This window comes from Nocardia sp. NPDC050408, assembly GCF_044458905.1.
Taxonomy (GTDB): domain Bacteria; phylum Actinomycetota; class Actinomycetes; order Mycobacteriales; family Mycobacteriaceae; genus Nocardia.
Genome location: NZ_JBITIL010000027.1, coordinates 1 through 57,671 on the forward strand (window position 1 = coordinate 1; position 57,671 = coordinate 57,671).

Sequence of the window (57,671 nt, forward strand, 5' to 3'; positions counted from 1 at the left end):
GGATCCAACAACCCGCCACCATGATCAGCGGCTGAATCATCCGTGGTCCGAGACGTATTCGGCGCCACCGCACCCGCAGGCGCAGGCGCCGCCTGACCAGCAGCACCCGGCGCCGACCCAGCCTGCGGCCCCGCAGCCCCCGGCGCAACCGCTCCCGGCGCGACAGCACCCCCAGCGGCTGGAGGTGCCACGCCCTTACCTGGACCGGGCTGAACAGAACCGGCCTGCGGCTGGCCCGGCACCGCATTCTGACCACCCGGATCCGGCGATGAACCCTGTCCGTTTGCGCCCGGCGCCGTAACACTCGGCTGCCCCGATTGTGTGCCGTCTCTACGCCCCAACCGCGTCCATGGCGTCGCCGACTCCGCCGACGAATCTCCTTCGTCCGCTCCGGCATCCGCCTCCGGATCCAGCTCGGGATCGGCGACAACCGGCTCCACCAAAGGACTCGTCACAATCCACCACCCAACGCACGCATACGGATGACGTGCAGCGCGGAGACCTCGAGTACCAGGCAGCGGCGACTCATCTGGCATTCCTCCCATCGGTCACCGGGCCAGGCCGGCATGCCTGGTGGCCACGGCAACTCGTGCGCGTCTTCCCAGAATTATCCTGACCGCGCCGTTTTGCGCCATGGTTCCCAACGCTGGGAATCCTCGACAATGAGTTCGTCGAGAGATGCCCGAGTGGTGCTGTCTGTCGACACTGAATTTGCAGGTCAGGGCCCGTTCTTGGACGGAGTGCACGATCGGAAGGTGGGTGCGGCTATGTCGATATGTGCTGACCCCGTCAGTCGTGCCCGGATTACCGATCCTGTCGGGATGGCCGATTACCAGGTCGTTGTTCAGGTCGCAGGTGCTGCCATCGACCCCGTACTGAGTAGGTGAACAGATGAGCTTTCTCGGCTTGGACTTGAAAGATATCGTCGTGACCGCGGTTTCTGTAGTGCCTGGCGTGGGTGCTCCCCTTGCCGGTCTCACCGACGGCATCTGGACCGGGGTCGAGGAAGGCAGTTTCAGCAAGGGGCTGCAAGCCGGCGCCACGACCTGGGCGATGTCGTCTATTCCGGGCGGGAAACTTGCGGGGGGGCTCTTGGCGAAGGTGGGCGGTCCGATTGCGGAGAAGCTTGCCACTAAGGGAGGGATCGGCAAAGGGATCGATTATCTTGCGAAGAATAAGCAAGATATTTTCAAATGGACGAAGATACCAGGTCTCAAGAATCGCACCGCGTTCGGCAGGGGCGCCAAAGCTGTCGGCGTAGCGGGCTCGCGCGCGACCGGCCGCGCCGCGGGCGCCTATGTCGGAAGTCGTCTGGATGAGGCCGGTTGGTGGCCGGGGAACGGCGGTGGTGGCCCAGAAAAATCTGTGGTAATTCCGGCTCGTCCGGCGGGGGCGGATATACACGGCAATTACTACGGGGCCAAGGACGGGAAAGCAATTATCGGGGATTACAACTCGGAAGGTAAGTCGCAGCAGACGTGGCCGGTGTCGGCATGACGGAAACTCCGGAAATGCCGATCCTCTGGGTTCCGGATGATAATCCCGACGCCGGTTACCCTTCCGACAAGAGCTACCAGATATCACCACCCACCAAGAAGCTCTTGGATAACCAGCTGCTGAAGTTTATTATCACCAACTGGGATGCCCTGGGCAGCGGGAAGACATCCGATCTGCCAGATCCGGGTTCGGTAGCTCAGGTCGGCCAGGTCAGCATGAGTCAGCTGAGATCGCAGACCGTCACCAACTATACGCAGAAGGCTAGTGCGCTCAAGGGTGTTTACAACTCCATGCAGGCCGAGATCAACGAGGTCGTGAAAGCCTCGGCGAAAGATACGAAAGAAGACCGCCTGCAATATCAGAGTGACATGAGCCAGTTTATCAACCTCATGAGTGAATATGCCACAAAGCCGCTAGATAATGGCATGACCATGGATGACTACATCATGTCCTATGTTTCGGATGGTCTGCAGGCTGGAACGAAAATCTATAAAGATGTTGCGGATAAAATGTCCGCCAGCGCCACAAAGATCACTGATCAGGCCAAGACGATCGAGGGCCTGACCAACGATCTCAAGGAACAGAAGGCGATCTCGGAGAAGCAACAGAAGGAGATAGACGCCCTGAAGAAGCAGGGCCCCGGTAACCCGACCGGGACCGGTAATCCTTACGATCCAACGCAGGCCCAGCCGGTCGGCACTGGAACTGGCACTGGCACTGGCACTGGAACCGACGACACCTGGAAGCCCCTCGACCTCGGTGCCGATGGCACTATCAACGACGGCGCCTCGACCGGAACCGGCACTGGCGGCGCGGACGGCTCGGGCACCGGGCCCGGCTCGGTCGGGTCGGTGGACCCGGGCTCCACGAGTCCCACGAGTCCGACGAGCGCCTCCCCGGTCTCGGCAGCCTCCCCTGATTCCGGGATGGGGTCGGGCCTCGGTTCCGGTATGAGCGACATGATGAACTCGATCGGCCCGATGATGCAGCAGCTCGCGCAGCAGGAAATGATGCGCCGCATGCTCGACCAGAACGGCCAGAATGGCCAAGTCCAGCAGCAACCTCTGGCCGCGCAGCCCGCGGTCGCCACGCAGCCCCAGGCGCAGGCCCAGGCCCAGCCGGCGGCGACAACCGCACCAGGTGCCCCGGCGGGGTCGACACCGCCTCCCGGCGCTTCCTCTTCGCAGCCCGGTCAGCCCGCAGGTACGGTGCCCGGCCACACTCCGGGTGCCGACGGCATGGTGGACTACACCTTCCCCGACGGCCGTACTCAGAAGGTCACCGCGGTGGCCGCGCAGGGGCTCGACGCCGCCTTCGGCAACCAGAGCGGTACCGACGCGCAGGCGGCCTATGCAAAGACACCAGCGAAGTGGTCGGACAAGAAGCAGATCGGCGACTCCAAGGATCCGAACGAGGTGATGACCGGCGATGTCGCGGTTTGGAAGGACCGCTCGGCGGTGGTGGTGAAGTTCGGCACCCCGGATTCCGGCGGCACGCTGGAGGCCGTTATCGGCGGAAAGCTGCAAGAGCTGACCTCCGACAACTTGAACCAGCTGTCGGACAGTGCGGGGGAATTCGGAGAGTTCTCCGGATTCGTCCACCCGCACGGCATCGAGGCATCGGCAGCGGGCGATCAGTCGGGCGGGGTGCCCGGCGGTGCCCCGACGGGCGACCAGTCCGGTGCGCCGATGCTCGCGGCTGCGGGCGGGGCGCCTGCCTGAGCACGCGCCAGGGTGAGAGGAGGCAGTGATGGTGGACGTCAACCCGGCGGAGCTCGCCGCCGCGGCGGCGAAACTCGCCGCGCTGGCGCACGCCACCGGACAATCGTTGCCCACGGGCTGGGTGTTGCCGGCTGGCAGCGATCCGATATCGGCCGAGGCGGTTCCGCAGCTCAATGCTCACGCCGCAAATCTGTTGAACGGTATGTCGGGTGTGCTCAGCGAGATTCACAAGACCGCGCAGAAGCTGGGTGCCGCGGCGGCGGATTACACCGTCGCCGACGACGAGGGAGCGCGCAAAGTTAACGGCAGTGGCGGCGAGGTGTTGGCCAATCCCGTCGCGGAGCCGATGCCGCTGAATGTGCGGCAACCGCCGGTTTTCAATATGCCCGCTGCCGGTGCCAGCGTTGATCCGCTGACCTTCGCCAACCAATTGCGTGGCGGTCTCGGAACGGGTCCGGCGAACAAACTGTCGGCGGATGTGCGTGGTTTCCTCGGCGGCTTCCATCCCGCCGCCCTGACGGGCGTGGACGAGGCAACCCAGACGATGCAGCATTGGGTTCCGGTCGGTTCGGCCGCGGCATCCGAGTTGACCAAACATCGTGGCTGGCTCGACGAACTCGGCACCGGGCTGGGCAAGCTGGTCGAGGGCATCGACACCTACAGCAACGCCTTCACCACGGCGAAGGCCAAACACCCGACGCCCGAAGAGATCATCGCGGCCCGCAAGGAACTGCTCAAGGCGATGCGCTCCAAGAACGAGCTCGGCATCCAGGCCGCGCTGGCGAAGTTCCAGGAGCAGAACGCGCGTTCGGCGGAGACCATCACCGGTTACGCCACCACCGTCGGCTCCAAGAACGCGGAAAACGCCGGTTCGTCGAAAACCGGTTCGGGCGAGAGCAGTTCGAGCGGTTCGGGCGACAGCAGTCAGATGCTGAGCAGTCTGGCCCAGATGTTGCCGACCGTAATGAGTTCGCTGATGTCCTCCGGTCTGTTGAATCAGAACAGCACCGACTCGACGACGGACGGGCTCGACGATTACGGCTACAGCGACTACGGCTCGACCGACTACGGTTCGCTCGGTGGCGGTTCGGCCGGTGGTGGTGGGGCCATGCCGATTTCCGATATCACCGGCGCGATGAATTCGTCGTCGAGCACGATCTCGCCCGTAAGTAGCATCGGCCCGATGCCGATGGTGAGTTCCTCGGGCAGTGCCGCGAACAGTTCGAGCCTGCCTCGAACCTCGGTGATCGAGCCGTTGTCGACCTCGGCGGCCGGTGCGGCGCGCGCCGCGGGCACCGGTTCGGGCATGATGCCGTATATGCCGATGTCGCCGGGTATGGGTGGTGCGGGCGGCGGCAATAACGAACGCAATCGCGTGGTGGCCTGGCATCCGGATCGGCTGATGTACGTCGACGACACCCCGCATACCGAACAGGTGATCGGCGAGAAGCCGACGATCGCGCCGACCGTGACACCGCCGACGCCGTCCCAGCCCAATCAGGCGTCCCAATCCGGAGGTTCCGCATGAGTGATATCCACCCCGATGTGCAGGCCGCTCTCGATGCCGCGCGCGAACTGCGCCATAAGATCGCCGATCTGCGCGAGAAGATCGACGGCATCCGGGCCCGTCGGCCGTCGCCGAGCGGCGCGGTGATTCCCGAGGTCGATGCCATGGGACGACTCGTCGGGCTGTACCTCGCTCCGGGCACCGTCGACCGGTTCGAAAGCGATGAACTGGTCACCGAGATCGTCACGGCCATCCGGGAGAGCACCGCCGACGCGGCACGTCAGTACGAGCAGCTCATGGACCGTGATCCGTGGGCCGAGGATCCCGAACCGGCCGCCGTCACCGCGGAGCAGGCGTCATGAGTGATGGCGACGGCGTAACCGTCGCCGACACCGTTCGATGGTTGCACCGCGAGGGGCTGGTCCGTTTGGCCGGGGTTGCCGATCGCACCCCGGATCTGCTGTGCGCGTATGCGATCGATGTAGCTACCGGAACCGTGAACGCGCATCCGGTCACCGGAGTCGGTGTCGGTTCGGACGTGGTCGCCCTTGCCGCGGACGATCTGCCGTATCCAGCTGGTTCACCGAAGCGGTTGGTGGTCGTCGGCGTGACCAGCGCCGAGGCGGTATTGGTCGTGGATCTGGCGGCGACACTGACCATTTCGATCAACGCTGACAATCCGGAGCAAGCGGCTCGTTCCTGGGTGCTGCAGTTGCTGCTGAATCCGGATGTCACGCTCACCACCAACAGCTCCGATCTGGCGGTGGCGGCCAGTGAGCGGTGCCGGCAGAGTTTCATTCCAGGCGGCGGCGCGACGATCATCAATGTCGACGACCAGTTCCCCCCGGCCACCACGATCAGCCTCAATCCGACCGCGGATGGGCCGGATCATCTCGACATCGCCCCGGACGGCACCGGTGAAATGTATCTCGGGGCCCGATTCTGGCAATTGAGTCAGGTCATGACCATCGGCGATGCCGCGTGGAATGCGTTGGCGCAGCAGCTGTCCGAACCCGATGAGCCGACTTCGGATAAACCCGCCGCAGGGCCGCCGGACCGCGTGATCGCGCCCGGCACCGTCGCACGCACCTAGGAGTAGCCGATGACCGAAATCCATGATCTAGACCCGGACGACCTCGACGAGGTCCCGGCGCCGGACTGGCACAGTCTGACCTATGAGGTGTTCAATCCGGACCACACCGTCGGTGTCGCCTGCGGTCGCGACGGCGAGGTCGTCGGGTTGCATATCACCGACGACGCCAGGGACAGCGGGGACACCTGGCTGGCCAACGAGATCCTCCGGCTCGCCCGGCTGGCGCATCTGAAGTCGCGGGTCGGCTTGCGGGCCGAGATGGAGCACAACGGCACCCGCCCGTACACCATCGATTCGTTCGACCTGCCCACCGAATCCTCTTATCGGGCAACCGAAATCGCCGAATTCGGCACCACTTCCTGACAGCCGGAATCTTCAGACAGGACCTGCCATGACCTACATCCTGGATATGGACGATCCGGACGACGTGACGGCAACCCATAATCACCACGTCGGGGTCGTGACCTCTTACACCGGCCAGGTCAGTGCGAATACCGATGCCTTCGTGTTGCAGCACAGTCCGTCATCGGCGCTCGATCACCGTACCGTCAGGGTGCGGGATCTGATCGTCGAATGGTTCGGGGACGCGGTCGATGACCTGAACAGCCATGCCGGTTCGATGCACAGACATGTCGTCGAGACCAACCATGCCATCCGCGGCACCGACGTCGCGGGCGGCACTCAGGTAACCGAGTCGATCTGATTCCCGGATGGACCCGGAGGAGCGCAATAGTCCGCATTGGAAGGCGATTGTCGGCGCGAACTGGCCGGAGATCTCGCCACGCGAGTGGCGTGCGCTGGAGACGGTCTCGCGTGACGGCGCGGAGGCGTTGGATCCTGAGGAGGCCGACCGCGCCCGCCGAGCCTTTGAGGACAGCGTCCGCTCCAGTGCCGGATTGGATCCGATCAAGGACGATCTGCGCGCCCAGCAGGGAACTTTGCGGGGTTTCGTCGATGCGCTGGTGGCCACCGCCGACACCTTCGGGCATATCGCCGGAATCGTCGACCGTACGCGCACCCACATTCTCGACATCGTCGATAACGCCGACCGCAAAATTCGCGCTGTTCCCGATGAGGTCTCCGACGAAGACGGCGACGGTTCGACCGTCGATGAGGAGCAGGCCAAGGTCAAGGAGATCATCGGACAGGCACGGGCCGAGGTCGACGAGGTGGCGAGGCACGCGCTGACCCTGATCGGACCGGGTGGCCTGCCGGAGTTGGAGGCGATCGCGGCCGCATTGGGGCAGCCGGGGCCGTGGCAACGTCGATCCTCCGGAGGGCCTGGAAATCGCGGACATTCGGATCCGCACGCGGGACATGGGCCGCGGCATCCCGGGGCGCCACACCAGCGGCCGCCCGGCGTTCCGGGCTGGCCCAACGGCTGGCGATTGCCGGATGGTCCTGGGGTGCCTCGGATCCCGGCATTGGACGCGCTGAATCGGCTCTTCGATCAACTCGGGCTGCCGCGGCCGTTCTCGCCGCTGCCCGGTGGTGAGCTCGGCGTGCCGAGCGTGCCGAGCGGGCCGGGCGGCACGGACAGCCCGATTGTGACGCAGCCAGCGATGGGACCGCCGCCGGGTACCGAGCCGCAGGCGCAGGCGCCCAGTGCATCGTCGACCGGCATAGGTGCGCCCGGCTACGGGGCGGCCCCCGACTCCGGCTACCGGCCACAGCATATCGGTGAATCCGCAGGTGCGGCCGACGCCGGCGCGTCCCAGCCGGGGGCGACGACTTCCGGTGACAGCGGCTCGACATCCGCTGCGGCGGAAACTCTCTCGACATCCGAGGGCGGTTCCACCGACCATGACGTGATAGGTACGGGGTCGAAGCCCGGTACGGATAAGTCGCTTGGGGTAAACCCCGATGGGGAACGCTTGGATTCGGCGCCGGGTGGCTTGTTCGCAACCATGCCGGGTGCCTTCGCGGGGCCGGTAGCGCCGCCGGTCGTCGGGCCGCCGATGGTTACGGCACCGCCCGCTACCGCGCCACCGGCTGCGACAGGTGCCGCGGCGAGTCCGTCGGCACCGGGGGCAGATACGCGAGCGCCCCAGGGAGGCGATTCGCGGATTTCCGGTGCGGGGCCCCGGGTTTCGCCGGGACCACCAGCGGCGTCCGGTGTTTCGGCTCCGGGTGTTTCGGTGCCGCCTGGCAGGAACGCGCCACCGCGTCCGGTACCCGGGGTTCCGGTCGGGTCGGATGCGACCCCCGATGACTCCGAAAAGTCCTCCGGCAGTGACCATCTGCGCGATGCGGTCGGTGCCGCGATGATCGCGGCGGCGGCCCCGACGTTCATGGTCGGTGAACGGGTCGATGGCGATCTCGCACTGGCACGCACCTTGCTGAGCAGCCTGCTCGCGGCGGCCGAGTCCGCGACGGTCGGCACGGCCTGGGCGGTGTCGGTAATGCGACATCCCGGCGGTATCGGCGCGTTCGTCACCTCGAACGAGGGACAGGGATGGATGCCGGCGCGGGTGTACCTGCCTCGGGAATTATCGACGCCGTGGGTATGGTCGGTCTCGGATACAGCCTGGGAGGGGATCGCCGATCCGGCCCGGGTACTCGCGGAATTCGCATTGGCCTGGGGTAAGAAAACCGGGGCTCGGCTGACCGCATTGGCATCCTCGCTACCGATCGAGGACGCGCTGAGTAGACAAATGGGCGATGTGCCGACGGCAGCTTCGGTCGGCGCCGCGGTGATGATGGACTTCGCCAGTCCGGCAGCAGGTTTGGTGGACCGGCTGGAACTGATCGGCGCGCCGCAACTGCTGGAGCGGGCCGCATCGGTGCCCACCGACCGGATCGGTTGGCGCTGCGTGGAACTCGCCGTCGACGCGCATGCGCGCACGGCACGGCTGGGACCGAATGCCGCGACCGCGCTCGGCACCGCTGCCGTGCGCGAGCGGATCTTACAGGCATTCCGGCAGGCCAAACCGGTTCCGGAACAGTGGTGGGAAGAGCTGCGCGATGCCGATGATCTGTTGGTGGCGTCCATGTTGCCGCTGAAGGCGGATGTTTCGCGAATTCCATTGGGGGAGCTACGATCGGAAACCGCCGCTGGCCGCTCCGCTTCGGATGCGTCGGTACTGCGGTCGATGCTGTTCGAACGGCGCTGTGACGAATTGGTGCTGCTGTTGGCGGAGGAACCGACCCGGCAGCGCTTGCGCGATGCGATCTACGCGCACGGACAACTCGTCGACCACCCGGCTTTCACGCAAATGTCCGCCCAGACACCGCCGCCCGCGCCGCGCCGCGCGTCGGTCACCGCACCTCCGACGAGGTGAATCCCAGCGTCACGGCGCCGTAGTGCGGATATTTCCGCCGGGCACGGCGGATGTTCTGGGTATGTGGTTGTCATAGCGTTCGAGATGCCGAGGGGTCGGTCGAGCGCAGCGCTCGCGGACCAGCTCGGCTGCGGACCTCTCTTCGAGAGCCTGCGATAAATATCTGCTATCGAATGCTTGGAGGTTATCGACTTCAGCAACTGTTGATCAGATCAGCTACACGCAGTGCCGATCTACGCACGCCGCGCGCAATGAGCGACTGCGCAAATATTTGGTGCGGTATCACGCGTAATTGTCTCCGGTTTCCGCAGTGAGATACGCGTGGTGGCGATTCGACGCCCGCCCTTGTGCGGTTGACATGCGGTTATGTTGCCATGTCCGCAATTCGGCGCGGTCGGGGGAGTGGGCTTATGCTGCTGTCCTCGGTGGCGTCATTTCATATCGGAAAAGTGGAAAAGTCGTATCGGCGCAACTTTAGAAATTCTTAAGATAACTGTTAAGTAACAATATTTAACACATTGTGAGATCTGCGTTAATGTTTCCTCCTCCGGTGGAGGCGCCTTCGCCACATGCGTAACGTCCGTCTCCGGAGACACCTTCAAAACCCAGGATCTCTGAATTCTTTCCATACGAGCGATGATCCTGCGTACTTTTTGGAGCAGTAAATGGACACTGATACCAGATCCGCATCGCCGTTACCTGGAGTCGCCGCGGTTCTCGCCTCGGGCCGTCGAGCCGAAAGCGCCGCGGATATTCGAGCTCGTTTCGAACGGGCCTCTCGCCAGGCCTGCGCAAGATCGATTACGTGCTGGAATCGGGCGCGGCGCGCGAATCGCAGCGCATACTCGATATCGGTTGCGGTCGAGGCGGTCTGATGCGCGCGGCCCTGGACCGGTTCGCAGTCTCGCACGCTACCGGAATCACCTCGAGCAGTCAGCAATACGACTACATCAAGGGCCGAGCGGATGACCGCATCGACGTTCGACTCGAGAGTTGGGTCGACCATCAGCCGGACGACGCTATTTTCTGCGTCGGTGCGATGGAGCACTTTATTCGATTCGGGTCGTCGCGACAGGAGAAGGTCGCGGCGTATCGGCGATTCTTCGAGCACTGCTACAAAATTCTGAAGCCGGGTGGCCGACTTGTCGTGCAGACGATCGCCAAGGGCAACCGGCCGATCGACCAGGCCGTCGTCGCCGATAATGCCTTCCTCTGGGCGGAGATCTTCCCGGAATCCGATATGCCCAGGTTCGCCGAGGTGGCGCATGCGGCCGAGAAGCTGTTCGGGGTGCGCTCGGTAACCAACGGCAGGGAAGACTACGCCAAGACCTGCCGGGAATGGCTCGAACGTCTTCGGGCGAATCGCGATAAGGCGATCGAAGTCGTCGGCGAAAGGTCCGTGCACACCTACGAGCGGTACCTCGACGTGTCCGCTGGCCAATTCGACAACGAGCACCTGGTTCTGCTCCGGTTCGTGTTCCGGCGAGTGCCCGAATAGACGCGAGCGAGCACAGATACGTGGATCCGCAGCCGAAGGCTGGGACCTCGAGAGAAAGGAAACATCGGATGAAGAAGATCAGCGCGATGACCACGCACGCGGCTGTGCTGGCACGAATCGCAATTGTGGCTGCCACCAGCACCGGCCTGGCCACGGTAGCGGCAGGCGTCGCCAGCGCGACCATCGAAAGCGATCAAGCGATAAAGCGTGACCGCGTCGCGGTGGTGTGGGATCGCTGAACGTGTTCGGTCTACCTTGGGGTCGGCGCCATCGGGCGCCGGCCCCGCAGATCCCGTCCGGACCAGCGGATGGACCGGGACATGAGCGAGCCGTGAATGGCTACGAAATCCTCGCCGAAGTCGTGCGGTTGCCGATCAGCACTTGGCGCTACGAATGGGAATCGCCGGATGTTCGACACCTGGGTCCGATGGCGCAGGACTTTCGTGCTGCCTTCGGTTTCGGGGACAGCGATAAGAGGATCTACAACGTCGATGCCAGCGGTGTCGCGCTGGTTTGTATTCAGGCTCTGCACAACGAGATCGCCGAACTCCGCGCGGAGCTCGACCAGTTGCGTGCGAAGTCGTGAAATCGAGTATTTACCCTGTCCAATACAATGATGTCTGGGATTGCTGAATGGGAAAGATTGCCAAGGCCGTGCGAGTGGTTGCCGCAGCCGACGTCGCGGAAGTGGTCGGACCGCAGGAGCAGCATCTGCTGCCCTGCATAACCAGGGATACCTGTGGTGCCGAAGGGATTTCGGCGGCGATGGTGAATATGGCGCCGGGGAAGGTGGCGCGGGCGCATCTGCACGAGCGCAGTGAAACCATCGTGTTCTGCGTGACCGGACGGGCGGTAACCCTGATCGGTCCGGAATTGGAGCCGTACGTGCACGGACCGGGCGAATTCCTGTACATCCCGGAGGGGGTAGTGCATGTGGCGGTGAATCTCAGCGACACCGACGGTTTGGTGGCGGTGGATGTGCGCACCGATCCGCTGTTCAGCGACGATCTCGTGCTGACGCCGGAATTCGACGCCGCGGCAGTCGAGATCGCCGCGCGCCTGCGGCAGGAGCTGGCTCGGGTATGAGTGAGCGCAGCGAGCGAACAATCAACACAGCCACGAGCGTGCTCGGGCCGGAGCCGAGCGCCAGCGAGGTGGAGGCTATGAGTGAGCGCAGCGAGCGAACAATCAACACAGCCACGAGCGTGCTCGGGCCGGAGCCGAGCGCCAGCGAGGTGGAGGCGTGAGCACGGGTGTCGCGTTCGGCCGGGAAGCGGCCATGCGCAGCGGGCCGATCGACGACGCGTTCGCGACATTGGCGCGGCGACCGGATGTGATCTCGTTCGCGGTCGGTGCACCGGACCCGGCACTGCTGCCGGGTGAGCTGGTGTCGTCCTTAGCTGGGGCCGCGATCGCGAAGTACGGGAATACCGTGTTGCAGTACGGACTCACCCAGGGTTTCCCGCCGTTGCTGGAGCAGGCGCGAATACTGTTGTCCGGCAGAGGAATCGGATGTTCACCTGAACGGGTGCATATCGCAACGGGCGGATCAGGGGCATTGCACAACATCTGCATGGCGCTGTTGAATCCCGGTGCGGTGGTGCTCGTGGAGACCCCGACCTACGGTCCTGCCGTGAAGGTGTTCCGCAGCCACGGCGCGCTGGTGGTCGAGGTTGCCTCCGATGCGGACGGCATTCTGCCGGAAGCATTGGATAGCGCACTGGCACAACATGATCCGGCGTTCGTATATCTCTTGCCGACTTTCCAGAACCCGACGGGACGGACCATGTCCACGGCACGGCGTACGCAGGTCGCCGAGGTGATCACCCGGCACGACGCATTGGTCGTGGAAGACGATGTGTACACCGACCTGCGGTATTGCGGTGAGCCATTGCCGCCGCTGTGGTCCTTCGCGCCGGACCGCACCGCCTACATCACCTCACTGTCGAAAACTCTTGCCCCGGCATTGCGGATCGGCATTACGGTGCTGCCGGATGACCTGCTCGAGCCCGTACTGGCCCTGAAACAGGGCATCGATATGCAGACCTCCGCCTTCAACCAGGCGATCGCCGCCGAATTCCTCGGCACACCAGTGGGATCCGAGCATCTGAGCCTGCTCGTGAAATCTTATGCGGCCAAATTGAATACGGTAGTGACCGCATTGGGAAAGTACTTTCCGCCCGGATTCAGTTGGACCGAACCCGATGGCGGAATGTTCGTATGGGTCGAGGGCCCAGCGGATTTCGACGCCGACATGTTGGTTGTCCCAGCGCTGAACAGGGGAGTCGCATTCCTGCCCGGATCCGCGTTCTTCGCGGCCCCCGACGCACCCCGCAACGCGATCCGGCTGAGCTTCGCCACCGTGCCCGAACATCGGATCGAACCGGGCATCGAACTGCTCGCCGGACTGTGCGAATGAGCATCGTCGGCGTCTGGGAGGTGGTGGCCGACGGCGCACCGTTTCGCTACCACGTCATGACCTTCCACGCGGATGGCACCATGGCGCAATCGAATCCGGATCACGGCAATCGCGCCACCAGTGACAGCAATGGGATGGGCACCTGGAAGGCCGAGGGTGCAACGGTCTCGGGTGCGTTCCTCGAATTCACCGTCGACCGCGCGGACCCCTCGTCGGTGCAGAAGGGAATCGTGCGGTTCGACCTGACCGTGGACGGTGACGAGTTCACCGGCTCAGCCAGCGCAACCTTCTACGACTTATCCGGCACCCCACGCCGCGGTCCGCTCCCCGCCACCCTCACCGGCCGCCGTTTCGCCTATCCGGCGGCATCGGAAATCGCATGAAACCTCCGCATCCTCTTGGGTGACCAGTGGCTGGAGCGGACTACGATCAGCCTTCCCGACGCCATGGCAGCCGAGGCCGAGGCCGCCGGCGCCCATGGCGAACTCCCTTCGTCTCCGCACGCGAGCCACCCGTACGCCGGGGCTAGGCTCCTCGAGCCGCGCATGTTTTTGCGCGCCGCGCATGAAATTGCCTGGAATTGTGTGCGTGGCGGGCAAATTCGTGCGCGTCATCGTCGGAGCGCTAGTTGGGGGGTGGGGTGCGGAGGATTGAGCCGAGAGGGTGGGGGCGGTGGGTGGTGCGGGTTTGGGCGCGGTGGAAGCGGGAGCCGAGGAGGTCGGGGGTGGTGAGGTCGGGCCAGGTCCAGCGGATGACTTCCCAGCCGAGGTCTCGGAGGCGGTCTTCGCGCAGCTTCTCGCGGTAGACCGCATCTGCGGCACTTCGGTGCGGTCCCAGATAGTTGTCGTATTTTACTTTGCCGTCGAATTCGCCGATGACACCGAGTTCCGGCCAACAGAAGTCGGTGCGTCCAACGAACTGGCCGACCTCGTCGAGGATCACGGTCTGCAGTTCGGGCTTCGGCAGGCCGAGTCGGGCCATGAGTACCCGACTGCGCGATTCGCCGACGCTTTCGCTACGGCCGTCGAGCACTTCGATCGTGCGCAGGGCGGCACGATACCCCGGTCGTCCTTCGGCATAGGCGATCGACCGGCGCAGTGAAGCACGAGTGATCGAGAACCGATGCATCGCGGCATCGCCGAGCACAACCGCCTGCTCCAATTCGAGTGTTCGGGCCAAATCGACAACGGTCCGGTCAGGTACGAGAACCTGCAGCGATGCGATCGTGGTGACGTCCTCGTCCCGGAAGGGGGCACAGTGCACGTGTAAGTGCCTGCCTCGATGACCGCTGCCCTGCCGACGGGTCACGTGGACCCGATCCAACGGCACGTCCCACAACGGGAGTTCGTGAAGAGCGGCCGAGGACTGGTGGCTGATCGCCCCCGATGACGACAACCGTCGCGCCGTGGCCTCGATCAGCAACAAGTATCGAGTCGGCCGATCCATCGATTCGTATGCATCCGGCGGTAGATAGCATCCCGGCCGCACCCGAGCCCACCCCTCACGCGCGATTTTGCGTCGCAACTCACTGTCGCTACCCCCGTCCGCCAACACATCCCGCCGCTGGATCGCCCCGAACTCCATTCGCCCATCCTGCACCCCACCCCACCTCGACACCCTCGCCGAACCCGCCCACCTGTGGACAACCGCCCCCTGTGGATAACTTTGTCTCGCGCACCTTTTCGCCCGCCACGCACGAATTTGCCCGGTGAAAACGTGCGCGGCGGGCGAAAAGGTGCGCAGGGCGGGAAGTTGGTTCGCGCGGGGGAGGTGGGGAAGCTGGTTTCGGGTGCGTTTGTGCTGGGCGGCCTCACTCCGGAAGGGGTTCGGAGTGAGGGCGCTTCGATGTTGGGTGGTCAGGCGGGGTGGTTGAAGGCTCCCGCTTGGACCTCTGCGGTGAAGGTGTCCCATTCGGTCGGGGTGAAGGTCAGGGCTGGGCCGGTTGGGTTTTTGGAGTCGCGGATGCCGATGATGCCGGTGTCGAGGAAGGCGACCTCCACACAGTCTTTGGACGCTCCACTGCGGCTGCTTTTGAACCAATTGGCTTCGGACAGATCAGTATTCACGCTGGTACTCCTTGCCGTTCGGGCATAGGTGGTCAGGCGTTGCCGTTGAATTCTCCGTCTTGCACGCGTGCGGTGAAGGTGTCCCATTCGGTCGGGGTGAAGGTCAGGGCTGGGCCGGTTGGGTTTTTGGAGTCGCGGACGCCGATGATGCCGGTGTCGAGGAAGGCGACCTCCACACAGTCTTTGGTCCCGCCGCTGCGGCTGCTCTTGAACCACCGGGCTCCGGACAGGTCAATGTTCATGCTGGTACTCCCTTGCCATCTTCCGCAGCAGTGCTCTGCTGCTGACCTCATCCAACGCCGCGCACTCGATGCGTTGGTACGCATGCCTGTACCGCTGCACGATACCGACCTTCTCCGAATACATATCGCCCGTGTAATTCTCGGCGTAGACGATAGTGGGTTCGATCGGCTCGCCTCGGCTGTCGACTGGGAACTCCAGGATCACGAAGGTTCCGATCAGTTCACCGGTCGGCATTCCCGAGGAGAACGGCAGTATTCGGATACTGACGTTAGGCATCGTGCTGGCGTCTGCCAAGTGTTTTAGCTGGGCGGCCATGACCGAGGGACCGCCGATCACGCGGCGCAACACCGTCTCGCCGAGGATCACGTTGATCTTGGCGGGTCTCGTTTTGCGAGTGATGAGATTCTGCCGCCGCAGTTTCATCTCGACGCGTCGCTCGCGCTCCTCGTCAGTATCGCCAGGGCTGGCGATACGCGCCATGATCCGCGCATAATCAGCCGTTTGCAGCAGTCCCGGAACAAGATCCGGTTGATAGGTCGTCAACGTCTCGGCAGCGGACTCCAACCCCATGAAGACACTGAAGTTCTCCGGAATCAGATCTCCGAACTCATGCCACCACGACTTCTCCGCCGCCTGCTTCGCCAACCCCCGAAGCCCTTCCGCGCGTTCGGGATCGATGCGATAGATATCGATCATCCCATCGAGCTCACGCATCCGGATCTTCTGGTTCTGCCCCTTCTCGTACCGCTGAAGGGTGCTCTTACTCCACTCCATCAGCCGTGCGGCATCCTCCAGCGTCAATCCGATCGCGTCACGTGCTTCGCGCAGCAATCGCCCGAGCTGACGACGAGTGATGCTGCTATCGCTGTCCACCAATGAATTACCCCCATATTTCGAGCCGGCATGTGCTCCAGAATCGGGAAGACCTTCCCACAAACTTCGGCTTTGCGCTGGGCTTTTTCGCCGATTGACAGGGGTTCCCGTTTCCGCCTTCCAAGACGCCCGCACGGGGTGTGTCCTAGTCGAGGCGGTCGGCCGATCCCACGGGTCTACCGCCACCATTGACCACCGATACGCCGATGCGAAGGTTCGCGGACATGACGAACATCCAAGCGGGACAGCCGAATACAGCCTACGTCCGTGCTCGTCCGGACGAGGGTGACGCGCGCAAACCCAAGGCGGTCGGCCTGGTCCGGACCGGCGTGTCCGGCCTTGCCGCGCCGCGACATGCGGCCGAGATCCGCCGCCACGCAGAACATCTGGGGTACCACTACCTCTACACGGTCCGTCCACCGGAGCATCCGGACACCGACCCGATCGGCTACGGCCTCACCATCGCCACCGGTGTGCAAGCCGCCGCCCTGATCGTCTACGACCTGGCCAGCGTGGACAACACACCCGCCCGCGTCTGCGAAACCTGCGACCTCGAAACAGTCTGCCCGCCGGTGACATGGGCGCGCGCCATGCTCAGCAGCATCACTCCGGACCACGCGCACCCCGACCATGCGCTCACCGTCGCCGAGTCACATCGAATCATGCAGCAGCACATAACATGCCGCGCTATCACCTGCCCCATGAAGTCCGCGGCTCTCAGACGTCTGGTCCGCGCAGGCGCGCTCGTCCCACCGGCCATGAGCCCGCGCGAACGCGCCGCGGCTCGCGGCCTGCCATTCGAACCGATCAGAAACGAGCCGTCGGCGTGGCACGGCCCTGATCTCGCAACGCTGCTGGATGTGCTGGACGCGCTCACCGACAAGGATTCCCACCCCACCCGTGCCATCGGTTCATAGCCGCCGAATGGACGGCATCCACCGAACCGAAGTCGATCGCCTGCAAGCAACCTGGCAGCTGGACCACCGTCACGTAATCCAAATCATGTGCGTACACAACATATCCGACCCGACACCACTGGCCACCTTCGACCCTGGCGGCTATCCCGACCTCGTCGAAGCACGCGAACGCCTCCCGAAACTGGCCCAACTCTGGGACGCCGTCCGCCACGACTTCTGGACCGAAGTCATTCCGGCACACCGCCGTTCCCCGCCACCGGAGCCATCGCGATAGCGCGGATCCGGTGCTCGCTCGCAGCACGGAACGGTAACGCCCTGCCAGCGGAAATCCTCGATGAAGTTGGCTACGTTTAACCCCGGTGGGAGGTGTGACCCCGAGTTCCGGCCCGCGGAAGTCGCTGCGTCCGGCGAGTCGGCTTGCCCCGGTCACCACCGCCCCGCTGGTGAGTCACATGGACCCGATCCAACGGCAGACCCCAGTTCGGCTATCCGCTGGCGCCGGAATTGGTATGAACATCTTCATGCCGTGCGTACGAGTTCGATCTCGACCGCGGAGATGGTGGAATTCATCCCGCCGGCGTTGGTTCCGCCTCACGGCGGAGCAGGCGCAGGGTCTCCTGAAGCGCTTCGTCGGCGTCCGCGCGGTAGATGAGACGCTCAGCAACGGCCTCGCTCATTTGCTCTCCGCGCAGGCCGGCGGGCAGGTCGCGATGGAGTGCGCTGAGTTCGTTGTGCAAAAGGCGGATCTCGCGCGCGGCCGTTTGCGGGGCCCAGTGCACCGGAAAGCGACGCGCGATCTCGTCGAGTACGTCGGCAGCCTGACCGAAATAGTGGAGTCCGGAGGCGTAGCGGCTTGTTTGATTCGTGACGTACATTCCCGCAATGATGAGGCTCCACAGGTAGGGGTCGGCTGCGGCGGCGAACGCTTTATTATCCTGTTTACGGTATATAATTACGTTACTATATATCTTGGCTCGCTCGCGCAGCGTACCAAAGACATCTACAAGTTCGGGCGCAAAGCTTCCCTGCGAGTGCACCTCCAAGCTGATATCGGCCGACTCGTAACGGCTCCGAACCCGCGGACCGGACAATTCCGCGAGTCGCTGCACCGTCTTCTCGAAGTTTGCGATCAAACGCTCACGGCGGGGGTCGTCCCGGCTGACACTGCGGGCGGAAACGACTTCCCTGGCCTCGTGCGCGGCTTCGACAATCTGTTCCAGATTGCGATGAATTTCCCAGAACGGCACCGGGAGGTGGTGTAGTGGGTGCGGCCTGGATCGCGGCCTGTTTACGGTGCCGACGCTGTCGAGTACCAGGCCCGCGCTGAGCCACATTTCATAGGCGACGGGCTTCCAGCCGGCGAGCATGAACAACATCTCGGACAGAGTTTCGTTGTTGAACATTCCCGGGTCGAGCCCGAGTTGGCCCGGGTCGACGAATTGCTTTTCGAGTTCGCGTGCCAGCGCAATGGTAAGTGCGTTCAGTCTCCGCGCCGCGCCGGTCAACTCCGCGATCGGTGGCGGGTCGCCACGATGGAATGCCGCCAGGTGTGCAGTGACCTCTTCCCGTGTCTCGGTCATCAGCAGCCGAGCCTCATGGAAGGGCAGCGCAAAGGCCCACTCCTCGAGTTCGTCGAATGTGGCTGTGGTGAGGTCCGGCATTGCGATCTCGCCTCGCGATGGCAGCGCGCGAGGGGTTTCTGCCGCGTCGGCGTCGCGGCCTTGAGGCGATACCGTGGACAGGTCGCCGGGCGGGCTCCACTGCGCGGGCGGAATCGAAGCACCAAGGGCGTCGAAGATCTGTGTGCTGGGCATATCTGAGGCATGGGCCCATGTCGGTCTGGCGGTCGCAAAGGCACTTCGCAATTCTTTGCCGACGAAGTGGATCTGCTCCGCGGTGAGTTGACCGTATTTCGCTGCCCGCCGCAGGCGGATGAGATCGTGAACGATTCGCTGGATTTCGAAGAACAGGAAATATACATCCCACACGTTCGGCGAAGCCGATGTCTTCTGCCGCAAGCGCTGCGTGGCCGGTCCGGCCCCGGTCAGGTGATACATGCGGACGAAGTCGATGACACGGTCCCCCGGCCTGGCCAACTCCCAGTCCACCGCGACCACTCTCCCGGCTCGTGCACCACTCAGGATGCGGAGCAGGTTCCGAAAGTGCGCGTCGAGATGCACGACGGCGAACGGCGCGTGAATTTCCGACGACATGACGCCCGAATGGATCCAGCGCAGTACCGGTTCGAAGGGCTTTTCCGGGATCCCCAGCGCCGTGAAGCAATCGGCGATTTCGGGGAGCGCTGCCCGGATATTGGACATTTCCTCGGCGACGAGTTCCTCGATGAATTTCCGGCGGTCCCCGATCCCCAGGAATGTCTGCCGGTGGAGGGTATCGAAAAGCTCGATCAACTCGTTGATCAGTTCGTCTGTCAGTCCCCCATGTTCAATTGAATCCGCGAGCTGTTCGGAGTCCAGGTATTCCATGAGGACGACTTCATCGATCCGGCGCCCGTCGGGCATTTCGACGTCGTGGAACACCCGGTATACTCGTGGCACTGAGGGCTCATTTGCCTCGGCGAACTTCCGATAGACGCGCCATTCGACGAGCTTCGTCTTATCCAGATCGTCCGCAGCGGCCGTGGGAAAGCGCACCATGAACTGTGGCTTTCCTTCGATGAAGCCGACGGGAACATTAGCGTTCTTACTCCCCTTCATAGCCGATGCCAGCCTATGAAGTCCTCTCTCGAGAAGTGCCTTGGCAATTTCCTCTGGCATGGCTTCGCCTATTGTTCCGCCGATCGGCTTGTATCGATCGTTGGTACTCAGGCCGGGTATCGGACGCTCGGCTTCTGGTACCGGACCGCTCGCATGCGCGTCGTCATCGGTATCGACTGCGACCGCCGCCGCCAGTCGGCGGAGTGCGCGGCGTTCCAACTGCCGTGGTGGCTCGTCGAGCCGCATCCGGTTGGCTGTCTCGGTACGTGTCGAACCATTCCAGAACCGGGCCATGAGGTAATCGCGCTCGACATCGGGAAGGGCCTCGAGACCGCGTTCGACATCGTGCCTGGTCCGTCCGGGAGCTAGCGCGCGAGCCAAGGGATCGGCGGGGTCGACCTTCACGAATTCGACCAATGCGCGCAGCATGGACTGCCGGAAGAGTTCGAACCGAACGTGTTCGACCGCGCGATTGCGGGCGTGGGCGATAACTACTTCATGGTCGTTGTTCCCGTGCTCCGCGATCGCCTCCGCGGTGATGTCCTCGGCCGCTTCGGCGGAGCCTACGACCGCCTTCACCTGTTGAAATACCATGTGGTGCAGGGATTCGGCAGGAGTGCTCGGCGTGCTGGGTGGGCGTCGTCGGCCGATTATTCTTGCCAGATCGTTGGGCGTGAAGCGTTCCGATCGGCCGGTTGTCGATGTGTCGGGTGCCGGTGCGCCGGGCACCGATCCCATCGGCCGCGCGGCAGGCGCCGCAGCGGTTGTGGTTATGAGCTCTTCGGGCACCGGGAAGTGGATCGGCTCGAGGCCCCCAGATCTGCGCTGTTCGAAGCTGAAACGCTGTTGCGTCGGCCATACCCATGCGGTTCGCTCTTCATCGTGCAAACCTTCGAAGATCGGGCCGGGGTCGGCCGGGAATTGCGCCAGTTCGATGGCCAACCGACGAAGCGTCTGCGCGAGTAGCGGGCCTTCCGCGGCCGCGGCCAGAACTTCCAGGCGTGCGAGGCTGACATTCTCCGCTGCGACACGGCGCACGGTTTCCGCGGATGCTCCGAGCGGGGACCCGTACTGCAGATGCATGACGTATTCGTCGGGCCACATCTCGAAGATCGCCGGATAACGGGCGCTGTTCGCCACCCGTACCCGGCCCGCGGAAAGTGGCCCATCATCCACCGGAAAGAGGGTCCAGAATGCCTGCAGCAGCGGCTCGACAGCGGGGTCGGTCCGCACAATGTCGGGAACTTCGTACATCCAGGTCAGATCCATCATCGCCGCGCCGGACGTTCCTTTTGGCCAGGAGAATCTATGAAGACGATGCCGTTCGAACAGTTGATGCGTCGCCAACCATTTCGCTGCGAATGCCGCGCGCCTCCTCGCAGTGTCGAACTGTTCCCGAGTGAGATCGCTCGGGCGGATGATGCCGGTAGGAGCGTCAGGTCGTATAGCGGCGCTGTGCGCCGACTCGACCGGGGCGGGGGTGCTCTCGGTCGGCTGCAGCATGTGTGCTCTCGGCCTGATGTACCGACATGAACCTGAACCAAACGGAGGCTGCCAGTCGTGTACCGCGATCATTTTGGTGGGGAAGCGGGTGTGCAGGGCAGCATCGATCATCTTCGAAATGTCGTCGGCCTGGGGAGGGGCGGCATACTTGAAGCTGAGATCGGTGCTATCCGAACCGTAAAACCTGATCCATGCATGGGCGTTCCCGTACGGGTCGAGTGCGTACTCGATCCGGCAGTCGACCGGAGGATCACCGGTTCCGGTATCGATGGTGATCAGTCTCGAACCCCGGGGCCCGTCTTCGATGTCCCGCCATCGCATCGTTTCGGAGGCATGCAGAATCAGCACACCGGATCGGTACTCCGCGCTGACGACAACCCCGTTGATGCTGAGCGGACGCTCACGGGTTTCCGGCTGGGACGCCCGCGAATCGACGACGAGCACGCCGGATACCACATCCTCCTCGGGGCTGTCGGGGTGCGGATTTCTCGCGATCCGGGCACCTGGCGGCGGCGGTTCTTCAGGACTGGTTTCCAACTGGTGATGGAGTTCGAACCAGGCGGAGTGCCGAATACCGCCGTCAGAGTAATCGGTGCCATGGTCATCCGAGAGGGCTCTGAGCGCCACAGTGGGCTGGTGTTCGGACGGCGTCTCGGCGCTGCCCGGCGCGGTGATAGTGACCACCTCGATGCGCGTTTTGCGAATGTCCTGCGCGTCCGTCGCCGTCACGACGGCCTCGATCCGGCTATTCGGTTGCTGTCTCGCTTTCACCACCAACTGGGTGAACAGTACGTTCGCCGCCGCGATCTGCTCGTCGGTGAGCCACGTGAACCGTTCACCGAGCAACCGCAATAGTTGGTCGCGTGCCGGATAGGCGGCACTTATTCGTTGGTCCTGGTTCTCGGGTATATCGCTAGCGTCACGGACGACGAACTCTTCATGAGCATGCGGCGGTGCGCTGGGAGGTGCTGACGGAACGTGCTCCACCGAGCTCGTGGTGGGTTCGACGGACGGTGGTGGTGCCGCTGCTGGTCGGCCGTCTCGGTCCGGTTCCCTTGCGCCCGAGGCGTTTTGGTTCGGCTGTTGCGGGACTTGCCGGTGTGGTTCGTCCCAGTGCACGGCGTCGCCGGGAACATCGTCATTGTGGTGGAAAGCCAGGAACTGGTTCGCGAGTTTCCGCGGCCGGTTCAGGCCGACCAGGCGGTGGCGTTCGGGAGCGAATAGGTTGTCCCCGGGGTGGTGGAAGGGCTCGGGGATGGCGGTGTTGTGATCGGGCAGTGTTCCGGAGTCGCCGGTAACGGGCTCGGGTGGGTCGGTCGGCAGAGCCCGCACTGGCGGATTGCTCATCCCACGGAGGAGGGCGAGAGTCTGATCCAATGCATCGGCGATCGAGGTGTCGACAATGAGTCGATCGAATGCATTCGTGCCGAGCGATCGTGTCCACTGATGCCTCGGGCGGGTGCGTTGCAGCGTCTCTAATTGTTCGTGCAGTTCGTGCAGTTCGTGCGCGGCGGCCGCGGCTGTCTGCGGGACTTGGTGTCCTGGCAGGCGCGCCGCGATAGCGCGCAGTGTCTCGGAAAGACGACCGACATGCTCGAGACCGGATGTGTAGTCGGTGCTCCTCAGCAGGTAATACCTCGTTATGGTGACCAGGCATGCCAGATAGGCCGCAGATGCGGCGGCGAAGTCTCGCTCCGATTCGTCGTGTGCGCGAGCGAATGCGGTGGCCAGGTCGGGCAGGCGACCGAATGCATCGGCCACCGCGGGATCGAGTCCTGTCGCCACCTTGTGCAGGTAGGTGTCGGCGACATCGGTGTAGAAAACGAGTTCTCCCTTCCAACTCGCCATGGCCGCGCGCAGCGCGGATGCCATTCGCTCGAGATTCGCTGCCTTTCGATTTGCCATCCCGGACGGAGGGGATATTTCTTCGGTATGTACAGATTCGGTCAACCGTTCCAGCTTGTGCGCAAGCTGCCCAGCCCATACCGAAAGTTCATGGAGATTAGGCAGTGGGGCATTGTCCAGCCGGAGACTTCCGACGCAGTCGAAAACCGCGCGCGTGCTGGCTTCCATTTCGCGGACGATCGGCGTCCAGCTCGCGAGATAGTTCGCGATTTCGGCCAGGGCTGCGTCGTCGAGCAGTTCTACATATTGTGCATCGCCGAGGAATGCTATTCCATCGGTGATCCTCTCCGACAGGACAAGGGCGATCGCATTGAGCGCCCGTGCCGCGCCGATTGCATCTTCGGGCAATGGCAATATGCCACGATGAAGGTCTGCGAGCGCTTGGGCGACCTTGGTGCGTTGTCGAGCCATGACCATTCGAATCTGGTCGAAGTGCACCTGGTGGGCCCACTGCCAGAGTTCCTCGAACGGAGCGTCGATTAAATCGGGCTCCTCGGATTCGGCCGATGCGGGCGGACCGAGGACGACATAGAGGGGCTCGTAGTCGAGGGCCAGCGCCTCGGGGCTGGTTATCTCCGCGGGATGTGGACTCCAGACTCCGATTGCTTCGAAATACTGCCGTATGGGCCAGTGGGTCCGGATTCCCTGGCTCTGTCTGGCCGCCCTGAAGGCCCTCGCCAAGTCGGTTGCGGCGAAACGGATCATCTCGGGAGTGAGCAGACCGAATGCCGCCGCGCGTGCGTGCCGAACAGTGTCGGTGATGGTTCTCTCGATCTGCGAGAGCAAATCGTACATTTCGTCGCGGTCGGTCTGCGGAAGGAGCCGTCGGAGTTGTTCCGCGTTCGGCCCGGACCCCTCCAGGAGCCGGAGACGGGCCCAGTCGAAGGCGCGGTCGCCCGGCCTGGCGAGTTCCAAGTCCAGGAGTGTCACCGTGCTGTCGACAGCGTAGAGAACATTCCTGAAATGTGCGTCGGTGTGTATGAGAGCCGGGTTGATTTTCGCGCCCGGCCGCACCATGCGCAGAACAGGTTCGTATGGATTTCTTGGTATCCCTATAGCATCGAAGACATCGCCGTAGAAATCACTTTCTCGGCGGAAGACGAGCATTTTCTCATCGACCAGCCTACGAACAAAGCTGTCGAGACTGAGTTCCGCGTTGGTACCTGTCTGCTCATGTAGTTTCGCGAGACTGGCGATCACAATAGCGATCGGCTTTTCCGGCAAATCATCGATCAGACCGGCATTGTCCACGAACCCCTGGATCTGTACACCGTCGACGATGGTTCCGTCCGGCAGTACGATACCGTTCATGATGTAGTACAACCGAGGAATCTTTACCTTGACCTCGCGCTTGGCGAGCCATTCGATCACCCGCGGTTCGGAGGTGAGTCTGGTGTCCATATTGTCGGCGCCCGGCTTCCGTATACGCACCAGAAACTCGCCGACCCGGATATTCAGGTTGTAGTTTCCGTCCAATGCCGCGGGAAGGTTACGCAATGCTTCCGCGATGATCGCCTCGGCCATCTCATGCGGCATGTCGATGCCGTCTTTCCCGCCGAGGAACCGAAGGTCTTGGATCGCGGGACCAGGGATCGGGGGGGCGGACGCTGGCGCCGGTGTAAGCTCGAATACCGGGCTGTCCTGCTCCGCCCGCGCAGCGGTCGCCGCCAGTTTCGTTGCGACGCTCCGGAGTGCGCGGCGCTCCACCGCCCACGGAGCCTTGTCCAGTCCAAGCTGATCGGCCGCTTGTCGACGCGTCAGCCCTTCCCAGAATCTCGCCTCGAGAAAGCGGCGTTCATCAAGTAATTCATCAAGGCACAGCTCTAGATCTTTTCTGCTCGCCGCAGCCAGGGCGCGAACCATGGGATCGGATATATCGACCTTCGCATCGATGATGAGCGCGACCAGCAGTGCCTGCCGGAATCGGGCGAATCGCACGTGATCCACAGCCAGATTCCGGGCAATGGTGAGCAGCGCGTCGGTGCCCTGCGCACCCGCCTGCGAAAATGCCTCGGCCGTAATGTCCTGAGCGACGAGCTCGGCACCTACCAGTTCTCGCACTTCTTCGAGCACCAGCTGCATGAGACGGGTGCCGGGGTCGGACGGCTGCTCGTCCTCATCGGCAGGTTCTTGCGGATGTGGATCGCTCGAGGTCGCCGGTTCGTCCGGGTTGGGTGCCGTGTCTTTGCTTGGGTCCGTCGGCTCGGTAGGTGCGACATGCTGTTCGACAAGTTGTCGGGGTTGCTCTGGGGATGCGCGGTCGTTGGGTGGAATCGGGTCCGAGTCGCTGGACTCGGGTTCGGACGGTCTGTCGGGCTGGTTCGGGTGCACGGTATCGCCGGGCACGGGCCGAGCCTGCGGTTGCGCTGCCGGTGGTTCGGCCGGGCCGTGGCCCCATTCCTGGCCGTTATGTGGGTCGTGATGGAAAGCGACTCCGCCGTCAGGGATTCCGGCGAATCCCGTCCCACCCATACGCGGTCGACGTGGTCCGCGCCGGACAGGCAGGTCGAGTGCGGCGTGTTGATCGAACTCATGGAAGGGGACTACTGGTCCGGGCGGGGTAGTGCCGCCAGCTCCCCGCGGCTTCGTTGAGGTCGGCTTCTGCTGCCGAGCTGCGGCACCGGGCGAGGGGGTGCCCTGGGCGGTTTCGGTCGCGGGATCAGCCATACGGCGGAGCAATGCGAGCGTCTCGTCCAGCGCCCCGACGAGGAGGGTGGAATGTCCGATTTTTCCGGCCGCGAGCTCGCGCATTGCGTCGCGGCGGTAGTGCACGGTGTCCTCATGGAGATCTGTGAGCTCGAGATGCAGCTGGTGTATCTCGCGACGAACGTCTCGCACGACTTGGCCGGGCGAGAGTCGAGCGTCGACTGCGCGCAACACGTCTGTGATTCGTCGCAGGAGGTCCAGTCCATTGCCGGGGTCGTATGCGCGAGTCAGGTAGTACCGCGCGGCGGTCAGCAAATCCGACAGATAGTCGGCGGCTGCCGAAGCGAACGCATGATCCGGGGCTTCCTGGATATTCGAGAATGTTGCATCCCGGTGGGGCATGGACCGCAAGGCATCGAGCAAGGTTGTGTCGAATTCATGTTCCAGCCGCTCGAGCAGCAAATCATCGATATATTCGGACCACCCCTCCAAGACGTCCGGCCTTGGAGTGAGTTTCAGGTATTTGGCAGCGGCTTCGGCGGGACCGCGCTCCTCTGTGGAAGGCCCGGCATTCGGAGGCACCGATGTCTCTTTCGCCCACGGCGTGAGCCGAACGGCCCGCTCCGCGTAGTACGCTGTGCGGCCGAGGGATCGCGCCTGCCAGTCGGCGTCCGCGAGTTCATCGGCGGAGTCGGCCAAGATTCCCATGCTGTCGAACACCGCGATGGTGGCGGCGGATATCTCGCGCAAAACCGGGGTGCGGACCTCGATGTCTCGCGCTAGGGCGAATAGCGTCGAATAGTCGGTCACCGGTCCCGCAGGTGCCGCGTCGCGCATCCGCTCACGCACCTCGTTTATCGCCACGTTCAGTGCTCTTGTCGCGCCGATAAACTCCTCGATCGGCGGCGTCTCGCCGCGGCGGAAGGCCGCCACGTGGGAGGTGACCCTGGCGTGCATATCGACCATGAAGGAACGAACGTCGTCATCGGAAGCGCTGTTCAGTTCGTCGAAGAGCCCGCCCCAGCTCAGCCCGATCAGTTCGGAGGTCGGGATCTGGACGGGCGAAGGGTGCGGGGGAGCCACATTCGCTGTAACGCTCGACGGGGGGATCGATACCGCGGCCGTGTGTAGGCGCGCCCCGGATCCTGGCGTCGAATGATGCGCACCCGAGAGGACCCCGACAGGTTCCAGTGATTCGCCGTTGCCTTGTGCTGTCGGCTCTGGCCTGCCGCCACCCGTCGCTCGCGCTGGGTGCGGATTGCCGACCCGGAGCGCATCGAAGATCCTGTGGCTATGCAGTGCGGTGTGAAAGCCCCACTCCGATCTGGCGACGCTAAAAGCCTGCACCAATTTCGTCTGTACGAATTGGATTTGGTCAGGGGTGAGAAGTCCGAATCTGGCCACGCGAGTCAGCCGGATCATATCGTTGATAACTCTGCTGATCTGCTCCAATGCATGATAGGCATACCCGCCGGATGGCCCGACCCCTTCGAGTAGGTAGAGGCGAGCCCAATCATAGGCTCGGTCTCCCTCCCGGGACAGCTCCCAGTCCAGCAGAATAATCCGGCGGTCGGCGATCCGGAACAGAACATTACCGAAGTGCGGGTCGACGTGGAGGACTTGATACCGGGTCGGGTCAAAGGTCCATGACATTTCGACAACTGGTGCGAATGGGTCCGCTGGAATTTCGGCCTTGGCGAAGTTGTCGCCGAATTCTGCCATCGCCTGCTCGTATTTCTTGGTCCTTTCGGCGACCAGTTCGCGGATGAACTCGCCGGGGTCACGTAGCCGACCCTGCGGATCATCGGTGGTCGGAGCTCCCGATTTCACCGGGATCGCGCGCATTCGGCGGAAGAATTCCTCTAGGTCTGCGACAATTTCATCGACCGGTATATCGCCCATATCGGCAACGCGCTCGGCGCCGTCGACGAACCCCTGGATTTGGACCCCGTCGACACGGCGGCCATCGGGCAGGAGGACGCCGTTGATTACCTTGAAAACTCGTGGCACATCCGGTATCCCATGTCGGGCCAGCCTTTCCAGTATCTGCCATTCGGGCTCCACCTTTGTGTCCAGGTCGTCGGAATCCGGGTTGGGTATTCGGATAATGAATTTACCGACGCGGATATTCCAGTTGTAATTTCCGGAATGGGCCGCAGCGAGGTCGGCCAATGCGGAGTTCAGCAGGTCGCTGACCATATCGTCGGGTATCTCCACCCCGGTGGTTCCACCGAGATACCGGCATTCCTCGATAGCGAGGTGGCCGGGCATGGCTTCCGCACGGGGATCGTCCGGCGAATGAGATCGGTCGGCGTCGGTGTCGGCATCGCTGGTGTTCGACCTTTCGGCGGCGAGCAGCATTGCCAACCGGCGAATGGTACGGACCTCCACGCTGTTAATTTTCGGGTCGGGATTTCCGTCCCAGAAAGTTCTTACGAGGAGATCGCGTTCGTCGGAGTCGAGAGCGTCCAGGCAACGCTCCATCTCCGATCTGCTTGCCTCGAACAGCGCACGGATCGTGAACTCTGTCTGAACCGAGCTGAAGGCTGCTATGCGAAGCATCATTTGCTGCCGGAACAGTGCGAACCGTAGTTGCTCCACCGCCAGCTCCTTTGCGGCCGCCAGCGTCGATACCGGATCTTCCGCACCGGCCCGAGCGAGGGCCTGCACGGTGATGTCGTTCGCGACCTTCTTGTCGCCGACGATAGCCAGCACCTCGTCGAACACTGTTTCGTTTATGCCGGGCAATCCGATCCGTTCCCGCGCGGTTTCGGTGCTTGCTGATTCAGAGTCATCGGGCTCGGACCGCGGGTTTGCGGCTTTGTCGATGTCTGATCGCGCCGCGGAATTGGATCCGGTCGACTGCTGCGTGGCGGTCTCGACCGCCACCGCATCGGATTCTTCCGAGTCCTGGTGCGGCACAGCGACTCCGGTGAGGATGATGCCGCCTTCGACCACAAATCGACCGTGGAATTCGGTCAGCGGTGGGCCGTCGTCCAGGGTGGAGCGATCCGCAATCAGCAGTTGCGCGGTGAATTCACCTCGTTCGATATCGAAGGTGACCAGAATTTCGTGGAGACGGAGTTTGCGATGGGTCAGCGGGTACCACGCCTTGATGACAGCTTCCTTGGCGGAGTGCAAGACTCGGTCCCAGTGCACGCCGCCGTCGGTACCGATCTGGTCGAGCCACTCGCGTTCGGCGCGCAGCGCCAAGCCATCTTGCCGACCACCAGGGATTGCCTCGTTGTATTCGGCGTCGATTCCTATCGACCGATGGTGCCGAGACACCGCGGCGACGAAGTAGCCGGTTCTGTCGGTAAGGGTGAGACCCTGTTTGTGGCTGATGCTTCCGACGACACCGGCCTGCCATAGCGGCATCGGCTCCCCACCCTCACGGAGCACCGGCGCGACCGGCACACCAAGGCGTGCCTGCGCACGGTGCGCGACCGTGCGTCCGTACACGATTTCGCGTCCGCGCATCCCGTCCGGACCCGTCTTGAGCGCATCCAGCAGTACCTGCTCTTCCGGTAGCAGCGCCGCCGTCGGATCCTCGCCGATGATCTCGGCCGTGGCTACTCCGGCGGGCAGGCCGAGACCTTCGATGATCGTCCGTCCAGCCGGTGCTCGCACTTCGCCCGGCTCGACGGTGTTCGATTGGTCGTTGCCGGCGGTCGGCTCCAGTTCGGTTGTGCCGCCCGGTGGGGGATCGGCTTCCGCTGCCGATTCGGCTCGGATGTCCGCAGGCTCGCCGTGGCGGGTCGGCTGCTCCCCGCTTACCTCGAATTTCGTTGTGTCCGTATGATTTTTGGTTCGGGGCAGACCTGGTGTGGCAAGCTGGCGCCGCCGGTCCATGATCCGTGAGTACGCCAGCTTCTGGGCGTCGGTTGCCAGTTTCCCGTGCAACGTCACCGCGTTGTATACCTCGGCGTAGAACTCGCGCAGGTTGAGTTTGCCGTCCTTGCCGCGGCTGTAGCCGCTGAGCTCTCGGTCCAGCCACTCGTCGAATTCACCCAGATCAGTGGGGCGAGTGGTTCGGACGAAAAGCTGCACCAGCTCAGCCATGATGTTGTCGAAGTCGTCGGGGTCGTCGTCGAGTCCGCTGAGGAAATGAACCGCGTGGCCGCCTTCGTGGCCCATGACCGAGTCACCGGGCCGAGCGCTGTCGCCGACCAAGAATCCGATTTCTACCTGCTCGGCCAGAACCTCGTGGAACAACGGCGCGTTTATAGCGAACCGTTCGCTCAACATGAACCCCGTGGCGCGGGTGTCGCCGTTCGTCGTCGTCCAACTCGTCCAAGCCATCGCGAGTTCGTTCGCATACGGCCCAATTCCGATGACCGGCCGATCTTCCTTCGGATCGGCAATAAGCAGATCGGGGTGATCGGTGAGCAGAACGCGGACTCGGCTGATGAACTGCTCGAAGATATCGGCGTCGACATCGGCGAAGTCGGACCCGACAACCTTGACGTCGAAGTCGCGTTCCAGATCCTGGGCCATCTTCTCGATCCGAGCCGATGTCGACTTTTCGTCGCTCGTCGACGTGCGGGGAGCACGCCCGCGCAGTTCGTATGCTCGGTCGACCAGCAGCTTGTACAAAGTCTGCTCGCCCGCGGTGACGTTCGAGCTTTCGAGCTCAACATCCCTGAACGACCGCACCAGAGCCTCGCGGACAATCAGGTTTCCCTCGTCTGTGAAGCAGAAATGGGGGAATTGCAGTCTCAACCACGCGTGGAACGCTTCCTCGTCCAGCTCCCCGCCGTCCGGTTGGAAGCGGTCCCGCAAGGCGTGCATGGCGTGCGCCTCCGCCCGCCACCGCCCCGCGAACACCACTGCCCCGGCGAACAATTGGGTCATGGCATCGCGAACTTGACTCGGCCCCAACCCGGCTACGAAATCAGCATCCAGAAGCAGCTCTCCCGTGCGTACATTCGAAAAGGCGAGCTGCGGAACAACACGGCAGGTATTTCCGTCACTCAGGCTGGTGACGCCGATTCCGATGACATCCACCGCAGAATGCTTTTCGTATAGGTCGTGGAACGTTTGGGTGAACACCTGGAACGCTTCCAGGTCGGTTCCCGAATCACAGGTCGCTCTGGTGAGGGGATATTGCTCCGCGAATGCGTGACTAATTTCATCTGTGGTTCGATACTGCCCCGCAACCCATTTGGGTGACGGTGCGGAGCCGCTTTCTCCAGTCAGCCGAAACATCCGCGCCGCGAAATCGACCATGCGCGATCGGATACGGCGGTTGGGATCCTGCCCTCGTATCTCGAGTGGGCTTGGTGGGGTGGGAGGGAGTCCTTCGTCGGGGCGGGGGTCGGTCACCGGCATGTCGGTGCCGACGGATTGCGATTGGGTCTCGTCGGCGACCTGCGCCTGCCCTGGCGTCGCGGTCGTGTCGCGGCTGGCGAATGCCGCACGGAGCTTGTCGTTGGCGTGATCGCGGGTGGGGTCGGTCTGCTCGGCTTCGGCCGCGTGCCCGGCTCGGCTGCCGTCGACATTGTCCCGGGGCGACTCGTGCGCCGGGGATTCCACGAAAGCAGTGGCCCGGGCGGCAGCAAGATTTGTCCCGGTTTGTGGGGCCGTAATCGCGACGGCCAACCTTCGGACGGTGTCGACCTCGCTCGATTCGTGCGGCGAAGTGATGAGCTCGGCCTCGAACGTGATGATGCCGTTCTCCTCGGCGGGCTCGGAGAGCGGGACCAGTGTCGAACTCCGCGGGATCAAGATCTCTCGTTCCGCTTCTTGGTCTATCCTTGCCAACCCCTCGTCGATGACCGATATCGACTCGACATCGATAAGCTGGGCGCCGGTGTCCACGTAGATGATGATTTGGACGGGCAAGTCGACATGGCGACCCGGCAGTACGGAAGCAGACATCAATCCGGTGTCCGTCAAGCCGAAGTTGACGAGCCCGTGGCGTCGGCCGAACACTCGCTCGAGGCTGTCCAGTCTCCGATACAGCTTGACCGGGCCCACTGAGGCTGCCGCATGCCGGAACGCCCAATCCATGCAGTTGATTTGGGCCGCAAGGGTTTCCGCCAGAGTTCGGAATTGGGGTGTGTCCGGCCAGCCGATGCCGCGCCCAGCGGCGAACACCTCCTCGGCGGTGACCTCGCGCTGTGAAAGCTCGATCCGCTGCTGCGGTGTCAGCCCTCGGCCCATCGCGCGCAGCACCGGGTTGACCGAGGCGGACGCGGTGAACGCCCGGAGGGCACCGACGATCTCGTCCGCGTGGCCATCCGCCGGATCGTGCCACATATGTATCCAGCCGACACCGTTGCGGATTCGAGCCACCGCCTCGTCACCGTCTACCGCCATACGGCGGAACCATTCGAGTCGCGCCGCCGCGTCGGCGGGATCGGGATTCTGCACGGTCCGCGATCCGGATGGCGTGACAGGTTTTTCGCGTGACCCTGGCCGGTTGGTCGCTGATCCGGCAACAGAGGGTCCGGGGGCCGACAAGGTGGTGGACCGCTCGTGCCCGACGATCTCGGCCGAGCTCACATCGGCGGGCAGTACCTGCCCGATCGCTTCGCCCGCGTCGGCGGTCGGAGTGGGATCCGAGTCGGCGGAATCGGATTCGGGCTGCGCGGACGAATCCGGCGATTCCAGCCCTGCGGCGGAGCCGATCCGGCCGCGGACTCTGCGGCCCTCCCGCCATGTTCGAAGCCGGGCCGCCACGCTTTTGCCCAGGTGCTGATCCGGCTCGCCGTCGACGAATGCCATACCTGCGAACGGACCGAGGCTATCCAGATCCAGGCCGTATTCGTCACCGAGGCGCCGCAGGCAATCCGCTAAAGGCTCCCATTCCCGAAGCCGTGCCGAGTCGTCGGTGTGGAAGGACACCCACACATCGGGCTCGCCCACCCGCTCGCTTCGGTTGTGCAACACAATCAGGTGATTCGCCACCTCATTGCGCCCGACCGGACCCGGACGTTGCAAGACCAGCGCAACCGTTGACCCCGGACGTTGGGCCATCCACCCCTCGACGGTCCGCTCCTGCTCAGTCTTCGATATGCCGTGCCGACTCACCGAGTCCCAGCCGCCTCGGTGCAACGCGGCGCTGAAGATTCGCTGCATCGTCCGAACCCGTGAGGCTCCCTTGCCGATCCGCTTGGCCGCACGCTCCCGGATGCTCTCGTCGCCGATGAGGTCCGCGACCAGCTCCGCCGCACCGACCACACAGTGCTCGGAATCGTTTGTGAACTGCGTCCATACTTCCGTATCGCCCGAGACGGCGGGCGCAACGGAATCGCTATGAACCGGTGCGGGTTCCGGATCCTCGGCGTTCGGTGTCGCAGGTGCCAAGAGCTCGCCCGGACGTGCTTTCTGGAGCTCGCCATCCGCCAGGACCACCTGGCCGCCGACGATGACCGCGCTGACCCCCGCAGCGGGTTGCCGCGGATCGGTAAGGGTGGCGACCTCGGCCTGGAACGCCTCGGGATCGAAGAGGACGAGGTCCGCGATTTTCCCGTGCTGAATGACACCGCGATCTCCGAGCCCGAATCGCTGTGTGGGCAGCGAGGTGATCTTGCGGACAGCTTCCTCGAATGGAATTCCCAGCCGCGCAGCCTCCTCGAAGTACTTCGGAAAGGTCCCGTACAGCCGGGGATGCGGTTTCTCCGCATCGGTCGGCAAGCCGTCCGATCCGATCATGCTGTAGGGCTTGCGCAGTACCCGCGCCATATCCTCCGGGCTCAGGCAAAGCGAGACGAAAGTCAGGTCGCCCCTTGTCTTTTCGAGCATATGGCAGACCACTTCGGTGACCTCCATGCCGAGGGCCTCCGCCGCCTGCTCCAGATTGAGACCCTCCAGCCGCTTGAGCTCGTCCAGCGCTCTGAGTTCTTCGGCGTGCCTGAGATTTTCCAGGCGCTCGAGTTCTTCCTGATTCGCGGCTCCCCGCAGTCGCTCGAGTTCCTCGGCATGTCTGCGGACTTCCGTGCGCTTCAATTCCTCGTCCGGAACGAATGTCAGGACAAGCGCCGCAGGGGTGTCTCCTTGAAGGATATTCTCCCAATCCGGGTAGTCGGGGTCCCCATCGACGAGTTTGTCGCGGATCCGCGCGCGCCGCTCGGGATCGCGCAACCTGGCCATCGTCTCGTCCATGCCGCCCTGCAGGGCTGAGGGCGGCAGCAGGTAGATCGGGATGAGACCGGTACTCGGGTAGGGGTAGACATCGACGGTTACGTCCAAGCCGTCGGCGACGGCTTCGTCGATCATGCGCAGCGCCTCGGTCATCGTTCCCCAGTTCGCGGGGCCGGTGGCCTTGAGATGGCTGAGGTGGATTGCGACTCCGGCGTCACGGGCTATCCGCAACATCTCGGCGACGGAATTGAGCAGGCCGTCGCCTTCGTTTCGCATGTGCGCCACGAGAAGACCGTCATGGCGTTGGACGACAGCCCCGAGACGGGTCAGTTCCTGCGGGGTCGCCGTGGCTCCGCCGTAGATCAGTCCCAGTGAAAGGCCGACCGCACCGGCCCGCATCGCCTCCTCGACATGCTCTTCCATCGTGCGGATTTCGTCTTCGGCGGCTTCGCGCGCGTCGTGTCCCATCGCGGCAACCCGCACCGCGTTGTGTCCCAACAGCGGACGGACGTTCTGCCCCAATGCCTTTCGACCGAGCATGTTCAGCCAGAACCGCATTGTTGGCCAGTCCCATGGCTGGTCGATCACGCCGAGCACCGCGGCGGCTTGTTCGGCGAATTGTGCCGCATCTTGCGGATCCACGGTCGGGAACATGCTGAAACCGCAGTTGCCGGTGACCACGGTCGTGACGCCTTGGCTGACCTTGAAGTCCAGCGTGCCCCACTTCGTTACGGCTACATCGTCGTGGGTGTGGGTGTCGACGAAGCCGGGCACGAGGACGAGCCCTTTCGCATCGATGACGGGTGCGCCGGCCCGTCTGGGCAGGGCGGGGCCGGTGGCCACAATGCGTCCGCCCCGCACCACCACATCGCCGACGAACGATGCGGCACCGGTTCCGTCGACGATTGTTGCCTCGGCGACGACGACATTCTGCGTCAGTAGCTCGGTCAGTCGCTTTTGCAGCTGCTGGGTGTCCGCGGAGTCGAGGTGGCGCAGCGTAGCGGCGGACTGCTCGAGTTCTGTGACCCAGGCGCGCACAGTTTCGTACCATGCCCGCCGGTTCGGCTCGTCGCGCCGACGGTAGGCGTCCGCGTACCACCGCTCCAGTTCGAGAAGGTCGTTGCGCAGCCGGACTGCGGAGTTGAACTCGTCGACGTAGGCGCGCAGCGCGTTCAGCCTTGACAACCGTCGGCCCGACCGCAGCAACACGCTGCGGCCATATCGCCCGAGCACCGTGCGCACTCGGCCGCTCACCGCGATCGCGTCGACGACGGCCCGCACCCATTCAGCGGGCGCGTCCGGCGGCAACAGTCCGATTTCCGCTCGCAGTTCGTCCGGCAGTGCCCGAATCTGCGCGGCAAACAGCTGGGCCAAGGCGTGGCGGCTCTGTTCGAGCCGCATCCCCGCCGGACGGTCGCCGGCGAGCTCCCGCAACCGCGCCATGTCCAGCTGACCGTTGCCGATCATGCGCGCGATCAACTGCCGACGCCATCCACGCCGCATCGGATTGCGGTCGCGCATACGCCACACGTCCGATGCGCCCGCCTCGTCGGCAATCATGCGGAAGTCCGCAGTCACCCGCTCTCGAAGCTCGGTCAGGGCGGGACCGAGTCGAAGTTGCGAGGAGGAATCACCCGGGAGAGTAACCGCTGTTCCGTTCGGGCTGTCCGGGTTGCCAGGGCGGCCTTTGATCGGGTGCCCGCGTTGCTCTCGGGTGGGGCCGTCGGTATCGGGGCGGGCGGCGAGTTGGAGACGACCCCGGCTGTCCTTGGTGAATTCAAGGAGGAAGGCGTCTTTGATTTCGGGGAAGGTTTCGGGGAAGGTTTGTTCCCATTGGTCGCGGTCGCGGACACGGGGCATGCGTTGGGGCTGTTGTTCGTCGGGTGCGGTTTTGCCTGGTGTGGGGATGTTGGTGTCGAAGACGAGGGTTTTGCCCTTGCCGAAGGAAGTGATGAGGAAGCTGTGGGCGGTGTGGCCGTCGTCGATGACGAAGGCGAGGGCCTCGGTGTCGTTGTTGGGGTTTTCGAGGGTGTCGATGGCGCGGCTGATGGCGCGGATGATGGCGGTTGTGGTGTCGGTGGGGGTTGTGCTGTCGGTTGTGGGGATTCGGGTGTATTTGCTGTGGAGGCTGTCGGTGAGTTCTTTCCAGGTTTCGGCCTCATCATCGGGGATGGTTGCTTCGTCGTAGCCGATGGCCCAGGCGGCGCGCACGGTTTGGACGAGGCATTTGCGGACGTGCTCGGGTACCGCGGTGGCTTCGTGAGAGTTGTTGGAGATGGGGCCCGCGTCGGCGGAAACATCGGATTGCGCTGCCTTGGTTGGTGGTTCGGCCGGTATTGCATCGGCCGTGGACTTTGTGGTTGTCGCAGTACGGTCGGCCGCGCGCTCCGTGATTGCGGCTGCGAGATGCGCAGTTCGGTCGGTGTCGCCATCTTGCGGCACTGTGGCCACGGCGAGTGCGATGCCGTCGCGTACGCGCCATTTTCCTTCGATAAGCGCCACCGGTGTACCGAAGAACGTGAGGTCAGCGACCGGTAGTTGGGCGTGGAAAGTGCCGGTCGCCAGATCGATGGTGACGTGGATATCGCGGTCGGGTATGGCTTCCGGAAGCAATGCCTCCAAGGTTTCGCTGACCGCGTCCTTGATCACCCGGAACAGTCGTTCCAAATGCACCCCGTCGCGCATGAGGGCCTGCCCACCGACGTTCTGCAGCCAATTCCATTCCTCGTCATTGAGGAAGAGGCCCGGTCGCCCACCTGCGTGTGCAGGAAACGGTTCATGCTCGCCGACGCCGATGCCGATCGCCCGAAAATCCCGAGCATGGGCGACCACCGCAGCGGCGAAGTTGGGTGGGCAGAACGGGGGGAGCATGGTGATGGCGCCCACCACCTCGTCGGGCCAGGGCATCGGAAGGGGGTACGCGGGACGGAAACTCGCACTGAAGCCGGGCGCGGCGATCGTGGAGAACCCGAGGCGGTGCAGCGCCATTCGGCCGCACTTGAAACCCGCGTCTTCGCCACCCAATCTCTCGACGCGCCGCTCGCCGAGCAGCTCATCCGCGACCACATTCGGCGGCAGCAGGGCGTGAATCATCGATTCCCGGAAGACCAGCCACGTCGACTTGTGGTCTTCGAGTTGCACGACGCCGGCATTATCCGCCTTCTGGGCGACAGTGAACTCCTGCACCGCAGGCGATCCAGAGTGGTTGTCGATCACTTCGACAATGAGTTCGCGCTCGCCGTGTCGGTGCTGGCGCCCGGAGATTCGGGCAACGACACGTACCTCGCCGGTGCTGTCGGCCCGCGCCCGTGCGGCCAATTCCGCGACGCCGGCGTGCACGATTTCGATCTGTTCGTCGCTGCGCCAGACCTTTCGACCCAACCACTCGGCCACCCCATCGGCCACGACCGCCGCCGCATGCGCGACCTCGGCTGCGGTCAGCTGCGCGCCTGGCACTCCGGGTGGGCCCACGGTCATCTCGAAGGGGAGGACTCCGATACGCCGTCCGGGGTGCACCGCCATGTCGTCCTCGCCCGGACCTGGTTCGAAAAGCTGGTCTGGCCACGACGTGTCGTCCGGACCGATCCGAATATGCCAGAATCCACCGTCCTCGGCGTCGGGCACGATCAATCTCAGCCCGACTCGACTCACCAGTGTCGTCGGGTCGAATTGCAGCAGCTGCACGGTAAACGGGACGTCCAGGTCGCGTGCTCTGGCCGCCGTCAGGTCGTCCCACAGGCGAATGGCGTACGCCAACTGCCGAGCCTGCGCATCGTCGAGTTCCTCGGTCGGCACCGAACGCAGGTTCTGCACAAGCAGTTTCAGGGACCGCTCAGCCGCCTCATTCTGTACGTTCGTCGGAAAGTAATCCCGCGCGCTCACTTCACGCGGATATACCTTGATCAACGCCGCCCGCTCGTCATCGCTCAAACGTTCGTGCCACCAACGCTGGATTTCGAGCACCACACTGCGCTGCCTGCTGTCTTCGGGTCGACTCATCCACGCAGCCGTCGCGTCCGGGGCCGCTTTTCCCAGTGCTCGCGTTGCCAGCTCGTGGTCGGACTCGGAAGCCGGTTCGACTGCGAAGGGGTCGTTCGCCGCGTCGTCTGGAGGTAGTGCGCCGGCGTCGACTGGTCGCAGGGCCCGACCTCGTGTCATGTCCGGGTCGGCGTGTGGGTTGTCTTCGCCCAGTCGTTGCTGTCGTGACTCCAGCGTGCTGTCGCCTTCCCGGCGGGTCAGTTGCAGGACATGTGTGGTCTGCACCGGGAATGGTGGATTTTGCGGGTCGAGCACCGTTTTCGGCTGTGTTGCCTGCTGGTCGTGGTCGTGGATCCAGATCTGTTTGCCGTCGTTGTGGAGCAGGAATAGGTGTCCGATCGCGGCACCGACGGGCCGGGCGTTCACCAGCATTCCCGCACCGGCGCCCAATCCGGTCAGCAGCTGCGCTGCTTCAGCGAGGCCACCGTCGAGCCGCTGGTGGTGTGCTCCGGCCAGCCAGGCCACTGCTGCTGGTGGTACCGGTTTGTTCACATCGACTGGTTGCTGTACGTCGAATCCGAGATTCCAGGCATCCTGGAATGCTCCTACCGCGCATATGGGATCCACAGCGCCATCCCAGGGCTGAGGGACGTCTGCGGCCGCGTCTTCCCTGCCGTCCGTCGGTTGCACTCCTGCTGCGAGCGCCGTTGTGCTCGTAGCCGCGTCGGCGATTTCCTGGCGCGTATTGCCGTCGGTGACGACGTCGTTCGGTTCGATTTGCCGGGTGTGGTGTGCAATTTCCGCCGTGTCCGCGGGCGCGCGATTCCATTTGGGCTTCAAATGCTTCATCAGCAGCGCAAAGAGTACTGCCTGCCCATCGCTCGGCTTCGGTGCCTTGCCATCGATCGGATTTCCGGAATTGAGTACGACCGCGCCGACCGACTCTGCAAGAGCGGCTCTCTCGTCCAAGTGCAGTTGTCGATGGGGGGCCCAATGATTTTCGCGATAGCCAGCCCGGCGGCTGTAGTTGGTGAACTGCCCTCCCAGCCAATCCGGGAAATTCTTGTCATAACCATAGAGCCCATTGGCTCTCCCGTGGAGCCATTGTGTGAGCAACGCGGGAAACACATCATCCAAAACCGCGCTACCGGCCTGGGCTACCATGGCCAATGCGAAGCGGTACCCGGCCTCGTCGAACGCCTGGTGAACACCATATCTGAATCCATTGACATAATCTGTCGGGTACTCATCGCGAAGATACGCCTGGTTGATGAATATCTCATTCACGCCGTCGACGGCGTTCTCATCCGGCATGGCCTTCATCGAAATATCCATCCGTCGAGCACCCACCGCGTGGATTTCGACCTCAGGGAAAACATCCCACATGGCTTGGAGGCCCTTGAGGAAGGCTCGGAAATTGCCCGCGTCGATACCCGAGATAGAGGCCCCCATCACTGGGATGCCGTGCTCGGCCTCAAACGCCGCTGCAATATCCGGCACATTGTCATATTCGTTGCCCCACTGCATCCGTGCGTATCGGCTGGCCTCTGGGATGGCAACATCGAGGAGATCCAGCGACTCCGGGTCTAGGCGCAACTGCGCGAACAGCAGCCGATACAGCGTCCGCGCCGCGTCCGAAGCGTTGTCCCATCCGTTGACCTCCACGTCGGCTACAGCCGCACGAGCAGCCCGTCGTACATCGAAACGTTTCGACAAGCCACGGCGTGCGAGGCGCATCAGGCTTCGGGGCTTGATGACAGACTCGCCGAGTTGGTCGCGCACCCACTCCTCGAACGCGGTTTCGTCATCAACTGCCCGCTCAGGCCGAGACCTGACGTAGTGGTCGAAGAGGTACTGGAAGCCCCGCTCCCGCACGACGGCGACACCAGTGGCGTACTGGAATCCATGACGCCGCACCACGCCGACACCAGCGTCGACGAGGACGCTACCGATCGCGCCGACAACCCAGGCAAAGAGTTGTCGGCCAGCGGGCTCATCCGGTGTACCGAGCAGCCGAGGGTCGACAGTTATCGACTCCAGGAAAATCCGGCCGTGATCATCGCGATCCGCCGCGATGTCGATGCCTTTGTCGCCGGCGACTTTGCCGACCGTGATGACGGCTCCATTCCGCACGACAATCTGTCGATGCCTGGAAAGCATGTGGTTCAAGCCGCCAGCCACATTCCGGGATGCTTCAGGATTGTTGAAGCCGACGAGCTCCACCTGCCAGGTCCGCCGCGCCCATCCAGCGACCTCGACAGCCGAACCGCTGTACAACACCGCCGCGTCCAGCCAGTCACGGGAATCGTCCAGTGCGACTGCCGTGGCTTCGGCCGAAAGGTCGGATACAGGATCCGCCACGGCCTGGTTGATGTTGTATTCGAACCACACCGTCTTGCCGCGTCGATGGAGGTCGACACCCCAATTGCCGCGTCGATAGAGGTCGAAACCCCATTGATTGGCGGTGTCGTCCACCATGACGATGCCCCGGCTCGAAGTCCGCGTCGGGTCCAGCGCCGGCAGATGATGGCTATCGTCAGTGACCTCGACCCGCACGATGCCCCGATCGGACATTGTCGCGGTCACCCAGGCGTCCGAATCGGTGTGCCGGAACACGTTGTCGACCAATGCCGTGAATGCCAACTCCGGGAACAAGGTCTGGCTTCGCCCGACGCCAGTGAGCTGGGCAATGGCATGGCGGACCTCGGCGAGCAATTGCCGCTGATCTCGGCTGATCCGCACGCCGGTGGTCAGATCCAGCGGCACGTCCGCACTGGAGGCGTCGGTGGGAGGGACAACCCAAGGCGTAGACCTGACGAGGTGATCGGTCTGCCAAAGGACGAAGCTGACATCGCGACTCGGCGGCGTCCGGCGCAACGCGAAGCTCCATGACACAGCTGAGCGGTTCAACTCCGCGACCCAGGAATCTTGCGGCCCTGGCAGATCCGGCGTCGGCAACGTACGGCCCTCGGCCGTGACGGTGCAGTGCAACGATGCGTATTTGACCCACATGGTCACTCGCGCACTACTGCTGTGACGAAACGCATCGTCCAACAAAGCGGAGATCAGCCGAACGGCCAAGGCCGTGCGGGGCGCCTTCGGCCAATGCCCTGGCAGGAGGCTCTTGATGTCCAGCTGGCCCAGCTCCCAGTCCTCCTGGGCGATAGTTATCACATTCGAGGCTTCACTGTCGCGCGGGACTGATGGCGCGGTGGGATTCTGGGTAGTTTGCGGTTCTCGTGTGTGGTCGTCTGGAGGTAGTGCGCCGGCGTCGACTGGTCGCAGGGCCCGACCTCGTGTCATGTCGGGGTCGGCGTGTGGGTTGTCTTCGCCCAGTCGTTGCTGTCGTGACTCCAGCGTGCTGTCGCCTTCCCGGCGGGTCAGTTGCAGGACATGTGTGGTCTGCGCCGGGAATGGTGGATTTTGCGGGTCGAGCACTGTTTTCGGCTGTGTTGCGTGCTGGTCGTGGATCCAGATCTGTTTGCCGTCGTTGTGGAGCAGGAATAGGTGTCCGATCGCGGCACCGACGGGCCGGGCGTTCACCAGCATTCCCGCACCGGCGCCCAATCCGGTCAGCAGCTGCGCTGCTTCAGCGAGGCCACCGTCGAGCCGCTGGTGGTGTGCTCCGGCCAGCCAGGCCACTGCTGCTGGTGGTACCGGTTTGTTCACATCGACTGGTTGCTGTACGTCGAATCCGAGATTCCAGGCATCCTGGAATGCTCCTACCGCGCATATGGGATCCACAGCGCCATCCCAGGGCTGAGGGACGTCTGCGGCCGCGTCTTCCCTGCCGTCCGTCGGCTGTACCCCTGCTGCGAGTGTCGTTGTGCTCGTAGCACTTTCGGGACCTTGGGCGGCCTCGGGTGTGGTTGGGGCTGGATTAGGCGACGCGGCAGGGGAGCGTCGATCGGACCACGGTGTACGCGAGCGCGCCTGTGGCTCAGCTTCATCGGCGGCTTCCGTGGTCTGTTCAGTGGCTTGCCGCTTGTTCAGCCATTGGTTTGGGCTCGCTACCGCGGTACCCACTCCGTGGCTGATCATCACATAGCCTTCGGCGGCTAACTGCCGATACACCTTGCCCACCGAGGTTGCCGACGACAACCCCAGCCGTTCGGCGAGTTCTCGGGCGGCAGGCAACAACCGACCCTCAGACAACCGACCCGACTCGATCACCGTGCGCAAGGCCGAAAGCAATGTGGCTTGCCAGCCCTTGCGATCTGCCTCCGCAGCGAGTTCCGCCCGTGATGACCCCTGCACAAGTAGCGTGAGCAATTCCCGCCCAGTCAAAGTCGGCCCCGCACCGGGATTCGGCGCATCCGGCCAGCTGTCGGCGGGGGTCACCGAGGTCCCGATCCCGCGCCTGCTGACCACATATCCTTCGGCGGCCAGTTGCCGATACGCCTGCCCGACGGTGCTTTCTGTAGGCAATTCCAGGTATTCGGCGAGTTCAGCGGCCGTCGGCAGCACGCCGGCCACGGGCAGTGCACCGGAGCGAATAGTCTCGCGCAACCGCGGGACCAGTGCGTCACGCCAACCCATCCGGGCACCATCGGCCGCGAGTTCCTGTCTCGACCATCGTTGGACGAGAGTCTTCGAATCCACCGGCAAGATCTCAGCTAGCACGCGCGCGGCCCGATGATGCAATTTCTTGACGGCGTTCGGGGTGCGAGTGCCACCCATTGCGGCCGCAGTCTCGGCGTTCGTCAGCTTTTTCAGATGCCGGAGTTCCAGGCACCGCTGCGCATCGGGGTCATCGAGCCGGCGGATCGCGCGCTGCAGCTTTTTCAGCTTGTCCGTGTCACCGCCGGCAGCCGCAGCGATGGCCTCCTCGAATGCCGCAGCCACCTTGGCCAGTTCGGTGTCGAGCGAAGACGGTCCGGCCGATTCGTCGCCCGCGTCGAGCTCTTCGACTTGATCAGTGGGAACTCCGGCGACGGCATGTGCGGCGTAGTACTCGAGCGACTCGATGATGGTCGGGTCGGTGTATGGCATAGCCTTAGATGTCTGTTCGACCGATAGTCCCTCCTGGTGCCTGAGCACGAGGCATTGATACCGGGTTGGATGCGCCTTCTGGAGAGTCTCGAGACGCCGTCGCAGATCCCGCCGCGTCGCGCGAGCCAGCGCCTGTCCGTATTGACCGACGCGCACATCTTCGGGCAGCGCCGACAAAATCCCCTGCCGCAGTCGCGCGAACTCGACGTGCTCGGTGGTCACACGTCCGGCGATATTCGCCACTGCCTGCCCGACATCTTTTTGAGGCGAAGTAAATAGCGGATCCGCCGCGACGAGAGTGTCTTCGGTGATTTGTCGTGCGAGCAGTTGCCGCTCATTCGAATCGACGTCGATAATCCCGCGGCCGGTCAGCTTCCGCAGCGTTGACAACGCCCGCTGATACACCTCTTCCGCAATGAGTTCCCGCCGCCGAGCCAGTGGTGCCTCGTTCCGTACACCAGGTGCGGTGGGCGCACCAGCTACCTGCTCCGGAGAATCTTCCTCGACGGCACGGCCGAGAGCCTCGGCTGGCTTCATGGAAGAGTGACGGCTCCATGGCGTTTTCAGGTCTGGACCCTGTGCAGCCGTGCCGCCGATGCGGACGGTGCTCGGAGACTTTTCCGTGGTTCCGTGCTGCTCCGAGTCTGTTTGGCCTGCAGCGCTTATCGGTGTGCGATCCGCGGAACTAGCGATTGCCCGAGATTGCTTGCCCGTGGCTGAACTATCTGTGCCCGTGGAGTTTTCGTTGTTTATGGCAGGCGTTGGGTTGTGCTCGGTGTCGGAGGCCAGCGCTTTCTCTATGTCGGGTGACGCGCCGTTGCCCTCCGGACCCTCCAGTGGGCCAAGGACTTTGCCCTTTTTGCGCGGAGCTTCTTGGTTGGGATCATGCGGGTGGAGGTTGGTGAGGTTGTCGTCCTCGTCGGTGGTGAGGTAGGCGACGAAGGCCTCTTTGATGTCGGGGTAGGACTGTTTCCATTTGTCGACGGTACGGACGCGGGGAATGCGCTCAGGGTCGTTGGGGTCGGTATGCGGGTCGTCGGGGTTGGTGATGTTGGTGTCGAAGATGACGACGTTGCCGCCAGGTTTGTTGTCGGTATTGGTGATGGTGATGGAGTGCATGTTCTTGCCGTCGTCGAGGAGGAGGACGGCGGTGTCGGCTCCGTCTTTGAGGTTTCGGACGTCGTCGATGGTCTTGGCGACGGGGTCTTCGGCGCCTGGGATTTTGACGAGTTGGGTTGCGATGGCTCGCCGGAGGTGTTCCGGGCTCTTGTGCCGCCTCTTTGGTTTGATTCCCGTGTTGAGGCCGAGTGCCCAGGTTGCTTCGGATGTTTGGTTGATGCAGTCGAGCAGTCTGCGGGCTTTGAACAGCCGGTGGTACAGGGACCAGCCCGCGATGGTGCCGAATGTCGCGGCTATGGACATGCCGGTCGTTTGGTGACCCAACAGCGCTATAGCGCCGCCGGCGACCGCTGGGCCCATCGCGAACGTGCTTCGGGTCGTCACGGTGCCGATCGATCTCACTCGTCCGAGCACCTCGGACGGGGTCGTCTTGTTCGTATAGGTGCCGATGGGTATGCCAGCTGAACCGAGGACTGCCCATGTGCTGGCGAGTCCTGCCGACGCTATCCAGGGGTTGGTGGTGGTTGCCTGGAGTATCGCGGGCACGGCCAGGCCGGCCAATCTGGCCGTGAGCAGTGTGTCGATGCTGGTCTTCTCCAACCAGCGCTTGGGTATCAGGTTCCCGACCACGCCCCCGAGTGGGGTGATCAACATCGCTGTTCCCTGTTGCCATCCCGGAAGACCGGAGTTGGCGATCAGCGACGTGAATTGCAGTCCCTGCATTCCCAAGTAGAAATTTGTGAGGCCTAGGTTGAAGTTGTAACGTCGCTGCACCGGAAGGTTCTGGACGGCACGCCAGCCCTCGGCGATCGACTTCCGAATGCTCTCCGGTTTTTCCGTTTTCGGTGCGTTCGAGACCGTCGGCAAGGCCGCCCATGTTGCCAGATTCACAATGTTCGTACTGACATCGATGAGGGGAGCCGTCCACGCGCCGGCCTTCAGCACAATGGGCGCCAGGCCCTGTCCCAGCACACGAGTGAGATTCATTCTGAGATTGTTGAATCGGTTCAGTCCGTCTTGCGCGGCGCCGGCCATTTCGATAAGTACCTTGTCGGCGGCACTGCTGTAGAGGACGGATGCGGACGCTCCGACGAGCGTTGTTCCGATGAGGATGGGGGCGGCGTACGACGTGCCGGATGCGAGCGCGCCAGTTGCTATCAGCCCTCCTGCTGCCGACACGACTTGGGTGCCGATCACCAATTTCTTGGGTCGTGGGGTGCGGTCGGTCAGATGCCCCGCGATCAGTGCGCCGCCGATGTGCGGCAGCTGCACGGCCCATCCGATTGCGCCTGCCGGTCCTGGTCCGAGCTCTTGCACGAAGTACAGACCCGTCATCATTAGCATGAGCTCGGCGCCGGCGTCGTTGAAGAACTCGGCGCCGAGCCGTACGCCGACATAGGGGTTGTTCCGAACCACGTCCCGCAGTGAATCGCTGCCCGTGGAGTTTTCGCTGTTGGTCGCAGGCGTGGGGTTGTGCTCGGTGTCGGGTGCCGACCCTTCGTCGGGGTCTTCGGGAGTGTTGTTGCTTCGCTTGCCCAGGATCGGGTGCTGTCGTTGTTCTGGGGTTGGGCCGTGGGCGTCTGGCTGGTGGATGGGGCGGAGGCTGCCTTTGGTGGTGTCTTCGGTGTCTTCCGTTTCTTTGGTGAATTCGAGGATGAAGGCGTCGCGGATTTCCCCGAAGTCGGCACGCATTCGGGGGAGGGATCGTTCCCATTGGGTGCGGGTGCGGACTCGTGGTGTGCGTTGTTGTTGGTTGGGTTCGGAGGATGGGGGGATGAGGGTGTCGAAGATGAGGGCTGTGCCGTTGACGTTGGTGACCATGTAGCCGTGGGCGCTGGTGCCGTTGTCGATGACGATGACGACGGTGTCGACGTCGCTCGGCTCTTCGACGCGGTCGATGATGTGGGCGAGTGGGTCAGGAGTGGTGGTTGATATGGGGGTTCTGGTGAGTTCGGCGTGGAGGCTGTCTTCGAGTTGCTGCCAGGTTTCGGCGTTTTCGTCGGGGATGGTTGCTTGGTCGTATCCGACGGCCCAAGTGGCACGCATGGTCTGGACGAGGCATTTGCGGACGTGTTCAGGGATTTCGGCGGTTGTGTCGGAATCGGTTGTGGTGGGCGCTGATTCGAGGTCGGTCGTGTTGATGTGGGCGGTGGCTACCGTCAGCTGGACACGGCCGGGCGCGGCCACAATTGTGCTCAGCTCCAGCTCATCTGATGAATGACCGAGTGCGATCGTGGTCAGCTTGTTCGCGCCGCGTTGCGTCGCCGAATGCAGTTCCTCGGGCAGCTCCTCCGGCATCGGTTCGGTGGACAGTCGCTCATCTGGTTCGGGTGCCTGGTCGTTGCGATCGGCAAGTGCGGTAACCATTTCGGCCGCGGCGTCTGTTCCGTCGCCGAGTACCGCCCACACGGTGTAGCCGCCCGGGACGTATTCGATTCCGTAGTGTTCGGCATAGATCTCGGCGAGGTTCAACGCTTCGGCATCCGCGCTGCCGCGAACGTGCAACTCGAGGCAGACCGCGGCACCGTCGTCCGTCGTCAGCTTGGTCAGGACCAGGGTTGCGTCGGTCTCCGCATCGTTCGGAACTGCGCCAACCAGCTCATCGGCCAAAAGCGTTGCCGTGCCGAACTGCTCGGCTGGCCAGGAGTCCTGGCCCGCCAGCAGACCTCGGACCAGGTCGGCCGCTTCGGCCCGGACCTGGTTCCGGTCCGCAGCACCGCTGCCACGCCCGATCACCAACGACCGCAGCTCCGCAGCGGCTACTGTGCTGGGCCTCGTCTCGGTAGGTTCCTCGACCGCACCCGACCCCAGCTCCTCGCGGATCTCATCCGACAACAGCAATGTCTGGTCGTCGAGCACGCTCAACGTTACGAGTCGATCGCCCGGCTCGCCGGAAAATTCGATCTGTACCCAGCCCGTGAGGTCCGGATCGTCGGCAGGGCGGGCGTCCAGGAGCATTCGTGTGGCCATGTCGACCGCCAGCACTCTTTGCTCTCGCGGCCAACCGGTCGTCAAGTGGCGCAGCACCGACCGCACTCTGGCGACATCCGCGGCCACCGTTTGCTCCGGATCGATCGCAATCGCGATACGTACCGGACCGCCGGTTGCACCGGCCACAGCACCGAGGGCCAGCGTCATCCCGGCCTCGCGTCGCTCGCCGTGCCCCTGCGCGACGGACAACGTGGCCGCACCGTCCTCGGTATGGGCGATGTGGACGACGCACCAATCATCTTCGCCCGCAGCCAGAGTCAATGCGTCGAGTACGCCCCAGACGGCCGCGGCTTGCTGGTCGTCGTGCCAGTACGTCAGTACGTTATCGACCGACATCGGCAGCTCACCGTCGACGCGCGCGACCTCGACGCTGCGCTCCACCCGGATATCCGCACCCGACAACCGTTCGGCCAAGGCCACGTAACCGGCCACACGCCGCCCTTGGTTGTCGACCATCGCGACTTCGAGCTCTTGGCCGTCCGGCCGATCGACCAGCCGCGCCGTGAGCCGGGCGCTTTCGGCCATACCGGCGTCGAAGATGGCGTTGACCATCCGACCGGCCATCCGCAGCCCCTCCGCGTGCGCCTCGGCCGGTTGACCCACCATTACCTGGTCGACCAGCTGCTCGAGCTGGTCCTGCACATCGTCGGCGTTGTCGCCCGCGCGGTATTCGATCTCTCGCGATGCGGTGGCTGCCGAGCTGGGTCCAAGGTCCGCGGCTGTATCCATTGCGATGAATTGGTCGATGACGACCTGCTCGCCTTCAGTCGGCGTCAGACCGCTGACCATGGCGGGCACCATCGCCTCCGCCTCTGCCTCAGCCGGAATGAGGGCGCCGTCTTCCTGGCGGATACCGTAGGAGCTGAATTGACGCGCCATCCACGCTCGCAGCGCGCCGACATCGGACGAGCCGTAGGTGTCTTTGAAGTACTTTTGCACCGTGCCGTAGGTGCTCGCCTCGTTCTGGGAGGAGAGAAGCCTGCGCAGCAGGTGGGTCAGTTCGTGGATGCCGAGACTGAGGAACATGCGCTCGGGGTCGCCGCGAAGTCGTCCGGAGGCGACTTGCTGTACTGCCGCGGCGCGCATCCGCGCGGGCGCAGTGGCCCACAGCTCGTTGAAAACAATGCCCTCAACAGACTCCTGGCCGAAGGTGTCCCCGTCCAAGGGGGCAATTGAGCTCTTCGACAAGGCTGCCGCGAGCACCCGGAAGGCGCGGATCATGATAAGTACGGCCTCGACGAGTTGACCGGCGGTATCGAGGTTGATGCCGGGGTTCTCGAAACCGGGGAGGTCGATATTACGGTCGGCCTTCATGGCCGCGACCATCGCCATCTTGTCCCGCTGCTCTGCCGGAGTCACCGGATGGTATTCTGCCGCCAATTGCTGCCTGCTGTGGTACATCTCGGCCATCTGCTCGGCGGCGAGTTGCAGTTTCTGGTAAGCGTGTACCTCCCCGACCGTTGCGGTGGCAGCGTCGTGCTCCATCGCCGCGAATGCGCCGGCCAGCGCGGCGGCGGCGTCGAATTTGTCAGTCTGGTGGTCGCGTCCATAGGTCCGGAATTCACTGTCTCGCCGGGCATAACCGGCGCTCGAGGACCACGCGGTCGGCCCTTCATGGTTGTCTTCGTAGTGGTTGAGCAGGGTCGAAACAAGTCGATTCGACGCCTTCCGCATACCGGTGTTGTTCAGTGCGTGGGCAAACTCGCGCAGGACCAACCCCAGCGCTGGGTTGTCGAGCGGGCCCGGGGCACGCCCACTGTTCACCATTGCCCTCCAGTTCACGGCGAAGAACTCTGGGCTGGTAGCGAGGCTCTTGCCCACCGTGATCGACTGCGTATACGGGTAGCTCGTTTCGCTCCCCGCGACATGGTCGCTCGTGGCGAACGGTGGGATGCCCGAGACGGGGCCGATACCTACCCGATGCAGTTGGACATGCGGGTATTTCGTCAACAGCACGTGAATCGCCAGGGCGAACGCTCGTGCGAATTCCACCGACACACCGGGCAAGTCGAATCCGAACACATCGACGTGGTGTCTGCGACGCAACTCCGCGGCGATCTCGATCGCGGTGGTGCAGGATTCGAATGGGTCGCCGGAAGGGGCGATGGCGTTCTCCGTGAGGATGAAATCACGGACCGCGCGTGCGAAATGCCGATCCTGCTCGCGCTGTTCCTCGGAATAGCCCGGGTCGTTGTACGGCAGACGCTGTTCCGGAGTGGCCGCGCGCCAATGGCGTTGCAGCCGTGCATCGTGGATCCTGCTACTCGTATGTTCGAGGAAGTCGGCACTCGAGATGTCGGTCCCGGCACGCAAAGCATCGAGGACCAAGGGCGCCGCCATCTCGGCGAGGCGAAGGTATTCGGCCTGCACGTCGTGCGGAAGCTCATGGAAAGCGGTGGTGTCCAGGGGGACTCGATCGCTGCCGTGGGCGGATATCCATGCCGGATCGGTGGTTGTATCGAGGCTCGAATCGTACCCAGCGGTGTCGGTCGGCTGGTTGGTGCGCCGCGTATCGAGCAGTTGTGCGGCCAACCCGACCACCAGCGAACGTGGTGGTCGCACGGAAGCGTTCGTATCCGTCGCCGGCGTATCGACCGGAATGAGCGGCTCATGGACCTCGGAACTGCGGTCGCCTTCGGGATCATGGGTCGCGGGACGCTCTTGGTCGGATCGGGGGGCGCGTCCGGCACCCCATACCTCGTTGGGCGGTGCCATGAATGAGAGGAAGCCCTCGACCGGCGTCCCATTCTTCGTGGCGGGAATCGCTTCTGGGTGGCCACCATCATTTCGGCGCGCGCGACCTGGTTTGGAACTGAAAGGATCACCGGTACCTCGGTACTCCTTTGGTGCTGTTGACGATTGCTGTGCTGCCGACGCGGGCGTCCGGGGCGCGGATTCGTGTGCGGGAACCTTTATCAATGCAATGGTTATGTTGTCGTCGGCTCCGGCGGCCAGGGCGCGTTCTCGGAGTGCGTGCGATGCCGCGAGCAGGTTCCCGTTCGATTGGGCCAGGGCTCGTTTGACGATTTCGGTGAGTTTCTCGGGCGCTGCTTCGCCGGTGATCGCCTCCAATGCGCCGTCGGAAAACAGGCCAACAACACCGTCACCGCTCACGTCATCTGCGACCTTCGCGTGCGATTCGCCGTCCTTCGAGCCCGCACCGAGGTAACGCTGCAGACCGCTGTACATCGCCGAATTCTTGACCTGCTCTTCGGTCCAGTCGCCGAAGCGGTGCCGAATCTCTGCAATATTCGTATCGTCACTGGTCAGCCATTTGGACGGGCCGTCATCCAGGGCGAGCCACGCCGCCCGGCTGTCACCCCTCCAGTCCACAATGACCTGCCCGCCCACCACCATTGCGCAAACGATCGTGCATGCGGGCGGCTTTTCGGGACCGGCGTACTCGGGGAGATTCGCCAGATCGCGAACTGCCTTATCGGCAGCCGCCGTCGCCTTCCGCACGATCGACAACGGATTCCACGGCTGGCCAGGCCGGAGCTCGGCCAACGCTGCCATCGCGTGATCATGAAAAGCGTCGGCCGCGACCCGGGCCGCGTGATCGCCGCGGGGCCGCTTCGATATGCCGTCATCCACCACCGCGAGGTACACGGGTTGCCCGTCGGGACCGGTCGCCACCGCAATCCTGAACGCATCCTCATTGGTGTCATGCCCATCGTTTTCCGGCCCCACGCCGATATCGCTTACCGCGGCAACAGGACCCAGATTCAGCTCGACCCGAGGTTGCGGCAGCGGCCAAGCACCCACCTCTTGCGGCGCAGCACTGCCATCGTGTGGCGGTGCCTGTTCTTCTCCGCGGAGTTCGTGTACTGCCTGCTCGAGCAAGTCACGGAACGGCGTGCCGAGCGCAAGATGCTTGAACGCGAGTTTTCGCATAGTGAGCGGGTGACCGTAATCTGTCAGCCTCGCCGTACGTTCAGCGATAGCGACGAGCAGATCGCGGACTATTCGTGCCGCAGCTTGCAACGGTTGCAGATCAGGCGCGTGAGCCGCGGCCACGGCAAACGCCTGATCCATTCTTTGCGCTATGTCCAATGCGAGGTCGGGCTGCAGGGTTCGGGCCAGGAAATATTCGGCCGCCGTTGCAATAACGGGCAGCAGGGATGCCGCACTTGCGGCGACGTTCTGGCTCGATCCGGTTTGCGCACGGTCGAATTCCGCCAATGCCGTTTGCAATGACCGGAAGGCTTGGTCGATATCGGCATCGAATCCATCGACCGATCTGGCCAGCAGATATCTATCGATGAAGTCTGCCCAATCCGTAGGATCGGCCCTTTGCGCATCGAGGTGTCTGCCGAGTCCGAATGCTTTCTTGGTCGCTTCCTCGGTGTCTTCGCGATGTGCGAGCGCCGGTCGGACATTCTCTGAAAGTGAAGATTCTTCGGCCCAGGGTACAGACTGTATGGTCTTCTCCATAAGCTCGACCATGTGCCCGAGGTGCGAGGGAACACTGTCCAGAAAATTCAGCTCATTGTCTGGAGCGGGAAAGAGTTCAGGTACCAGCGGCGCGCCGAGGGGAAATGCGCCAGTGAGGTTGAACAGTGCGTTCGCGGCGGCATATAGCGCCCGCGCCTCCGGCAGGCGAGCCGCGACGTCGCGGGCGACCGCGAACAGCGTCGGGTAGTCGGGGATGTTGCCGGAATGGGTCTTCGTTTTGAATCGGCGGAGTTGCTCCCACAACACGACATTGAGCAACCTCCCCGCGCCGACCGCGGTTCGGACCGACGGTGACTCGCCGCGGCGGAACGCATCGAGAATGGCTGCGATTTCGGTTGTTGTATCGGCGAGCAGTCGCTGTGCGTCATCGTCGGAAAGTGTTGCGGCCCAGTTGTGCAACTCCTGGTCGGTGGAATTGAGCGGGTCCGGTGTGTCCACACCGGCGGGGGCTGCTTCGGTGCTTGCCCCGTGCGTCGTAGCCGCGGCCCCTACCTCTGTTCCCGCGGTTGACTGGGCAGCCGCTGCACCGTCCCGTCTGCTCGAGTTCAACGCGTTCGCGACCGCGCGAACCCGGTCGGCGGCCGCCCGATAGCGCTCGACCGCTGCAAGTGCCCTCGCCGCCGCCTGCCGCTCGGTTTCGGCGTGGAAGTAATGCACCAGCAGGCGAAGCCGTTGCGGGGGAAGGGCTTCCGGATGGTCGATGGCATTGCGCAATTCGTTGAGCAGCCCGACGTTCCGGCGTAGTTTCCGTAAGAGCTCGAACTCTTCGGGTGCTGCGGTGCGCGGATCCACCACCGTGGCTCGACGTTGGGCCTCGGCATTCGTGCATGCCGACTCCAACTCGCCGGAATCCACTGTTGCCAGCAAACTCCGGACGTCGATATTCGCCGGGACACCTGTTTGCGGCGTCTCCAACGCGGCCGCGACCTGGTCGACCCGGTCGGCCGCGGCCGCCAAGCGATCGGCCGCCTCCTGCCTGCGTCGCGGATCGCGGATATCGTGTCCGCCGAGCTGGTTTGCCTCAGCCAACGCCGCTTGCCGCTCGGCCTCCGCATGGAACAAGTGCGCCAGCAACCGCAGCCGTTCCGGGGCAACCGCCTCCGGATGCTCCATCGCATCGGTCAGCTCTCCGAGCCGATCGATCGTCCGGCTCAGCTGCTGGAAGCGCTCCAGATCTTCACCCGCTGCCGCGTGTGAATCCACCACTGCGGCATGACGTTCCGCTACGGCAGCTTCACGTACCGACGCCAGCTGTGCGCTATCGACAGTCGCCAACAGATCCGCGACCACAGGGCGATTCGATTCGGAACCGCGGCCCACGCCCGGGTCATCTGTTGGGCCGGTGATCGGATTCTGGGGATGTGTTCGGGGGACATCATCCGAGACGGGGTCGTGTAGGGCGGACAGGACGCCGTTCTCGGACTTGAAGTAGGCGACGAATGCCCTGTCGACGCGCGGGTAGGGCGGGCTCCATTCGTCGTAGTGGCGAATTTGTGGACTGGCGAGTGAATCGGATATGACGACTTCGCCGTTGACATTGGTGATGACGTAGCCGTGAGACCTGTTACCGCGTTCGACGACGACTGTGGCGGTGTCCACGCCGCCGCGTTTGTTGCGTACGATGTCGACGACCGATGCCAGGGGGTCGGCGATCTCTGACTGCTCGGTGTTCGGCTCGGTCGCGGTGGTTGGGAGTGCCACTTCGACGAGCTGTGCGGCGACGGCGGCTTCCAGGTCGGGCCAAAGGTTTTCGCCTTCACCGGGCACCCATGCACTGTCGTGGCCCAGGTACCACAGTGCTCTGACCAGCTGGATTATGCAGTCCTGCCGAACCGGGGCCGTCGCACCGGCCCGCGCCTTCGTCGCTGTCGACGGCGCGGATAACACCTCGCCCGATGCCTCGGGAACGCTGGGCGGACGGCGGAATACCACCTGGACGTCGTCGTACTCCCCGACGGGACCATCCATCTCGACGATCGTCTCGGTGAAACCGTGGTGCGCGGCCATCTTTCCGGTCCACGTACCCAATGCGGCCTCATTCGGCGAAAGCCGTTGCCGAATGCGGCGATTGAACGAATCGAGGTTGTCGGTCAGCTCGGTGCCGGCCCGCCACACAGCACGGATTTGAGTCACGTTGTCGCCGACAGCGTTCCACAGTTCCTCGAACATCGTGCGCCCGTGCGGAGTGCGCGGGGACGCGTGGACAACGAATGTGAGCGTGCCGTCGGCGGCCACTTGGCCGTTGATGCCCTCGTCGGGGTGCATCGCTTCGCCTTCGGCGTTTCTCGGTGTTTCCAGGCCGTACCTGTTGGCGTACCGCGCCAATGGTGCGACCGAGACAGCCGTACGGATCCGCTCCAGCGTGTGGGTGTACCAGTCCTGCGCGCCGATTGTCTCGAGCTGTGGGCGCAACGCGATGAACTGCTGCTCGAAGGCCTCCACCTGCGATCGCACCTGCGATCGCACCATGCCGCCACCGAGGAACCTGACGCGGCCACGCCTGCTGAACCGGAAGTGACGAGCCAGCGGACCGAGCACCGCACGCACACCCGCCGGGGCGATGAGTGGGCGCGCACGGGAATCGGATGAATCATGTGATTGCTCGTCGCGATTGCTATCGGATGCCGTTTCGGTATCCGTCGTGGAGCGCGTGCCCAGTAGTGTCGACTGCGCATCCGTCGGTTCGTCAGAACCGGCGGAAGTCGTTGTGGCCGAGTTACTTTCGACTGCGGCCGAGTGCGGAGTGTTATCGGTGAGTCCAGGGTCGGCTTCGGTGCTGATTGCGAGGTCGACGCCTTGGTTGCGTGCCGCGAGTATGGCTTCGGTGAGTGCGGCGGCATTGAGCTTGCCGTGGATATGGCGCATATGGGTGCGGACTGTCGGCTCCGCGATGTGAAGTGCCTGTGCTACTTCCCGGTAAGTCAGACCAGCTGCAACGAGGCGTAATACATCGGCCTCACGACCGGTCAGCGGCTGGTGTCCCGCTTGGCGCTCGGCTGGCGCCGTCGAACCAGCATCGGGGCGAGACGGGATTGCGGGATCGAGCGGAAACCGTGTGTTCAACCAGTCCAGGACGGTGCGAAGTAGCTCGTGCGCCGTATTTTCGGTCGGGTCGGCCGAATGGGGCGCCGTTTCCTGCGCACTCACGCGCTGGCCGCGCTGGAAAGCTTGCTCATACGGCGTCGGCTCGGAAATGCCCAACCGTGCCGACAGCGGTTGCGCGAGTTTTGACCGCGCTTCCGCCGATACCTTCGCGACCCTTCGTTCGGTCATACCAGTCGCGGCGGCTGCTTCGGGCACGCTTGCCCCCGCCGCGAACAGCAACCGGGCGACCGGAAGTTCCTCGTGATCGAGAATGCCCTCGCGATGAGCCCACTCGATGCACCATTGCAGAACTTCGGGTTCGTCGGCGCGCGCGGTTTCGATGAGCATGTCCGTCTGCGCAGCGGTGAGCGCGGGTTCGTCGGCGCGCTGCACAGCCATCGGGGCGGACGCGGCCGCCAGGGCAGGCGGGCGATACAGGCCGCGCCGGAAGCCGATGCGTTTCGCCATCCGGCGAACCGCCCCCTGCGCCAAATGCCTGACGGTGGACTCGTCGTCGTAGCCCAACGCCGACGCCACGGCGGCAGGTGACAATCCGCGCTCGTAGAGACCGACCACGACCCGCTGCTGCACAAGCGTGAGCCGACCGAGTGCCTCCCGCAACTCCTCGGGGCTCGCCTCCGCCAAAGCCCTGCTCAATATCGCCTCGCGCTGTTCATGCGCGGCGGAAATCGTAGCGACCAGTCGGACGGCGGCTTGGGTTGCTGTGCTCCGGACCATCGGAGTAGCCGGAGCACCCTGGCGGAGCATGCGCAGCGCCTTTCGCTGCTGGGGGCTGAGTTCGAGGATCGCATCATCGAACTGTTCCGAGGACGCCTCGGCGAGGATTTGCTCCGGATCGGGCTGTTGCGCGCCCGCTCTCAGCGCCGCACACAGCGCGGTTCGGAGTTTGTCGATTTCGGTTTCGGTACTTGTCGGTGGTTCCGAACGGCGGAGCAGGCCAGCATCCACGGCCGCCGCTGCCATAACCTCTCGCCGCCCGGTTCCGAGTTTGCGACCGATATTGAGCAGGTGCTCTTGCACCGTCCCGTAGGCCAATTCGAGGATTTGCGCGATTTCCCAGTTTGTTTTGCCGACCGCGACCAGCTCGAGGATCTCGATCTGGCGTTGTGTCAATGCCCTACGGCGAACAATGGCCGGCGTGACGGTGTCGGGTGTATCCGGCCGTGTCTGATCCGGTGCCATGCTCGGATCCGGCTCATCGTTCGGACGAGCCGCACTTTGCGCGTGGGAGGAAATTCGCACATCGGGCTGAACAGATGGCGTGCCGTCTGGATGTGGCGCAGTGCTATCGCGTTCGGTGGCGGAACCGTCGATGACCTCGATGCGGTACCCATCGACGACCCGGCCGGATTCGTCTTCGATCCGAATGGCTTCCAAGGCGGCGCGGACCGTCGGATGCACGCCGTTCATGAAATGCCACTTGATCTGTGGCGGAAGGCCGTCCACCCAATACTCGGGATTCCGATACGCGATGTGGAGTTGCTTGCGCGCCTGCGCCTCTAGTCTGGTCTGCCTTCGAAGCTGCATGGCCAGGTGGTAGTTCTTCGCCTCGTGCCACGTTCGGCCTTCGTCGGTCGAGACATCCACCTCACTATCCAGCCGACCGCGATCTGGATTTTCGAGGTGGACGAGGGTACCCAGCGCATGGATCCCATCGAGTTGTTCGGCTAACCCGATCTCCCCCTTGATTCCCCCAAGCATGGCGGGGTCGCTGTTCATGATCTCCCGTGTCATGCGCGGCGTGATCGGTACTCCGGCGGCGATCCAGGCCTCGACGGCGTGGGAAAGCTGTTCGACTTCGGCGAGTAGTGCGACGAAACCTGTTGGCCAGCGTGCAGCATCTGCTTCCGGCATGTTCAATACCCGCGCCAGGACCGCAAGCCGTCGCGGCGCTAGCTCCTCCAATTCGGCTCGCAAGCCACGCAACTGATCCTGGAGTTCACCGAGCCGCGCCTCGGATAGAGGCTGGTGATTACGCCGGTAGATCTCGGCCAGTAGGTCCGCGACACTAGTGTCGGTTCGCTCAGCCCTTCTTCGAGTCTTATCGAACCACTGGTACGTCAGGGTTACGGCGGTATCCATAATGAGCGCGCGCGCCGCCTGCGTTTGCAGGAACGTATCGGCTGACGTCTGGGCCAGTACGGACGCGACATGTTCTGGGAAGTGGGCTACCGAGCCAGCCTGCTTTTTCACGTGGTGATCGCGGTATATGGACTTGGTGGCTGTCTCTAGGTACCCGTTGTAGACATTGAGAATGGCAAGCTTCGCCTGATCGGTGACTGTGGTATCACGGCTGACGCTCGCGATGTGGGAAACCATCGTCACCAAGGCGGTCGGCAACTGACTGGTGTCATGAGCGAGTTCCTGCGCAGTGATGTGGTGGGCGATAGGCGGCGCAGCGTGAGTGGTCTCCCGCCCAGGCGACGATGCGAGATCCCGCAGTGCTCGCAAGAGCATGATGTCGTTTACCCACTGGGCAGTCTGCTCCGCGGCAATATGATCCTGTTTCTGGCCGCTCCCGGGGATCTTCCGACGCTGCCGCTCAAAGCGTCCGCGGATGGCTTGCTTGACCTGTTCCGCCGTTGCCGGATCGACGCCGGTTTCATCGACTCGGGTCAGAATGTCTTGGAGTTCATATGTTTCGGAGGCGGCATGCAGTTCTGCCGCGGTCTCCTCGCCCTCGCTATCGCCCGGTCGGCCGGTGATCTTGCGGCTCGGGTGCTCATGGGCCTCATGGTCGTCGTGTGGGGCGTCGACGGCGGTGAGGCTGCCGTTTTCGGATTTCAGATAGGTGACAAAGGCTTCGCTGATGTGTGTGTAGGACTGCCGCCACCGGTCGTAGGTTTGTACGCGAGGGATGCGGATTTCCGAATCCTCGTCATCCGCGTGCTCGATATTGGTGTCGAAAACAATGAGTTCGCCATTGACGGCGGTGATCAGGTAGCCGTGGGCTTCGACACCGTCATCGACGACGATGACTGCGGTATCGACGCCGTTGCTGTTGTTCGTGATGGCGTCGGCGACCGCCGCGAGCGCGGCATTGGCGGATTCCGAGGG

The 57,671-nt window shown here is 63.6% G+C and carries 22 protein-coding genes and 1 pseudogene (1 of these 23 running past the window's edge); 17 read left to right on the plus strand and 6 right to left on the minus strand.

All coding sequences use genetic code 11. The features are described from left to right. Positions 1-455 (minus strand): annotated as a pseudogene (locus ACIBJI_RS38980) (hypothetical protein); the annotation flags it as partial. Between the two features lie 436 nt (positions 456-891). On the opposite strand from ACIBJI_RS38980, the gene ACIBJI_RS38985 reads away from it, so the two are divergent. The 15 genes from ACIBJI_RS38985 to ACIBJI_RS39055 all read left to right on the plus strand — a co-directional run bounded on the left by ACIBJI_RS38985 (position 892) and on the right by ACIBJI_RS39055 (position 13,399). Then, positions 892-1,497: a hypothetical protein gene (locus ACIBJI_RS38985; RefSeq protein ID WP_364356679.1), complete on the plus strand. Its 606-nt coding sequence runs from the start codon at positions 892-894 to the stop codon at positions 1,495-1,497. Then, positions 1,494-3,218, plus strand: a complete 1,725-nt coding sequence (locus tag ACIBJI_RS38990; protein ID WP_397088063.1) for a hypothetical protein — start codon at positions 1,494-1,496, stop codon at positions 3,216-3,218. Before ACIBJI_RS38985 ends, ACIBJI_RS38990 begins: the two co-directional genes overlap by 4 nt. Positions 3,219-3,246: 28 nt before the next feature. Beyond that, positions 3,247-4,746, plus strand: a complete 1,500-nt coding sequence (locus ACIBJI_RS38995; protein WP_397088065.1) for a PE domain-containing protein — start codon at positions 3,247-3,249, stop codon at positions 4,744-4,746. Further along, entirely contained in the window at positions 4,743-5,087 is a 345-nt protein-coding gene (locus ACIBJI_RS39000) for a YbaB/EbfC family nucleoid-associated protein (protein ID WP_397088067.1), read from the plus strand. Before ACIBJI_RS38995 ends, ACIBJI_RS39000 begins: the two co-directional genes overlap by 4 nt. Beyond that, on the plus strand, positions 5,084-5,818 hold the full coding sequence (locus ACIBJI_RS39005) for a hypothetical protein (protein ID WP_397088069.1): 735 nt from the start codon (positions 5,084-5,086) through the stop codon (positions 5,816-5,818). Before ACIBJI_RS39000 ends, ACIBJI_RS39005 begins: the two co-directional genes overlap by 4 nt. Before the next feature lie 9 nt (positions 5,819-5,827). Further along, positions 5,828-6,181 (plus strand): hypothetical protein, encoded by a 354-nt coding sequence (locus ACIBJI_RS39010; protein ID WP_364356694.1) that lies wholly within the window; start codon positions 5,828-5,830, stop codon positions 6,179-6,181. Positions 6,182-6,209: 28 nt separating this feature from the next. Then, a complete protein-coding gene (locus tag ACIBJI_RS39015) occupies positions 6,210-6,521 on the plus strand; it encodes a hypothetical protein (RefSeq protein WP_364356697.1) in 312 nt (103 codons plus the stop codon). 7 nt (positions 6,522-6,528) lie between these two features. Then, positions 6,529-9,099, plus strand: coding sequence for a hypothetical protein (locus ACIBJI_RS39020; protein ID WP_397088071.1), 2,571 nt, complete (start codon positions 6,529-6,531; stop codon positions 9,097-9,099). Between the two features lie 796 nt (positions 9,100-9,895). Continuing rightward, the gene (locus tag ACIBJI_RS39025) at positions 9,896-10,597 is read left to right on the plus strand and encodes a class I SAM-dependent methyltransferase (protein ID WP_397088087.1); all 702 of its coding nucleotides are present in this window, start codon (positions 9,896-9,898) and stop codon (positions 10,595-10,597) included. A gap of 68 nt (positions 10,598-10,665) precedes the next feature. Further along, complete coding sequence (locus tag ACIBJI_RS39030; RefSeq protein ID WP_397088073.1) at positions 10,666-10,836, plus strand: hypothetical protein; 171 nt, start codon at positions 10,666-10,668, stop codon at positions 10,834-10,836. A gap of 92 nt (positions 10,837-10,928) precedes the next feature. After that, positions 10,929-11,183 (plus strand): tail fiber domain-containing protein, encoded by a 255-nt coding sequence (locus ACIBJI_RS39035; protein WP_364356706.1) that lies wholly within the window; start codon positions 10,929-10,931, stop codon positions 11,181-11,183. Positions 11,184-11,230: 47 nt separating this feature from the next. After that, positions 11,231-11,683, plus strand: coding sequence for a cupin domain-containing protein (locus tag ACIBJI_RS39040; RefSeq protein WP_364356709.1), 453 nt, complete (start codon positions 11,231-11,233; stop codon positions 11,681-11,683). Beyond that, on the plus strand, positions 11,680-11,844 hold the full coding sequence (locus ACIBJI_RS39045) for a hypothetical protein (protein ID WP_364356712.1): 165 nt from the start codon (positions 11,680-11,682) through the stop codon (positions 11,842-11,844). The genes ACIBJI_RS39040 and ACIBJI_RS39045 overlap by 4 nt, the downstream gene beginning before the upstream one ends. Further along, on the plus strand, positions 11,841-13,016 hold the full coding sequence (locus ACIBJI_RS39050; protein ID WP_364356715.1) for a PLP-dependent aminotransferase family protein: 1,176 nt from the start codon (positions 11,841-11,843) through the stop codon (positions 13,014-13,016). Before ACIBJI_RS39045 ends, ACIBJI_RS39050 begins: the two co-directional genes overlap by 4 nt. Further along, positions 13,013-13,399 (plus strand): hypothetical protein, encoded by a 387-nt coding sequence (locus ACIBJI_RS39055; RefSeq protein WP_364356718.1) that lies wholly within the window; start codon positions 13,013-13,015, stop codon positions 13,397-13,399. Before ACIBJI_RS39050 ends, ACIBJI_RS39055 begins: the two co-directional genes overlap by 4 nt. Before the next feature lie 241 nt (positions 13,400-13,640). Here the strand turns inward: ACIBJI_RS39055 and ACIBJI_RS39060 are convergent, their stop codons facing one another. From ACIBJI_RS39060 to ACIBJI_RS39075, 4 genes are all read right to left on the minus strand, one after another. Next, the gene (locus tag ACIBJI_RS39060; protein ID WP_364356721.1) at positions 13,641-14,600 is read right to left on the minus strand and encodes a hypothetical protein; all 960 of its coding nucleotides are present in this window, start codon (positions 14,598-14,600) and stop codon (positions 13,641-13,643) included. 272 nt (positions 14,601-14,872) lie between these two features. Next, the gene (locus ACIBJI_RS39065; protein ID WP_396960200.1) at positions 14,873-15,082 is read right to left on the minus strand and encodes a DUF397 domain-containing protein; all 210 of its coding nucleotides are present in this window, start codon (positions 15,080-15,082) and stop codon (positions 14,873-14,875) included. 32 nt (positions 15,083-15,114) lie between these two features. Beyond that, positions 15,115-15,324, minus strand: coding sequence for a DUF397 domain-containing protein (locus ACIBJI_RS39070; protein WP_397088077.1), 210 nt, complete (start codon positions 15,322-15,324; stop codon positions 15,115-15,117). Then, on the minus strand, positions 15,314-16,333 hold the full coding sequence (locus tag ACIBJI_RS39075; protein WP_397088079.1) for a helix-turn-helix domain-containing protein: 1,020 nt from the start codon (positions 16,331-16,333) through the stop codon (positions 15,314-15,316). The genes ACIBJI_RS39070 and ACIBJI_RS39075 overlap by 11 nt, the downstream gene beginning before the upstream one ends. An 89-nt stretch (positions 16,334-16,422) precedes the next feature. On the opposite strand from ACIBJI_RS39075, the gene ACIBJI_RS39080 reads away from it, so the two are divergent. Both ACIBJI_RS39080 and ACIBJI_RS39085 read left to right on the plus strand, forming a co-directional pair. Beyond that, a complete protein-coding gene (locus ACIBJI_RS39080) occupies positions 16,423-17,115 on the plus strand; it encodes a hypothetical protein (RefSeq protein WP_397088081.1) in 693 nt (230 codons plus the stop codon). Between the two features lie 7 nt (positions 17,116-17,122). After that, positions 17,123-17,389 carry a hypothetical protein gene (locus ACIBJI_RS39085; RefSeq protein ID WP_397088083.1) on the plus strand — a complete coding sequence of 89 codons (267 nt, stop codon included), beginning with the start codon at positions 17,123-17,125 and terminating at the stop codon, positions 17,387-17,389. 292 nt (positions 17,390-17,681) lie between these two features. Here ACIBJI_RS39085 and ACIBJI_RS39090 read toward each other — a convergent pair whose 3' ends face one another. Next, positions 17,682-57,671 carry the 3' portion of a LuxR C-terminal-related transcriptional regulator gene (locus ACIBJI_RS39090; protein WP_397088085.1) on the minus strand. The gene runs 17,076 nt beyond the window's last position, so 39,990 of the gene's 57,066 nt are visible here — the last part of the coding sequence; the start codon falls outside the window, past its right edge; it ends in the stop codon at positions 17,682-17,684.

Coding starts and splice junctions, on each gene's coding strand:
- ACIBJI_RS38985 (WP_364356679.1), top strand. CDS start 892: ATGAGCTTTCTCGGCTTGGACTTGAAAGATATCGTCGTGACCGCGGTT.
- ACIBJI_RS38990 (WP_397088063.1), top strand. CDS start 1,494: ATGACGGAAACTCCGGAAATGCCGATCCTCTGGGTTCCGGATGATAAT.
- ACIBJI_RS38995 (WP_397088065.1), top strand. CDS start 3,247: ATGGTGGACGTCAACCCGGCGGAGCTCGCCGCCGCGGCGGCGAAACTC.
- ACIBJI_RS39000 (WP_397088067.1), top strand. CDS start 4,743: ATGAGTGATATCCACCCCGATGTGCAGGCCGCTCTCGATGCCGCGCGC.
- ACIBJI_RS39005 (WP_397088069.1), top strand. CDS start 5,084: ATGAGTGATGGCGACGGCGTAACCGTCGCCGACACCGTTCGATGGTTG.
- ACIBJI_RS39010 (WP_364356694.1), top strand. CDS start 5,828: ATGACCGAAATCCATGATCTAGACCCGGACGACCTCGACGAGGTCCCG.
- ACIBJI_RS39015 (WP_364356697.1), top strand. CDS start 6,210: ATGACCTACATCCTGGATATGGACGATCCGGACGACGTGACGGCAACC.
- ACIBJI_RS39020 (WP_397088071.1), top strand. CDS start 6,529: ATGGACCCGGAGGAGCGCAATAGTCCGCATTGGAAGGCGATTGTCGGC.
- ACIBJI_RS39030 (WP_397088073.1), top strand. CDS start 10,666: ATGAAGAAGATCAGCGCGATGACCACGCACGCGGCTGTGCTGGCACGA.
- ACIBJI_RS39040 (WP_364356709.1), top strand. CDS start 11,231: ATGGGAAAGATTGCCAAGGCCGTGCGAGTGGTTGCCGCAGCCGACGTC.
- ACIBJI_RS39045 (WP_364356712.1), top strand. CDS start 11,680: ATGAGTGAGCGCAGCGAGCGAACAATCAACACAGCCACGAGCGTGCTC.
- ACIBJI_RS39055 (WP_364356718.1), top strand. CDS start 13,013: ATGAGCATCGTCGGCGTCTGGGAGGTGGTGGCCGACGGCGCACCGTTT.
- ACIBJI_RS39060 (WP_364356721.1), bottom strand. CDS start 14,600: ATGGAGTTCGGGGCGATCCAGCGGCGGGATGTGTTGGCGGACGGGGGT.
- ACIBJI_RS39070 (WP_397088077.1), bottom strand. CDS start 15,324: ATGAACATTGACCTGTCCGGAGCCCGGTGGTTCAAGAGCAGCCGCAGC.
- ACIBJI_RS39080 (WP_397088081.1), top strand. CDS start 16,423: ATGACGAACATCCAAGCGGGACAGCCGAATACAGCCTACGTCCGTGCT.
- ACIBJI_RS39085 (WP_397088083.1), top strand. CDS start 17,123: ATGGACGGCATCCACCGAACCGAAGTCGATCGCCTGCAAGCAACCTGG.